Origin of the sequence: Citrobacter sp. R56 (genome assembly GCF_016811995.1) — a bacterium.
Lineage (GTDB): Bacteria > Pseudomonadota > Gammaproteobacteria > Enterobacterales > Enterobacteriaceae > Citrobacter_D > Citrobacter_D enshiensis.
In genome coordinates, this window is sequence record NZ_CP069159.1 from 2,931,794 (window position 1) to 2,989,464 (window position 57,671).

Sequence of the window (57,671 nt, forward strand, 5' to 3'; positions counted from 1 at the left end):
ATTCTGCTGAGCCTTCAGCTGATAGTTGCTGCGCTGACCATCTTGCTCTACCGCACTGAATTGATGAATGGTGCCGTCACGCCCAACATTGATGGTGAACTGCTTCAGGTTACCGTTGCTGGTTTTCGGCGTCAGGACGAAGTCATCACCGTTTTGCTTAATGTTGTATTGCTGCCAGTCGCTGGACTGGTTGCGGGCAATCAGCATAAACGGCGTATTGCCGGTCGCATCCTTCAACCAGGTCGCCGTTGCCTGCTCGACAAAGGGGTTAAAGAACCACAGCGTTTTACCATCAGACACCAGAATGCTCTCGTCAGGCTGCGTCATATGCCAGTTAAACAGATTTGGGCGCTTAACCCATAAATCCCCCTGGCCTTCCTGAACCGCTGCACCGCTACCGTCGGTCACTTTCTGAGTGAAACTGGCGTGGAAGCTGCTGACTTTATCCAGACGACTTTTCAGATCGCTGGCGGCATCGGCCCATACGCTGCTCACGACAAAGCTTGAGAGTAATGCACAGGTGATTGCGATTTTTTTCATTGTTATTCCTCAAAATACGTCACTCCCGATGGGGAGATTCCTCTGCTATCCATTCCAGGCCAAAAATCAGCATGAGGAAAGAAGAAAATACTGAATTCTTATTTATTTACCGATCTTTGCAATCAATCAAAGGGAGGCGGAGCCAACACTTCACGATTGCCGTTATGACCTTGTTCGCTGACAATCCCCTGCGCCTCCATCTGCTCGATGATGCGCGCCGCACGGTTATAGCCAATGCGGAACTGGCGCTGTACGCCGGAGATCGACGCTTTACGTTTTTGGGTCACAAAGTTCACGGCCTGATCGAATAAGGGATCCAACTCTTCGCCACCGTCTAAGCCGCCAGCGCCGCCTTCACTTTCGCTATCGGAGGTAATGCCGTCGACGTACTGCGGACGACCGCGCGCTTTCCAGTCCTGCACGACAGCGTGAACTTCTTCATCGCGAACGAACGCGCCGTGAACACGTACAGGCGTGCTGGAGTTCGGAGCTGAGTAGAGCATATCCCCCATCCCGAGCAGCGATTCCGCGCCGCCCTGGTCGAGAATGGTACGGGAGTCGATCTTGCTCGACACCGTAAACGCGATACGCGTTGGGATGTTCGCTTTAATCAGGCCGGTAATAACATCAACCGACGGACGCTGCGTAGCCAGCACCAGGTGGATACCCGCCGCACGCGCTTTCTGCGCCAGTCGTGCGATCAGCTCTTCCACTTTTTTGCCGACGGTCATCATCAGGTCAGCAAATTCATCCACCAGCACAACGATATACGGCAGTTTTTCCAACACCGGATGCGTGGCATCCATGCTGTCGCCCGGTTTCCAGTACGGGTCCGGAATCGGACGGCCCATGCGTTTCGCTTCGGCAATCTTCTCGTTGTAACCCGCCAGGTTACGCACACCCAACGCAGACATCAGCTTATAGCGGCGTTCCATCTCGTTGACGCTCCAGCGCAGAGCGTTGGCGGCATCTTTCATGTCGGTAACCACTTCCGTTAACAGATGCGGTATACCTTCATAAACCGAGAGCTCCAGCATTTTCGGGTCGATCATGATAAAACGAACGTCTTCAGGCTGTGCTTTGTAGAGCATGCTGAGGATCATGGCGTTCACACCGACCGATTTACCGGAACCGGTAGTACCAGCCACCAGAAGGTGTGGCATTTTCGCCAGGTCAGCCACCACGGGATCACCGGCGATGTCTTTACCCAACACCACAGAGAGTGGCGACGGGTTATCACGGAAGCGCGCGCAGTCGAGCACTTCACGCAGATAAACGGTCTGGCGTTTTTTGTTCGGCAATTCCAGACCTACGTAAGGTTTACCTGGAATCACTTCCACTACGCGCACCGCGACGGTAGACAGCGAGCGGGCCAAATCGCGCGACAGATTGGAAATACGTGCCGCTTTCACGCCCGGAGCCAGGTTCAGTTCGAAGCGGGTGATTACCGGACCCGGTGAGTAGTTCACAACATCCGCTTTAATGCGGAAATCCGCCAGTCGAGCTTCGACCAGGCGTGCCATTTGCTCAAGCGCAAAGGTATCCACTGGCTCAATTTCCGTTGGCGGCGGCGTCAGCAAATCTAACGACGGCAGCGGCGTGGTCGGTTTAAGCGCCGGGCGACCGTCACCGTTACGCATCAGCAGCGGATGAATCAGGCTTTCTTTTGGCTGCGCAACAGGCTGTTGTGGCTGCTGGTACTGCGGCGGCTGCGCAACAGGCTGCTGTGGCTGCTGATACTGCGGCGGTTGAACAACAGGCTGATGTGGCTGTTGATACTGCGGCGGTTGAACAACAGGCTGATGTGGCTGTTGATACTGGGGCGGTTGTGCAACAGGCTGCTGATATTGCGGTTGTTGAACAGACGCAGACTCCGGCATCACACCTGGCGTAAACAACGGCTCATGCGGGCCCTCATCCACCAATGTTTTCATCGGTGAGAACTCAAAATCATCCAGCGAGAATGGATTCGTGCCTGAGGGTTGTTCGCCGGAATAACGTTGTTGCTGTGAAGAGGCAAACTGACGCGCCAGCTCGGCTTCAGCGCGGGCATCTTCGTCTTCCGGTTGAGAACCATCGTGCTGATATTCTTCGCCATAACGATGCTGCTGCGATTGTGCAAACTGGCGAGCCAGTTCATCTTGCTGCATCGCCTCGATTTCATCTTCAGAGTACTGCGTATCAGAATCGAGACGCTCCGCCTCACGCGCTTTCTCTTCCGCCATGCGTTGAGACGGTAATTTGATGCCATACGATGCCAGCTCACGGCGTGTTGGTACACGCACACGATTTGGTCGCGGTAACTGCGGTCCAATACCTTCTTTAACCTGCGGGCGTGGCGCGCCATCCCCCGCAAGACTAAATACTGGTGCTGCCGCAGCGGCTACCGCCCCTGCCGCCAACGTTGCGTCTTTCACGCCTGCCGCTAATGGTGCAGCTGCGACAATTGATTCTACTGGAGGAATAGCCGCCGTCACGGGTGAAGAATACTTCACCGGCTCAGGTTCGTTCACTGGCTCAGGAATTGGCTGATACCACGCCGCAAGTTGCTCACGCTCACGCGCACGCTTTTCTTCCACTTCTTCAAAATAGTAAAGCGGTGGGCGTGCAGGTTTAGATTCTTCAACCTCTGGCTCTGGCTCAACGGCAATGGGTTCCGGTTGATGAACAGGCTCAGAGGAATGCACCGGCTCTTGTGGGTAAACCGGTTCAGGTTGCCAGCTTTGCTCCGCAACGGCTTCTTGTGGCTGCCATGGCGTTTGCGGTTGCGGCGCGACGGGCTGTTCGTAGCCAGGTTCCGCAACTGGTGGCGCATAATAGTGCGGCTCAGGTTCAACTGGCGCAGGTTGCTGCCAGGGTTCATGAGCAGGAACCTGTGGTTGACCATATTGCGACGGTTGCGGATACCCTTCCGGCGCTGGGGCAATAACGGTGTCGGTATATTCCGGCCCTGGTACAGATTGCCATTGCATCTCAGGTGCAGCGGGTACAGGTTCGGCGCCGGGAATCGACGGTGTTTGCAGCGCGGGATCGGCAGGCGCAGCCCAGGCTTGCGTAGCCGCTGTCGCCACGGCGGCGGCAGCTACCGGTTCGGTGACCGAGTGACCATTGAGCAACGGATCATATTCATCATACTCAGGCTGAGTCGCACGATGCCCGGAGAAAAGCACGTCGTTAGGATCGGCAGGTACGCCACGCGCGCTGTATTCAATTTCCTCTTCATCATCCATGCGTTTGCCAGAAAACAGCGCCGCATCGGTATGACGACCGCGTGGGTTGGTAAACTTCTCTGCCAGACGTTTGCGGCGCGCCAATGCGCCCCGGAGAATACGTGCGCGTCGGGACTCTCGTTTTACGCCGTCAGTTTCATCGGCAAACTCGTCATCATCTTCATACTCTTCATCATCGACCCACGTATCATCACGACGGGTACGATTACTGGCGAACGTCAGAAGATTGAGCAGCCAGCCGCCTAATTTTTCGGCAATACTGACCCATGACCACCCCGTAAACAGCGTCAGACCGGCGGCCCAGATGCACAATAACGCGATGGTTCCCCCACTGCTGTGCAGCAAAGGTTGAAGCGTCGTGCTTAGCAGACTGCCAATCACGCCGCCAGAGGCGAAATACCAGATGTCATCAGCATTAATGGCCGCAAGACCGCAGGAGGTCAGAATGAGCGCCAGAACGCCAATCACGCGCAACGACACGGCAAAATAATCGATATATTCGTCGCTGGCCTGATGTCGCCAGGCAAACCAGCATCCCCCCACCATAATGACCGGGATGGTGTAAGCCATTACGCCGAAAATGAAGAACAAGGTGTCAGCCAGCCAGGCTCCCGGCATGCCGCCCAGATTATGGATAGGTTCGTGCCATGCCGTCTGCGACCAACTGGGATCTGAGGGATTAAAACTCAGTAAGGCAGCCATCAACCAGACGGCAAAAAGGGCAATAAGGATCAGCAACGCTTCCAGAAGTCGGCGCCCGCTGCTTAACTTTGTCAATGTGACTTCTTTGTCTTCAGTGTATTCCTGGCTCAAAAAAGGCTCTCCAGGTTTCAGGCTTTTCCTGCCCGATGCTAAAACGGACAACAGCACCGGGTTGCCCCGGCACTGTTGCTGTATGGATTAACAGGAGTGTAATCAAACTGCGTCGATTTTGCACCTGTTCCGTGTTAGCGCGTCTTAATTACCAGACGATTGCTCTGTTTTACTTCTTCCATCACCACATAGGTACGTGTGTCATTCACGCCAGGCAGACGCAGCAGGGTTTCCCCCAGCAGCTTACGATAGGCAGACATATCCGGCACGCGTGTTTTCAACAGGTAGTCGAAGTCACCGGAAACTAAATGACACTCTTGAATTTCTTCAAGTTTTTGTACTGCGGTGTTAAATTGCTCAAACACATCCGGCGCACCACGATTCAGAGTAATCTCAACAAAAACCAGAAGTGATGCATCCAGATAATGCGGGTTTAACAGTGCTGTATAGCCCTGAATAAATCCCTGTCTTTCCAGCCGACGAACACGCTCAAGGCAGGGTGTCGGTGAAAGTCCAACTCGTTTAGAAAGCTCGACGTTCGAAATACGGCCATCCTTTTGCAACTCATTAAGAATGTTGCGATCGATGCGGTCGAGATCTTTGCCAGGGCGCTTCTTGCTATCTACCATTATTATTGTCTCTCTGTATTCCTTCCCTACTCCTGCCTGACTCTTTGCACATCACTGTTTAGAGCCTATGCCCATCACAATAGACCGAAACCCAGAGGGATTAACGGCGCGCAATGCCGGGTCTATAGTGAGAAGACCGTTGCCTGATGGCCGCTATCGATATCACGAATGGCGTCTGTCCACACCATGCGTAGATTTCGCTAGCCGGTAAACATGGTATTTACATGCATGGTTATGCATCACACACATATCACTGTTTTCTTCTTCAATGAATGTTTTCGCAAAACAGCAGGGGATTGTCAAAGCAAAACATCGATTTTTAGTACAACATGCCAATTATTCATTGGGAGCGGTCGTTAATCGTCATTTTATCACCTTATAACAGCCCTATTTTAAGTAGAAATCATTATAGTAGCGCCCACACCATGGCCTCTCATTGGTTCCTGCTATTACACAAATTGTTAACAAAATCGCTATACTCTTTTTTTACGCCACCAAATTCCCTACAATCCTGCCCATTGCCTGCCAACAACTATGGGGATCTCATGGGCACGACCAAACACAGTAAACTGCTTATTCTTGGTTCAGGACCAGCGGGATATACCGCTGCGGTCTACGCTGCGCGTGCAAACCTGCAACCGGTCCTGATCACCGGTATGGAAAAAGGCGGTCAGCTGACCACCACGACCGAAGTGGAAAACTGGCCAGGCGATCCGAACGAGCTGACGGGGCCGCTGTTGATGGAACGCATGCATGAACATGCGACAAAATTTGATACTGAGATAATTTTTGATCATATCAATAAGGTGGACTTGCAGAACCGTCCATTCCGTCTGACTGGCGACAATGGCGAATACACCTGTGATGCGCTGATCATCGCTACCGGAGCTTCCGCTCGCTATCTCGGCTTGCCATCAGAAGAAGCGTTTAAGGGTCGCGGCGTTTCCGCCTGCGCCACCTGTGACGGTTTCTTCTATCGCAATCAAAAAGTCGCGGTCATCGGCGGCGGCAACACGGCCGTTGAAGAAGCGTTGTACCTGGCGAATATCGCCTCTGAAGTCCATCTGATTCACCGTCGCGACAGCTTCCGCGCAGAAAAAATCCTGATCAAACGTCTGATGGATAAAGTCGAAAACGGCAATATCGTGCTGCATACCCACCGTACGCTTGAAGAAGTGACTGGCGATCAGATGGGCGTTACTGGCCTGCGCCTGCGCGATACGCATAACACCGACAACATTGAATCGCTGGACGTTGCGGGCCTGTTCGTTGCCATCGGCCACAGCCCGAATACCGCTATTTTCGACGGTCAGCTTGAGCTGGAAAATGGCTACATCAAAGTTCAGTCAGGCATTCACGGTAATGCCACCCAAACCAGCATTCCGGGTGTCTTTGCGGCTGGCGACGTGATGGATCACATTTACCGCCAGGCGATTACGTCTGCGGGAACAGGTTGCATGGCGGCGCTGGATGCAGAGCGTTATCTCGACGGGTTAGCCGACGCTGGCAAATAAGTTTACAAATCATCAACAAAAGTAAAAAAGGCGACTATAAGTCGCCTTTATTTTTGCCCCGTTGTAACATTGCCCTGCCTAAAATTCTGATAACTCACCTGCTAAGCGTGCAATGAATAAAACCCGTCAAAAAGAGTTAACTCGCTGGTTAAAACAGCAAAGCGTCCTCTCCCAGCGCTGGCTGAACATTTCTCGTCTGTTGGGATTTGTCAGCGGCTTATTGATTGTCGCTCAAGCCTGGATCATGGCGCGTATTCTGCAGCATATGATTATGGAGAACATTCCTCGTGAAGCCCTCCTCCTCCCTTTTATCGTTCTGGCACTGATTTTTATCCTGCGCGCCTGGGTCGTCTGGCTGCGTGAACGGGTCGGTTTTCATGCCGGGCAGCATATCCGCTTCGAAATACGTCGCCAGGTGTTGGACCGTCTGCAACAGGCTGGGCCGGCGTGGATTCAGGGAAAGCCTGCGGGAAGCTGGGCGACGCTGGTGCTTGAACAGATTGACGATATGCACGATTACTATGCGCGCTATCTTCCACAAATGGCGCTTGCCGTCTGCGTGCCATTGCTGATCGTTGCCGCCATTTTTCCAACCAACTGGGCTGCCGCGCTGATCCTGCTCGGAACGGCGCCGCTGATTCCGTTATTCATGGCGATGGTTGGCATGGGGGCTGCAGATGCCAACCGCCGTAATTTCCAGGCGCTCGCACGTCTGAGCGGTCATTTTCTCGATCGCTTGCGCGGTATGGAAACGTTACGCATTTTTGGGCGTGGGGAAGCAGAAACTGAAAGCATTCGCGCCGCGTCGCAGGATTTTCGCCAACGCACCATGGAGGTCCTGCGCCTCGCCTTTTTATCTTCGGGCGTTCTGGAATTCTTTACCTCGCTTTCCATCGCGCTGGTCGCCGTCTACTTCGGTTTTTCTTATCTTGGCGAACTTAACTTCGGGCACTATGGCACCAGCGTCACGCTTGCCGCCGGTTTCCTGGCGCTGATTCTTGCCCCTGAGTTCTTTCAGCCTTTACGCGACCTTGGCACGTTTTATCACGCTAAAGCTCAGGCCGTAGGCGCGGCTGACAGCCTGAAAACGTTTATGGAAACGCCCCTTGCCCACCCGGAACGTGGCGATATTGAGCTCACGACGAAAGACCCTGTCTCGATTGAAGCCCGGGATCTCATTATCACCTCCCCGGAAGGCAAAATACTCGCCGGTCCGTTGAATTTTTCACTGCCAGCAGGCCACCGTGCAGTGCTGGTCGGGCGCAGTGGTTCAGGGAAAAGTTCTCTGCTGAATGCGCTGTCCGGTTTTCTCTCCTACCAGGGGTCATTGCGTGTTAACGACATTGAATTGCGCGATTTGTCTCCCGAATCCTGGCGTAAGCAGCTTTCCTGGGTCGGGCAAAATCCGCAACTCCCTGCGGCAACATTGCGGGAAAATGTGCTATTAGCGCGTCCGAATGCCACTGAGCAAGAGCTCAAAGCCGCGCTCGACAACGCCTGGGTCAGTGAGTTTCTGCCGATGCTGCCACAAGGCCTGGACACACCAACGGGCGATCAGGCCGGTCGACTTTCCGTCGGTCAGGCGCAGCGCGTTGCGGTTGCTCGCGCGTTGTTGAACCCGTGCAAACTGCTGTTGCTTGATGAGCCAGCAGCCAGCCTGGACGCGCACAGCGAACAGCGCGTTATGCAGGCATTGAACGCCGCGTCCCGACGCCAGACCACCTTGATGGTCACCCACCAGCTCGAAGATCTGGCCGACTGGGATACCATTTGGGTGATGCAGGACGGGCACATTGTCGAACACGGTCACTATACCCAACTCAGTACCGCCAACGGGCCGTTTGCCACGTTATTGGCTCACCGTCAGGAGGACATCTGAATGCGCGCCTTGCTCCCCTATTTAGCGCTCTACAAGCGCCATAAATGGATGTTAACGCTCGGGATCGTGCTGGCGATCGTCACGCTGCTGGCCAGCATTGGACTGTTGACGCTCTCCGGCTGGTTCCTGTCCGCTTCCGCCGTCGTGGGTGTTACCGGCATTTACAGTTTTAACTATATGCTGCCCGCCGCAGGCGTACGCGGTGCGGCGATTACCCGTACTGCGGGTCGCTATTTTGAACGGTTAGTGAGCCATGACGCGACGTTTCGCGTCCTGCAGCATCTGCGAATTTATACCTTCAGCAAACTGTTACCGCTCTCTCCGGCGGGACTTGCCCGTTATCGCCAGGGGGAGTTGCTTAACCGCGTGGTTGCCGACGTCGATACGCTCGATCACCTCTATTTGCGCGTCATCTCTCCAATAGTGGGCGCCTTTGTGGTGATTCTGGTCGTCACCCTGGGCCTGAGCTTTCTCGATGTCACCCTCGCGATAACGCTCGGGGGGGTTATGTTGCTGACCTTGTTCATTCTGCCTCCGCTGTTTTACCGCGCGGGGAAGAGTACCGGACAGAGCCTGACCCACCTGCGTGGACAGTATCGCCAGCAGCTCACCGCCTGGCTGCAAGGACAAGCGGAATTGACGATCTTTGGCGCCAGCGATCGCTACCGGGCACAGATGGAAAGTACAGAATTGCAGTGGCATGAAGCCCAACGCCACCAGTCTGAACTGACCGCACTGTCTCAGGCCGTCATGCTGTTGATTGGCGCGATGGCGGTCATGTTAATGCTGTGGATGGCCTCCGGCGGCGTGGGTGGCAACGACAAACCCGGTGCGCTGATTGCCCTCTTCGTCTTTTGCGCGCTGGCGGCATTTGAGGCGCTGGCCCCCGTGACGGGAGCGTTCCAGCATCTTGGTCAGGTTATTGCCTCTGCGCTACGCATTACCGATCTCACCGAACAGAAACCCGAGGTGGAATTTCCGGAGGCGGACTCAGCGGTGCCAGAGCAGGTGACGCTGACGATGCGTGATATTTCGTTCAGCTATCCTGAGCAGGCACAAAAAGCGCTGGAATCCCTCTCGCTGCACGCGAATCCTGGCGAGCATATTGCCATTCTTGGGCGTACAGGCTGCGGCAAATCGACGCTATTGCAGTTACTGACCCGGGCGTGGGACCCGCAGCAGGGCGAGATCCTCATCAACAATCAGCCGATTTCAACGCTTAACGAAGCGACGCTACGCGCCACCATCAGCGTCGTACCGCAGCGCGTACATCTGTTCAGCGCCACGCTGCGTGACAACCTTCTGCTGGCAGCCCCTGACGCCAGTGACGAAGCGCTGTCAGAAATGCTGTGCCGTGTCGGTCTGGAGAAATTACTCGACGATGGCGGGCTTAATAGCTGGTTAGGTGAAGGGGGTCGTCAGTTATCCGGCGGTGAACTTCGCCGTCTGGCTATCGCCCGCGCATTATTGCACGACGCCCCGCTGATGTTGCTGGATGAACCGACCGAGGGGTTAGACGCCACAACCGAAAGCCAAATGCTTGAATTGCTTGCTGATGTTATGCGAAACAAAACGCTGTTAATGGTCACTCACCGCCTGCGCGGGCTGTCGCGTTTTGATCAAATAATAGTGATGGACAACGGGCAAATTATTGAGCAAGGTAATCACGCAGATCTGTTAGCCAGGCAGGGTCGTTATTACCAGTTTAAGCAACGTCTGTAAGCTATTATTGAACGATCCGACTTGCGTACTGGAGTTGTGCTGTCATGCGCCTGGTTCAGCTTTCTCGCCACTCAATAGCCTTCCCTTCCCCGGAAGGCGCTTTGCGCGAGCCCAATGGGTTATTAGCCCTTGGGGGCGATCTTAGCCCCGCCCGCTTATTAATGGCGTACCAGCGGGGCATATTTCCGTGGTTTTCGCCTGGCGATCCGATTCTCTGGTGGTCCCCCGACCCTCGCGCTGTTTTATGGCCGGAACATTTTCATCTCAGCCGCAGCATGAAGCGCTTTCACAAACACTCACCCTATCGGGTGACGCTGAATTATGCGTTTGATCAGGTCATTGAAGGCTGTGCCAACGATCGCGAGGAAGGGACATGGATAACGCGCGATGTGGTGGAGGCTTATCATCGTTTACATGAATTGGGCCATGCGCACTCCATTGAAGTATGGCGCCACAATGAATTAGTGGGCGGAATGTACGGCGTATCGCAAGGCACCCTTTTTTGCGGTGAGTCGATGTTCAGCCGCCAGGAAAATGCCTCCAAAACAGCGCTGCTTGTTTTTTGCACTGAATTTCGCCGTCAGGGGGGAAAACTGATCGACTGCCAGGTGCTAAATAACCACACCGCGTCGCTGGGGGCAGTGGAAATAGCCCGTCGTGAATACCTTGAACACCTCAGTATAATGCGCCCGCAGCGGCTGCCAGCCCTTTTTTGGGTGCCTCGCACGTTATTTTCGCCTCAGGAGTGAATGTTTTCGGCACATTTTTTGTTGCGGTGTTATAATTGTGCCGCAGAGCAGGTTATGCCCATTACCCCGCCGCCGTTAAGGAACAGTTCGCGTCAGGTAACGCCCATCGTTTATCTCATCGCTCCCTTATACGTTGCGCTTTTAGTGCGGCTTTGCCGTGTGTGATCGGAGTAATGCGCCAAACCTGATTTGCTGTGTTTTAAACGCGCAAATCTTTACTTATTAAAAGAACTTCGGCATTATCTTGCCGGTTCAAATTACGGTAGTGATACCCCAGAGGATTAGATGGCCAAAGAAGACAATATTGAAATGCAGGGTACCGTTCTTGAAACGTTACCTAATACCATGTTCCGCGTAGAGTTAGAAAACGGTCACGTGGTTACTGCACACATCTCCGGTAAAATGCGTAAAAACTATATCCGCATCCTGACGGGCGACAAAGTGACTGTTGAGCTGACCCCGTACGACCTGAGCAAAGGCCGCATTGTCTTCCGTAGTCGCTGATTGTTTTCACGCCCGAATGGCGTAAAGATAATAAAAGGTCGGTTTATCCGGCCTTTTTTGTGGGCGTAATGTCAGGCGTTAATCTTCTACCATCCGCGCATATTCTTCCGTTAAGAAATCGACTACTGCGCGTACGGAAGGCAGCAATCCACGTCGCGTTGGAAATACCGCGTGGATAACTTCCCTTTTCGGCTCCCAACCCTCCAGTAAAGCCACCAGTTCACCGGCGGCCAACTGCTCTTTGACCATCAATACCGGTAACTGTACAACGCCAACGCCCGCGACAGCCGCCTCACGCAACGCCAGCATATCGGTGGTAATCAAACGCGGCGTAAAATGCACTTCGGCCCTCGCCCCTTCTGGCCCAAACAATTCCCATCGGTGTATATGTTTCCCGGCGGCAAGACTCAGGCCCGGCCAGTTTTTGAGTTCTACCGGAGAAGAAAGACTGCCCATCCGGGCGATCAATGCCGGGCTGGCAAACAGGCGATGTCCGCGATCGGATAATACACGCATCACCAGATCGCTATCCTCAAAAGGACGCGGCCTGACGCGAATTGCAATATCAATCCCCTCACCCACCACATCAACACGGCGGTTAGTCGCTTCCAGTTGCAGTGAAACATCGGGATAGCGCGCCAAAAATTTAGCCAGCATCGGACCGATATGCGCGTGCAGCAATGTTACAGGACAGGTCAGCTTCACCACGCCGCGCGGCTCAACCTGTAGCGCAGCGATAGCGTCCTGCGCCGCCTGTGCCTCAACCAGCATCGCTTTGCAATGCTCATAAAACGTCTGCCCGACTTCAGTCACATTGAACTGCCGTGTCGTACGCTGAATCAGCCTGACCCCCAGACGCTCCTCAAGTTGTGCAATACGCCGACTGAGTTTTGACTTAGGTTCATCGAGCGCGCGACCTGCCGCAGCAAATCCACCCTCCTCGACGACATGAACAAACCACGCAAAATCATTGAGATCCGGTTTCATTTTTATTATCCCATTTTTAGAACAGTTAATGCCATTTTAGCTACTACACACCTTATTGTCATGAATATAAGCTTATTGACAACACCACTACGCCATTGAGGAGATAAAGATGAAACAGGTAACAGGCGTCTACACCGCACCTCGCCCGCACTGGGTTGGCGATGGATTTCCGGTTCGTTCGCTGTTCTCTTACCAGTCCCATGCGCAATCGTTGAGTCCGTTCCTGCTTCTGGATTACGCAGGCCCTCACACCTTCGCGCCAGGCACTGAAAAACGCGGAGTTGGTGAACATCCTCACCGGGGGTTCGAAACGGTCACGATCGTTTACAGCGGTGAAGTTGAGCACCGCGATTCAACTGGTCGCGGCGGCATCATCGGCCCAGGTGACGTGCAGTGGATGACGGCGGGCGCGGGCATTCTGCACGAAGAATTTCACTCTCCTGCATTTACTGAACGCGGGGGAGAGCTGGAGATGGTGCAGTTGTGGGTGAACCTGCCCGCCAAAGACAAAATGGCCGCTGCGGGCTACCAGAGTATCAGCAATGAGTTAATTCCCACCGTTGCCTTACCTGGCGAGGCTGGCACGGCGCGGATCATCGCTGGCGACTTCCTGGGAACAAAAGGCCCGGCACACACCTTCTCGCCGCTGAATGTCTGGGATATGCGTTTACAGCAAGGCTGCGACATCACGCTTTCCCAGCCTGCGGGCTGGAGCACCGCGCTGATTGTCCTGAAAGGCAGCATTACGGTAAACGGCACCACACCGGTCAATGAAGCGCAAATGGCGGTACTCAGCCAACAGGAAGAAGCCTTCCATCTCGATGCCAGCAGCGACGCCACCGTCCTGTTGCTGGCGGGGGAACCGTTAAATGAACCGATTGTCGGTTATGGCCCCTTTGTGATGAACACAAAGCAAGAGATCGCTGAGGCTGTTCGCGATTTTAACGCTGGTCGTTTTGGCCAAATCTGAAAACATTGAGGAGAACACCATGTCCAGTCCTGCTAATTTTAATGGTTTGCGTCCGGTTATTGATGTGAATGATTCCGTGATGCTGTTGATCGATCACCAGAGCGGTTTGTTCCAGACCGTGGGCGATATGCCGATGCCGGAGTTGCGCGCACGCGCTACCGCGCTGGCTAAAATGGCAACCCTGTCGAAGATGCCGGTTATTACCACTGCATCCGTACCGCAGGGTCCTAATGGCCCTCTGATCCCGGAGATCCACGCCAATGCACCGCATGCGCAGTACGTTGCACGTAAAGGCGAAATTAACGCCTGGGATAACGACGAGTTTGTTAAGGCGGTAAAAGCAACAGGCCGTAAAACGCTGATTATCGCAGGCACGATTACCAGCGTGTGCATGGCGTTCCCGGCCATCAGCGCAGTGGCTGAAGGTTACAAGGTATTTGCCGTGATCGATGCTTCGGGCACGTACAGCAAAATGGCGCAAGAGATCACCCTCGCCCGCGTGGTGCAGGCCGGTGTCGTACCGATGGATACGGCGGCAGTCGCTGCTGAACTCCAGGGGACCTGGAATCGTGAAGACGCAGCCGAATGGGCTGAAGTGTACACCCACATATTCCCGGCCTATCAATTGCTGATTGAAAGCTATAGCAGGACGCAGGAAGTGGTGAAAAACAACGAAAAGCTAGATTCACAGCGCTGATACATCTCCCCTGCGCCACATCGAGCAGGAAGATGTACACTGCGTAACCAAACGAGAGTGAAAGCGTAAATACTGCTTGACCGTTTTAGCGCAACTCCCTATAGTAGCGCCCCGTTGCCCCCCAAGCGGTCAGGCAGCAATACAATATGGTGAGGTGTCCGAGTGGCTGAAGGAGCACGCCTGGAAAGTGTGTATACGGCAACGTATCGGGGGTTCGAATCCCCCCCTCACCGCCATATTTAAGAAAGAGCTCGTACGAAAGTACGGGCTTTTTTTTCGCATGTTGCACACGCCGGGGGGATGAGAATCCCCGACCGGGGTTCGACAACTGGCGCAGCCAGTTGGACAGACCGCGAACACAGTGAGTGGGCTGCCCGTCAGGGCGAGCGAAGCGAGTCAATCCCCCCCTCACCGCCATATTTAAGAAAGAGCTCGTACGAAAGTACGGGCTTTTTTTTCGCATGTCGCACACGCCGGGGGGATGAGAATCCCCGACCGGGGTTCGACAACTGGCGCAGCCAGTTGGACAGACCACGAACACAGTGAGTGGCTGCCCGTGAGGGCGAGCAAAGCGAGTCAATCCCCCCCTCACCGCCATATTTGAGAAAGAGCTCGTACGAAAGTACGGGCTTTTTTTTCGCATGTTGCACCGTCACGCGAATATTGCCGGATGGCGGTGCAGACACCTTATCCGGCCTACGAATGAGCATGTACCGTAGTTCGGATAAGGCGTATGCCGCCATCCGACATACAAAAGGCATAAAAAAACCGGGCTCAGAGGCCCGGTTCATCAGACGATAAGAGATTAATGCGCGGCTTCTGGTTTGTGCTTTTGCGCACTCTGGAAACCATACGTCAGCTCATTCTTCTCTTTATCCAGGGCGACAGTCACCTGACCACCATCCACCAGCGAGCCAAACAACAACTCGTTAGCCAGTGGTTTTTTCAGGTTGTCCTGCACCACGCGAGTCATTGGACGCGCGCCCATTGCCCGGTCGTAGCCTTTCTCAGCCAGCCAGTCACGCGCTTCCTGGCTAACTTCCAGGGAGACGCCTTTCTGATCCAGTTGAACCTGCAACTCGACAATAAATTTATCAACAACCTGATGAATCACCTCGGTAGACAAGTGATCGAACCAGATAATATTGTCGAGACGGTTACGGAATTCCGGCGTAAAGACTTTCTTAATCTCACCCATCGCATCCGTACTGTTGTCCTGATGAATGAGGCCAATGGATTTACGTTCAGTTTCACGCACGCCAGCGTTAGTAGTCATCACCAGCACCACGTTGCGGAAATCCGCTTTGCGGCCGTTATTATCGGTCAGCGTACCGTTATCCATCACCTGCAACAGCAGGTTAAAGACATCCGGATGCGCTTTCTCGATTTCATCCAGCAGCAATACGGCGTGCGGATGTTTAATGACCGCATCCGTCAGCAAACCGCCCTGATCGAAACCGACATATCCCGGAGGTGCACCGATCAAACGGCTGACGGTGTGACGCTCCATATACTCGGACATATCAAAGCGCAGCAGTTCAATCCCCAGCGCTTTGGAGAGCTGCACCGTGACCTCGGTTTTCCCCACGCCAGTAGGCCCGGCGAACAGGAATGAACCGACAGGTTTATGCTCGTGCCCCAGTCCTGCGCGGCTCATCTTGATGGCTTCGGTCAGCGCCTCAATGGCTTTATCCTGGCCAAAGACCAACATTTTCAGACGGTCGCCGAGACTTCTCAACGTGTCGCGATCGCTCTGCGAGACGCTCTTCTCTGGGATACGCGCAATACGCGCTACCACGGATTCAATATCCGCCACGTTGACGGTTTTTTTGCGCTTGCTGACCGGCATCAGACGCGCACGCGCCCCTGCTTCGTCGATCACGTCAATCGCTTTATCCGGCAGATGACGGTCATTGATATATTTCACCGCCAGTTCTACTGCCGCCCGCACCGCTTTCGCGGTATAGCGAACATCATGGTGCGCTTCGTACTTCGGTTTCAGACCGTTAATAATCTGTACGGTCTCTTCCACCGACGGCTCAGTAATATCGATTTTCTGGAAGCGACGCGCCAGAGCACGGTCTTTCTCGAAAATGTTGCTGAATTCCTGATAGGTCGTAGAACCGATCACGCGGATCTTGCCGCTGGAGAGCAACGGTTTGATCAGGTTTGCCGCATCCACCTGGCCGCCCGATGCCGCCCCCGCACCAATGATGGTGTGGATCTCATCGATGAACAGGATGCTGTTGGTGTCCTGTTCCAGCTGTTTCAGCAGCGCTTTAAAGCGTTTTTCAAAGTCACCGCGATATTTGGTCCCTGCCAGCAGCGAGCCAATATCCAGTGAGTAGAGGGTGCAATCCGCCATCACTTCCGGCACATCGCCCTGGACAATACGCCAGGCCAGTCCTTCCGCAATCGCCGTTTTACCGACACCGGATTCACCCACCAGCAGCGGGTTATTCTTACGGCGGCGGCACAGAACCTGAATGGCACGCTCCAGCTCTTTCTCACGGCCAATCAGCGGATCGATCCCCCCCACGCGCGCAAGCTGGTTAAGGTTAGTCGTAAAATTCTCCATACGTTCCTCCCCGCCAGCTTGCTCTTCGTTATTCGGTTGGTTGCCTGAATCAGAAGACTGACTCGGCTCATCTTTACGCGTCCCGTGAGAAATAAAGTTCACCACATCAAGACGGCTGACTTCGTGCTTACGCAGCAGATAGGCCGCTTGTGATTCCTGTTCGCTGAAAATAGCGACCAGTACGTTAGCGCCGGTAACTTCACTACGACCGGAGGACTGAACGTGGAAGACGGCGCGTTGCAGCACACGCTGAAAACTCAACGTCGGCTGCGTGTCGCGTTCTTCTTCGCTGGCAGGCAGAACGGGTGTGGTTTGTTCAATGAAGGCTTCGAGTTCCTGACGGAGCGCAACCAGATCCACGGAACACGCTTCCAGCGCTTCGCGGGCTGATGGGTTACTGAGCAACGCCAGTAACAAGTGCTCGACGGTCATAAACTCATGACGGTGCTCGCGCGCTCTGGCGAAAGCCATGTTTAAACTGAGTTCCAGTTCTTGATTGAGCATAGGCACCTCCCCCAATTTTTATGCCTGCATTCAGGCTTTTTCCAGCGTACACAGCAATGGATGCTCGTTCTCCCTGGCATACCTGTTCACCATCGCCACTTTGGTTTCTGCAACCTCGGCGGTAAAGACTCCGCAAATGGCCTTACCCTGGTAGTGAACGGCGAGCATCAATTGAGTTGCACGTTCTACATCATAAGAAAAGAATTTTTGTAACACGTCAATAACAAACTCCATCGGAGTGTAATCATCATTGACTAATATCACTTTATACATAGATGGCGGTTTTAGCGCGTCGCGCACTTGATCTTCCGCAAGCTGGTCAAAGTCCAGCCAGTCTTTCGTCTTACCCATTGTCAGTCGTCATCTTCGGTTACGGTTACCGGCAGTTACTCTGCCGCTGACAAGAGCTTATGCGCACAAGTAATTTACCTCAATTAATAGATAACTATCATCTATCACTGTCATCCGCGACATCTGTCACATTACCCGGCAATAGCGTTAACTGCTTCAAAATTTTGATTCATTTTTACCCTACCCCCCCCGCCAAATGCTTGACGGCTCGCCTGATTTCTCTAAATTGTACTCTCGAGAGTTGGCGAGGTTTTGAACAGCCTCCGCTCTACCACCGGTTCATTCCATCTTACTTATATAAGATTTACGAAGGATGTCGAAGCATGGAAACGGGTACTGTTAAGTGGTTCAACAATGCCAAAGGGTTTGGTTTCATTTGCCCTGAAGGCGGCGGCGAAGATATTTTCGCCCATTACTCTACCATCCAGATGGATGGCTACAGAACGCTAAAAGCCGGACAATCTGTCCAGTTTGATGTTCACCAGGGGCCAAAAGGCAATCACGCCAGTGTCATCGTGCCTATCATTGAAGCAGAAGCTGTCGCATAGCTCTTCTGTCTCATTGTGTACATCCTGCAGTCAAAATGCCAGCCCCCAGGGCTGGCATTTTTATTTTTGAAGGAATACAACACATTATTCCCTGGCCAGCGCATCGACAGGATCCAGTCGGGCGGCGTTTCGCGCCGGTAACCAACCGAATAAAATCCCGGTAAATGTTGAACACAAAAAAGCGGTAATCAGGGCTATCGGCGAGAAACCGATTTCCCAGCCGGGTAAAAACAGTTGCAGCGTAAAGGCGATCAACATCGACAGGCCAATACCTAAGGCTCCGCCCACCAGACACACCAACACCGCTTCAATTAAGAACTGCTGTAGCACGTCGCTGGCGCGCGCCCCCACCGCCATCCGGATACCGATCTCCCGCGTACGTTCTGTCACCGAAACCAGCATAATGTTCATAACGCCTATCCCGCCGACGACCAGCGAGATCACCGCCACCAGGGTCAGAAACAGTTGCAGGGTACGGGTGGTCTTTTCAGCCGTTTTCAGGACGCCGTCCATGTTCCAGGCGAAGAAATCCTTTTTACCGTGGCGTAACGTCAACAAACGGGTGAGCTGTTGTTCCGCCTGCGCACTGTCAAAACCTTCTTTCACGCGAACCGTAATCGAATTCAGCCACGATTGCCCCATCACCCGCCCTGACATTGTGCTGTACGGCAACCAGACTCGGAGGATTTTACTGCTGCCAAACATCGACTGTTTCTCTTCCGCCACGCCAATCACCGTGGCAGGCATATTGCCGACCAGGATAACTTCGCCCACCACGGTAGTTTTGTTCGGAAATAGCTGGCGCCGGGTGTTTTTGTCCAGCACCACCACCTGCGCCCGCCCGTTTAACTGTTCACGATTAAAGGTGTTTCCTTCGCTGAAACTCATCCCGTAAACGTTAAAATAATCTCCGCTGACGCCATTGGCGCTGGCCGCCACATCGATATTTGCGTAACGTAAGCGCAGATTCTGCGAAACCGCGGGCGTCGCGGAACTGACCCAGGGTTGTTTTTGAATCGCCGTCAAATCGTCGTATTTCAACGCCTGCTGATACTGCGGGTCGTCATCGCCAAAATCTTTGCCGGGATAGATATCGATAGTGTTGGTTCCGATGGAACGGATATCCGCCAGCACCAGTTGCTTTGCCGCATCGCCCACCACCACAATCGACACCACCGATGCGATACCGATGATGATCCCCAGCATCGTGAGCAACGTGCGCATTTTATTGGCCGCCATTGCCAGCCACGCCATGGTCAGCGCCTCGCGAAAACCGCTGACAAACTGGTTCCAGCCGGAGGCGGTCTTAACGGCAGATCCGACCATATTCTCTCCGCTGGCCGTTTTTTTCGGCGGCGGGTTACGCACGATCTCGCCATCGCGGATTTCAATCACCCGTTCAGCCTGTGCCGCGACCTGCGGATCGTGGGTGACGATAATGACCGTATGGCCGCGATCTCGCAGTTGATGCAAAATGGCCATCACCTCTTCGCCAGAACGGCTGTCCAGCGCCCCCGTAGGCTCATCTGCAAGGATAACCTGTCCGCCGTTCATCAGCGCGCGGGCGATACTCACACGCTGCTGTTGACCACCAGAAAGCTGCGATGGCTGGTAATCGATGCGATCGCCCAGCCCCAGCCGTTGCAGGAGATCCTGAGCACGCGCCAGTCGCTGTTTACGTTCGGTTCCGGCATAAACCGCAGGCACCTCGACGTTTTGCGTCGCCGTCAGATGTGAGAGCAGATGATAACGCTGGAAAATAAAGCCAAAGTGTTCACGCCGCAACTGCGCCAGCGCGTCTCTGTCGAGGGTAGAAACATCCCGCCCCGCCACCCGATAGGTGCCGCTGGTGGGTTTATCCAGGCACCCCAGAATATTCATCAGCGTGGATTTACCCGAGCCTGAAGCACCGACAATCGCCACCATTTCACCCGCCTGAATATGCAGCGAGATGCCTTTAAGCACCTCCACCGGCTCCTCTCCCGACGGATAGCTACGGCGAATATCGTTCAGTTCAAGCAATGCCGTCATTGCGCGGCTCCCGGTTTGCCCTCACCGGTAACGACCTCATCCCCCTCTTCCAGGCCTTTGACGATCTCCACATCGGTATCATTACGCGAGCCAATCGACACTTCCCGTTCACGGGTTTCGCCGTTGCGCAGCAGGGTGACTTTGTAGCGATTATTTCCAATCGGGTCGCCCAGCGCTGAGAGTGGAATAGTCAGCACATTTTTAATGTCGGTGAGCTGAATATGAACCTGAGCCGTCATGTCGAGACGCAAAACGCCATTCGGATTGGGCACTTCAAAACGGGCGTAGTAAAAAATGGCATCGTTGACTTTTTCAGGCGTCGGCAGAACGTCTTTCAGCGCCCCTTCGTAACGCGTCTGAGGGTCGCCAAGCACGGTAAACCAGGCCTTTTGCCCCGGTTTCAAATGAATGACATCCGCTTCCGACACCTGCGCTTTCACCAGCATGGTGCTCATGTCCGCCAGCGTCAGAATGTTCGGCGCCTGTTGGGCGGCGATAACCGTTTGCCCTTGCAGAGTGGTGATTTGCGTTACTTCCCCCGCCATCGGCGCCACAATACGGGTGTAGTCCAGGTTGGTTTTCGCAGTATCAAGAGAGGCCTGATTGCGCTTAATTTGCGCGTCAATGGTGCCGATTTGCGCCTGCTTAACGGCCATCTCCGTGGCGGCAGTGTCCAGATCCTGCTGCGAGACGGCCTGTGTTTTTGCCAGTTGCTGTTGGCGAGAGTACGTCACGCGCGCCAGTTTCCATTCGGCTTGCGCCTGAAGTCGCTGAGCGTGCAGTTCCATCAGCGTGGCTTCGACTTCTTTAATCTGGTTTTGCGCCTGTTCCGGATCGATAACGCCGAGTAACTGGTCTTTTTTGACTTTATCGCCAATGGCCACCGACAGCGTCTTCAGCTGCCCGCTGACCTGTGCCCCGACATCCACTTTACGTAACGCATCCAGTTTCCCGGTGGCGAGTACGCTTTGCTGAAGGTCACCGGGGCGAACAATCAGCGTCTGATAATTAGGCAGCGGCGCATTCAGTGTTCTCCAGGCAGCAATCAGCCCCACGATAATGACCCCTATCGCCAGCAGATACCGCTTTTTAAGTTTTCCCTTGATGTTCATACAAATCCTGAATTCCCCGTCTATTGCGCCAGAGTGATTGAGCCAACATCAACCAATAATAAACAAGTATTGAAAGGCAATGAGAGTAACAGAGTTATTGATATTTGGTTAAGTATGCTGATGGTGAAATCCATGCGACACCTTTTTATTGGATGGTTGAATATGTCGCAGCTCACCGAAAATGCTTTCTCTCCTTCTCGCCCCATAACGAGTCTGGGGTTATTTTTCAGTCTGACCCGCGGCCTGTGGCGCCCGGGCAAATTCTGGCATCAACGCAGTTTCCGGCGGAAATTTATGTTGCGCTCCCTGCTGATGCCCCGCTTGAGTCGTGAATGGATGGCCGAGCTTTCACAGTGGCCGGATCTTAACGTCTTACTGACGCGACAACCGCGACTCCCGGTTCGCCTTCATCGCCCCTACCTTGCGGCAAATCTTGGCCGCAAACAATTACTGGAAGCATTGCGTTATCATTACGCCCTGCTGCATAGGTTTATGACGCCCGAAGAATTAAGAACATATATGAATACATCCGGGCTACGGCTGGCGCAACTGGAAGGTAAAAATGGGGAAATCTTCACCCTTGAGTTGACCATGATGATCTCTCTCGATAAAGAGGGTGACAGCACCCTACTGGTGCGTAACGGTGACGGGGATACGCTGGCGGAAATCACTTTCACGCTGTGTGAATATCAGGGGAAACGAACCCTGTTTATTGGCGGGCTACAGGGCGGCAAGCGCGAGCTCCCCCATGAAGCCATTCAAAGCGCGACCAAATCCTGTCATGGATTATTTCCCAAACGCCTGGTCATGGAGGCCGTATGCCAATTCGCAGAACGTTTACAGGTCCAACAAATTCTGGCTGTCAGCAACGAAACGCACATTTACCGTAGCCTGCGCTATCGCGATAAAGAGGACAATATTCACGCCGACTACAATGCCTTTTGGGCTTCCTGCGGAGGAGAGTGCGATGAGAAAGGGTATTACCACCTTCCCTGCACGCTTACGCGCAAGGACATGTCGGAAATTGCCAGCAAGAAGCGCGCTGAATACCGTCGTCGCTATCAGATGCTGGACGCTATTCAGGCGCAAATGTCAGATTTGTTCCGCCGTTAATCGGCCCGACCACGCGCCAGCCAGAGCACGCGTGAAAACATCTTTCTGAACAGGGTCGGTACTGCATCAACGCCGCGCCGCCCTGCTTCCATGGTGACTTCAATGGCGAGATCCGGTTTCGATGAGCGATGGATCGCTTTCGAAATAATCTTGCGCATGTTCATCGGAATATTTTCCGGGATCTGCGCCACCCGGTGAAAGACATCTGAAAATCCCTGCCGGTACATAAAATGTTCCATATCCAGCGCAGGTAATATGGTGAGATGCTCACGCTCCGCTTCCCGGTCATTCTCAAGCAAACTGCGCACCGTAGCGGCATATTTTTTCCCTGCTTCATCGCCGTCGACCAGCACATGCCACTCAATCCCCATACGTCGGGCGAATTTCACCAGTGGCTTTAAACCAGACTGGGCAAACTCAATCACTTTGATCCCTTCAGCGTCAAAGTGATGCCCGCATTGACGCGCCAGTTCGTTGATAACCCAGGTTTCAGTTTCACCCTCGACCAGCAACCAACAGCGCGCAAATAAAGAAGAGGCGCGGTTGAAACGAATATGAAACGCAATGCGTCGTCCATCTTCCGCACTCAACCCGCCGGGTCCCAACCGCCACGCCGCCACGCGCGAGGATTCACGCACCAGGCGAACAACATGCTCCACCGGCGTGAGCGACAGCAGTTCACCGGAATTGGTGGTGGCCACACGTTGCAACGGCAGCAGATTCAACAGTTGCCAGGCGACCGACAACATAATGGGATGCAACCGCGTTTCCGGGTCTTCCACCAGCAATAGCGGCCGCGCATCTTTATCCAGCCGCAGGGTGCCTTTTGCCTGTAATAACGTTGAAAACAGTCCCAGCAGAATCACCCGATGGGTACGCCCGCCGGGTTTGTCGATCATCCGGTTGATGATGTCCAGATACCGCCAGCTTCGTTGTTCGTTGTTCGAACGCCGACGCATCAGGCGATAGCGTGATTGCCCGGCGCCTTGTTCAGAGAAGTAATGTTCCAGCAATTGCACCATCGCCGACAGCCCCTGGCGTATCTGACCATCGGTCAGATTCTGGGGACGCATCGCCAGTTCCCGGGCCAGAAAATCCAGTTGTCTGGCGGTCACTTCCACATCGGGCATATCGGGCACCGTACCGTTACGGATCCGGCGCATAAAACGCGCATCGCGCAGGCGCAGTACCGGCATCAGGCGAATAAGATGCCGAGCCTGGTCGTTAATATCGTCAACGGGTAATGGATGTCCGTCGCCATCAAGGAAACTGCGCAACGTCATGACGCTGTCGTCTTCACCGCATTCGCCTTCCAGACGATAAAAAATGCGGTGATAGTCGTCTCGACACGGTGTCCAGCAGTCAGCTAGCGGGCGGTAACGACGCACCCGGTGGCGACCAGGTTGCGATTCGCGAAACGTAAGAATGATATGCAGATGGTGTTCCCGCTCCTGAATATCGCCGGGAGGAAACCAGAAATCTTCGCGGACGAAATGATAAAGATCGGATTCCGGCGACAGCAACAGGGTCAGCGCATCCAGCAAACTGGATTTACCCCAGGCGTTCTCCCCAATCAGTACGTTGTTTTGCTCCAGCATCAACGACAGTCGATTGATCCCGCGAAAACCCACAATCTCAACACGTTCGAGAATCATGTTTCCTCCAGAAAAGAGTCACTAATCCATTAAGCTATCCGCAGTATAACGGTAAAATCTCACGACTGATGTGATGTCCGCACGTTCACAACAGGCAACTGATTGAATTATGTACGAGTCACACAAAATACTTCGCTCTGTCACATTTCAACAATATCAAAACAATATAATAGTTAAGTCAGTGAATTATATTAAATTTAACGAAACTACCTTCGGGTGAAAATGCACTACACTGTGTCTATGGAAAATTGGCACAAGGAATAGCTGCACATTGCCCTAAATCAAATTTCGTAGATTTATTTAACTGGTGATTGGGTGGCGTTAGTTTTTAAAATACCGGTTCATGCATTCTATCGTCACCCTTTTATGGCGATAAATACGGTTGGCATGAGAAATCATGACCAATTTTTTAAATTGAGGTGGATATGTTCAGAAAATTAGCGGCCGAATGTTTTGGTACATTCTGGCTTGTTTTTGGTGGTTGCGGGAGTGCCGTTCTGGCAGCAGCATTTCCTGAATTAGGTATTGGATTTGCTGGTGTTGCGCTGGCGTTTGGTCTGACCGTTTTAACCATGGCATTTGCTGTCGGTCATATTTCGGGTGGTCATTTTAACCCGGCAGTCACGTTAGGTTTATGGGCTGGCGGTCGTTTCCCGACAAAAGACGTTATTGGTTATATCATCGCACAGGTCGTCGGCGGCATTATTGCAGCGGCAGTACTTTATCTTATTGCCAGCGGTAAAGCAGGCTTTGATGCAACCGCCAGTGGTTTTGCATCAAACGGTTACGGTGAACATTCACCGGGCGGCTATTCAATGCTTTCCGCGATTGTCATTGAAATTGTCCTGACCGCTGGTTTCTTATTAGTGATTCACGGCGCAACCGATAAAAACGCACCGGCAGGCTTTGCGCCTATTGCGATTGGTCTTGCGCTGACCCTGATTCACTTAATCAGTATTCCAGTGACCAATACGTCCGTTAACCCGGCACGTAGTACCGCTGTTGCCCTCTTCCAGGGCGGTTGGGCGCTGGAACAGCTGTGGTTGTTCTGGGTGATGCCAATCATCGGCGGCATCCTCGGTGGTCTTATCTACCGCACGCTGCTGGAAAAACGCGACACGGATACTGATAATGCACGCGCTGCAGTGTCAGATAGCAATTAGCGTATCTGACCTACAGGTCCGTAAATTGCAATAAGAATGTAAGCCGGGTAAGGCGTAAGCTACCCGGCTTTTATTTTGCTCTTTGACTGCACAGCCGGAATTGGGTAGTGTCACTGGCGCTAAACAGATTCTCATTAAAGGACCCGGCTGTTCATGTTTTCAGGACTCTTAATCATTCTGCTCCCGCTGATGGTGGGCTACCTCGTTCCCCTTCGACAGAAAGCCGCATTAATCCTGATTAATCGGATGCTGAGCTGGATGGTTTATCTCATCCTTTTCTTTATGGGTATTAGTCTGGCGTTTCTGGATAACCTCGCCAGTAATCTGTTCTCTATTTTTTATTACTCTGCCGTCAGTATTACCGTTATTTTGCTGTGTAATATTGCTGCCTTACTGTGGCTGGAACGCTCAATACCCTGGCGGCACAACCACCAGCAGGAAAAACTGCCGTCACGTATTGCCATGGCGCTGGAGTCACTTAAATTATGCGGCGTCGTGGTGCTGGGTTTTGCGCTTGGTCTCAGCGGGCTGGCCTTTTTACAACACGCGACCGAAGCCAGCGAATATACGCTGATCTTTTTATTGTTCCTGGTAGGGATTCAATTACGCAACAGCGGCATGACCCTGAAACAAATTGTGCTGAATCGCCGGGGAATGATTGTCGCCGTCGTGGTGGTTGCCAGTTCCCTGGTGGGTGGCCTGATCAATGCGTTTATTCTCGACCTGCCTCTCAACACCGCGCTGGCAATGGCGTCCGGTTTCGGCTGGTATTCCCTTTCGGGCATCCTGCTCACCGAATCTTTCGGCCCGGTCATTGGCAGTTCCGCCTTCTTTAACGATCTGGCGCGAGAGCTGATCGCCATCATGTTGATCCCCGGTTTAGTCCGCCGTAGCCGGTCTACCGCCTTAGGGTTGTGCGGCGCCACGTCGATGGATTTTACCCTGCCCGTGTTGCAGCGCACAGGCGGTCTGGAGATGGTTCCTGCCGCGATTGTTCACGGTTTTATACTGAGTCTGCTGGTGCCCATCCTGATGGCGTTTTTCTCCGCCTGATACCTCCCTGGCGGTAGAGCGCTACCGCCAAAATTGCGCTAAATCAATCTCCCTGCAAGTTGTATCAGAAATCCCTTTTATCCCTTCGCGCACAGGCATAATCTTAAAGATGTATATTAAATATAACTTTAAAAGGTGTGACCATGTTTTGTGTGCAATGTGAACAAACCATCCGTACTCCGGCAGGAAACGGCTGCTCTTACGCGCAGGGTATGTGCGGTAAAACGGCTGAAACCTCCGATCTGCAGGATCTGCTGATTGCCTCCCTACAAGGTCTGTCTGCATGGGCTGCTAAAGCCCGTGAATACGGCATCATTGACCACGAGATTGATAACTTTGCGCCGCGTGCGTTTTTCTCCACGCTGACCAACGTTAACTTCGATTCACCCCGCATTGTCGGCTACGCCCGCGAAGCCATCGCGATGCGTGAAGCGCTGAAAGCACAGTGTCTGAACATCGATGCCAACGCCACCGTCACCAACCCGATGGCTGACCTGCAACTGGCGAGCGACGATCTGGGCGCGCTGCAACGTCAGGCCGCTGAATTTACCCCGAATAAAGACAAAGCCACCATTGGCGAAAACATTCTCGGCCTGCGTCTGCTTTGCCTGTACGGCCTGAAAGGCGCTGCGGCTTACATGGAGCACGCGCACGTACTCGGTCAGTACGACAACGATATCTACGCGCAGTACCACAAAATCATGGCGTGGCTGGGCACCTGGCCTTCCGATATGAACGCTCTGCTGGAGTGCTCAATGGAAATCGGTCAGATGAACTTCAAAGTGATGAGCATTCTGGATACCGGTGAAACCACCAAATACGGTCATCCAACACCGACTCAGGTCAACGTTAAAGCCACCGAAGGCAAATGTATTCTGATCTCCGGTCACGACCTGAAAGATCTCTACAACCTGCTGGAGCAAACCGAAGGCACCGGCGTTAACGTCTATACCCACGGCGAAATGCTGCCTGCGCACGGTTACCCGGAACTGCGCAAATTCAAACACCTGATCGGTAACTACGGCAGCGGCTGGCAGAACCAGCAGGTTGAATTCGCCCGCTTCCCAGGCCCTATCGTGATGACCTCTAACTGCATCATCGACCCGACCGTTGGCGCGTATGACGACCGTATCTGGACCCGCAGCATCGTCGGTTGGCCGGGCGTTAGCCATCTCGAAGGTGACAACTTCGGTCCGGTTATCGCTCAGGCGCAGCAGATGGCAGGCTTCCCGTACAGTGAGATCCCGCACCTGATCACCGTCGGTTTCGGTCGTCAGACGCTGCTGGGCGCTGCGGATACGCTGATCGATCTGGTGAGCCGTGAAAAACTGCGTCACATCTTCCTGGTCGGCGGCTGCGACGGCGCGCGCGGTGAACGTAACTACTTCACCGATTTCGCCACCAGCGTACCGGACGACTGTCTGATCCTGACCCTGGCCTGTGGCAAATACCGCTTCAACAAACTGGACTTCGGCGATATCGAAGGTCTGCCGCGTCTGGTTGATGCAGGTCAGTGTAATGACGCTTACTCAGCCATTATTCTGGCAGTCACGCTGGCGGAAAAACTGGGCTGTGGCGTGAACGATCTGCCGCTGTCTCTGGTGCTTTCCTGGTTCGAACAGAAAGCAATTGTGATCCTGCTGACCCTGCTGTCACTGGGTGTGAAAAACATCGTCACCGGCCCTACTGCGCCAGGTTTCTTCACCCCGGATCTGCTGGCCGTACTCAACGAGAAATTTGGTCTGCGTTCCGTGACCACCGTTGAAGAAGATATGAAGCAACTGCTGAGCGCGTAAGGAGTTACATCATGACAATGCCAACCCATCAGTGCCCATGGCGGATGCAGGTTCATCACATTCATCAGGAAACCCCGGATGTCTGGACGATTTCGTTGCTGTGCCACGACTATTATCCGTACCGCGCCGGGCAGTATGCGCTGGTCAGCGTACGCAACTCAGCAGAGACACTGCGTGCTTACACCCTCTCTTCCACGCCGGGCGTCAGTGAGTACATTACGCTGACCGTTCGCCGTATTGATGACGGTGCGGGCTCACAGTGGTTAACCCGTGATGTCAAACGCGGCGACTACCTCTGGCTCTCCGATGCGATGGGCGACTTTACCTGCGAAGATAAAGCCGAAGAGAAATTCCTGATGCTGGCGGCAGGCTGCGGCGTGACGCCGATCATGTCGATGCGCCGTTGGTTGGCAAAATATCGCCCGCAGGCCGATGTGCAGATTATCTATAACGTGCGCTCGCCGCAGGATGTCATTTTCGCGCAGGAGTGGCGTCAGTATCCGGTGACGCTGGTCGCTGAAAACGATGCCATCGACGGTTTTGTGCCAGGCCGCCTGACCACTGAACTGCTGCAACGTGTTCCTGACCTGACGTCTCGTACCGTTATGACCTGTGGTCCGGCGCCATATATGGATCTGGTCGAGCAGGAAGTGAAAGCGCTCGGCGTAACGCGCTTCTTTAAAGAGAAGTTCTTCACGCCCGTCGCTGAAGCCGCAACCGACGGTCTGAAGTTCACCAAGCTACAGCCCGCGAAAGCGTTTTATGCGCCAGTCGGCACCACGCTGCTGGAAGCGATGGAAAGCAATAACATACCGCTCACCGTCGCCTGCCGTGCCGGTGTATGCGGTTGCTGCAAAACCAAAGTGGTGGATGGTAACTACACGGTCACCAGCACCATGACGCTGACCGATGCAGAGATCGCCGAAGGCTATGTACTGGCCTGTTCCTGCCATCCACAGGGTGATTTAGTGCTCGCGTAAACCGCCTTATTCGGCCCACAACGGAAACGGTCATCGGAAACGGTGGCCGTTTTTTTATGCTTCGCGCAGCACGGCACAACGCGTTAAACCCATACAAAACAAAGGGAAAATAAAAAGCACAACCGCCATCTTCGACTAAACTTGTAACCGGTATCACATTTAAGGAGATGGAAAACCATGAAACAAACCGTTGCTACTTTTATTGCCAAAACCCTTGAACAGGCTGGTGTGAAACGTATCTGGGGTGTGACGGGCGACTCACTGAACGGTCTGAGTGACAGCCTTAATCGCATGGGAACGATTGAATGGATGTCGACCCGCCATGAGGAGGTAGCGGCTTTTGCCGCTGGCGCGGAAGCGCAGCTTACTGGCGAACTGGCGGTGTGTGCGGGTTCCTGTGGACCGGGCAACCTGCACCTGATTAACGGTCTTTTCGATTGTCATCGCAATCACGTTCCCGTGCTGGCCATTGCCGCCCATATCCCCTCCAGCGAAATAGGGAGCGGCTATTTCCAGGAGACCCACCCGCAAGAGTTGTTCCGTGAATGTAGCCACTATTGCGAGCTGGTTTCCAGCCCAGAACAGATCCCACAGGTTCTGGCGATTGCAATGCGTAAGGCGGTGCTGAATCGCGGTGTTTCGGTTGTCGTGCTGCCGGGCGACGTCGCGCTGAAACCTGCGCCAGAGGGCGCCAGTACGCACTGGTACCACGCGCCGCACCCCATTGTCACACCTGCTGCCGAAGAGCTCAAAAAACTGGCGCAGCTGTTACGCTATTCCAGCAATATTGCGCTGATGTGCGGCAGCGGTTGCGCGGGTGCGCATAAAGAGCTGGTCGAGTTTGCCGCCAAAATCAAAGCCCCTATTGTTCACGCCCTGCGCGGGAAAGAGCATGTCGAATACGACAACCCCTACGATGTAGGCATGACGGGACTTATCGGCTTTTCTTCCGGGTTTCATACCATGATGAATGCCGACACGTTGATCCTGCTCGGCACCCAGTTCCCCTATCGCGCCTTCTATCCCGCTGACGCCAAAATTATTCAGGTAGATATCAACCCCGCCAGCATCGGCGCCCACAGCAAGGTCGATATGGCGCTGGTTGGCGATATCAAATCAACGCTCAGCGCGCTGCTGCCGCTGGTGGAAGAAAAAACCGACCGCAGATTCCTCGATAAGGCGCTGGAGCACTATCGCAATGCGCGTAAAGGACTGGACGACCTGGCAAAACCGAGCGACAAAGCTATTCACCCGCAGTATCTGGCGCAGCAAATCAGCCATTTCGCCGCCGATGACGCCATCTTCACTTGCGATGTCGGCACGCCAACCGTCTGGGCGGCGCGCTACCTGAAAATGAACGGTAAACGCCGCCTGCTCGGATCGTTTAACCACGGTTCAATGGCCAATGCGATGCCGCAGGCGCTGGGCGCACAGGCGACCGCGCCGGGGCGTCAGGTGGTGGCGATGTGCGGCGACGGCGGATTCAGTATGCTGATGGGCGATTTTCTCTCTGTCGTGCAGATGAAACTGCCGGTGAAAATTGTCGTCTTCAATAACAGCGTGCTGGGATTTGTGGCGATGGAAATGAAAGCAGGCGGCTATCTCACTGACGGCACCGAACTGCACGACACTAACTTTGCCCGCATCGCCGAAGCCTGCGGCATTCCCGGCATTCGCGTGGAAAAAGCCGCTGACGTCGATGAAGCCCTGCAAAAGGCGATGTCCATCGACGGTCCGGTGCTGGTTGACGTGGTTGTCGCGAAAGAAGAGCTGGCTATTCCACCGCAAATCAAACTGGAGCAGGCCAAAGGTTTTAGTCTGTACATGCTGCGCGCAATCATCAGCGGACGCGGCGACGAAGTGATCGAACTGGCAAAAACCAACTGGCTCAGGTAAAACAATGCACATCGCCTTTTAAACACCAGGAATGTGCAATGATCGATTTACGCAGTGATACCGTTACCCGTCCGAGTCGCGCCATGCTTGAAGAAATGATGGCCGCCCCGGTCGGGGACGACGTGTATGGAGATGACCCCACCGTTAACGCGTTGCAACAGTACGCCGCCGAGCTTTCCGGCAAAGAAGCTGCGCTATTTTTACCCACCGGCACCCAGGCTAATCTGGTGGCGCTGCTGAGCCACTGTGAGCGCGGCGAAGAGTATATCGCCGGTCAGGGAGCGCACAATTATCTGTATGAAGCCGGTGGCGCCGCAGTGCTGGGCAGCATTCAGCCTCAGCCTATCGATGCCGCCTCCGACGGTACGCTACCGCTGGATAAAGTGGCGGCAAAGATCAAAGCGGACGATATCCATTTTGCCCGTACCCGTCTGCTCAGCCTTGAAAACACCCACAACGGGAAAGTGCTGCCGCGCGAGTATCTGAAAGAGGCGTGGACGTTCACCCGTGAGCGCGGTCTGGCGCTGCACGTTGACGGTGCGCGTATTTTCAACGCGGTGGTCGCTTATGGCTGCGAGCTCAAAGAGATCACGCAGTATTGCGATTCATTCACCATCTGTCTGTCGAAAGGTCTGGGGACGCCGGTAGGCTCTTTATTGGTCGGCAGCCATGACTATATTAAACGCGCAACCCGCTGGCGTAAGATGACCGGCGGCGGCATGCGCCAGGCTGGAATTCTGGCAGCCGCTGGGCTGTATGCTCTGAAAAATAACGTCGCACGTTTACAGGACGATCACGACAATGCCGCCTGGATGGCAGAGCAGTTGCGTGAAGCCGGGGCTGACGTGATGCGCCACGACACTAACATGCTGTTTGTCCGCGTTGGCGAAGAGAATGCAGCCGCATTAGGCGAGCATATGCGCGCGCACGACGTGCTGATCAACGCCTCGCCGATTGTGCGTCTGGTCACGCATCTGGACGTATCGCGCGAGCAGCTTGCCGACGTTGTCGCCCACTGGCGCGCTTTTTTACATCGCTAAGGAGACAGACGTGCCGCAACGAATTTTGGTGCTTGGCGCCAGTGGTTATATTGGTCAACATCTGGTGCAGGTACTCAGCCAACAGGGGCATCAGGTGCTGGCGGCGGCACGTCGTATAGAACGACTGGAAAAACAGCAACTGGCGAATGTCAGTTGCCATAAAGTTGATCTGAACTGGCCGGATAATCTCGCGCCCCTGCTGGCTGAGGTCGATACGGTTTACTATCTGGTTCACGGCATGGGCGAAAAAGGCGACTTTATCGCCCATGAACGTCAGGTGGCGCTGAACGTCCGCGATGCGCTGCGAAACACCCCGGTCAAACAGCTGATTTTTCTCAGTTCGTTGCAGGCTCCCGTGCATGAGCAGTCTGAACATTTGCGCGCGCGGCAGCTTACGGCGGAAACCCTGCGTGATTCCGGCGTACCGGTCACCGAGTTGCGCGCCGGTATCATTGTCGGGGCCGGTTCCGCCGCCTTCGAGGTGATGCGCGACATGGTCTATAACCTGCCGGTGCTAACGCCGCCGCGCTGGGTACGCTCACGCACCACGCCCATTGCGCTGGAAAACTTACTCCACTATCTGGTGGCACTGCTGGACCATCCTGCCAGCGAACATCGCATTCTCGAAGCTGCCGGACCGCAGGTGCTGAGCTATCAGGAACAGTTTGAGCACTTTATGGCCGTCAGCGGCAAACACCGACTGCTGATTCCCATCCCTTTCCCGACCCGCTGGATTTCAGTCTGGTTCTTAAACGTCATTACTTCGGTGCCGCCCACCACAGCAAAAGCCTTGATACAGGGGCTGAAACACGATCTGCTGGCCGACGACACCGCTCTGCGCGCGCTGATACCGCAAACGCTCATCACCTTTGATGATGCCGTTCGCAGCACGCTGAAAGAAGAGGAAAAGCTGGTGAACTCCAGCGACTGGGGATACGACGCCCTGGCGTTTGCCCGCTGGCGTCCGGAATACGGTTATTTTGCCAAACAGGCTGGCTTTACCGTCAAGACCCCCGCCAGTCTGAAAGCGTTATGGCAGGTGGTGAACCGTCTCGGCGGGAAAGAACGTTATTTCTTCGGCAATATTTTGTGGCAGACCCGGGCGCTGATGGACAGGTTGATCGGCCATAAACTGGCAAAAGGTCGACCCGCGCGCGAGCTTTTGCAGGTGGGCGATACGGTAGACAGCTGGAAGGTGATCATCGTTGAGCCAGAAAAACAACTCACATTGCTGTTTGGTATGAAAGCCCCGGGGTTGGGTCGTCTGAGTTTTACGCTCGAAGACAAAGGCGACCACCGACAGATAGATGTGCGTGCCTGGTGGCATCCGCACGGAATGCCCGGACTCTTCTACTGGTTGCTGATGATCCCCGCGCATCTGTTTATTTTTCGCGGTATGGCGAAACGAATTGCCAGACTTGCAGAACAAATCACAGATTAGTAATAAAAACATACTGTATTGTTTCATGTTTCCCATTGCATACAGACGTAATTCACGGAAGAATGCGCACGACGTTTTATTAAACACAGTGGATTGATATGAAGGTACTGGTTACCGGCGCCACCAGCGGCTTAGGTCGAAACGCGGTTGAGTTTTTGCGCAATAAAGGCATCAGCGTCAGAGCCACCGGTCGCAATGAAGCGATGGGGAAGCTGCTGGAGAAGATGGGAGCGGAATTCGTGCATGCGGATTTGACCGAACTGGTCTCCTCGCAAGCCAAGGTGATGCTCGCAGGTATTGACACACTGTGGCATTGCTCCAGTTTTACCTCACCGTGGGGAACGCAGGAAGCCTTCGATCTGGCCAATGTTCGCGCTACCCGTCGCCTGGGTGAATGGGCCGTTGCCTGGGGCGTACGCAACTTTATTCATATCTCTTCCCCCTCACTGTATTTCGATTACCACCACCATCGCGACATCAAAGAGGACTTCCGCCCTCACCGATTCGCGAATGAGTTCGCACGCAGTAAAGCCGCTGGCGAAGAGGTGATCAGCCTGTTAGCGCAAGCCAACCCGCAAACGCGGTTTACCGTGTTCCGCCCGCAAAGTCTGTTCGGTCCCCACGATAAGGTGTTTATCCCGCGTCTGGCGCACATGATGTACCATTACGGCAGCATCCTGTTGCCGCACGGGGGCAGCGCGCTGGTGGACATGACCTATTACGAAAATGCCATCCATGCCATGTGGCTGGCCAGTCAGGACGCCTGTGATTCATTGCCGTCGGGTCGCGTCTATAACATCACCAACGGTGAACACCGCACATTGCGCAGCATCGTGCAGAAACTCATTGCTGAGTTAAATATTGATTGCCGCATTCGCTCCGTGCCCTACCCGATGCTGGATATGATCGCCCGCAGTATGGAACGCTTTGGCAATAAATCAGCGAAAGAGCCCAAATTAACGCACTACGGTGTGTCTAAGCTGAACTTCGACTTTACGCTGGATACCTCTCGTGCGCAGGAAGAGCTGGGTTACCAGCCCGTCATTACCCTGGACGAAGGGATTGAACGCACCGCTGCCTGGCTTCGCGACCACGGTAAGCTGCCGCGTTAATCTTGCCCGTACTTTTCCAGTAGCGCTTCAACAATCGCCTGCGTTTCAGCATCCGCCACGCCGTTCCATAACGCCGGGCGGAAGTGCATCTGGAATGCCATAATCACCCGTTGCTGTTCGCGCGTCGTCATCGTTGGTTTCACCTCATAGCCGTAGCGCGCCAGGAGATCCAGCAGTACGGCGGGATCTACGGGGGCGTGCGGCGCTCGCCCGGCCAGATAAAACGTCACCCGTGCGACGTCTGGCCACGCGCCAATGCCCTGTGCCGCCAGCTCACGCCATGGAAAAAGCGGTCCCGGATCGTCTTTGCGCTGTGGGGCGATATCCGCATGCGCCACCACATTCTGCGGTTTGATGTCATAGCGGGTGACGATCTCTTTCGCGAGCGGGATCAACGCCTGGATCTGCGCGGGCTCAAAGGGGGCGAAATACTTTGTTCCCGCTGACGTTTGCCACCCGCGATTCTCAAGTTCAATACCGATCGAGGTGTCGTTGATACGCGTGGCGCCTCGCCAGTAACTGATCCCCGCATGCCAGGCCAGATCGTGCTCAGGCACAAGCTGCCAGATCCGCGGCTTGCCGCCATAAAGCGGAGGGACGGCAGGGATCAGGTAGTGCGAGCTGACGTTTTTGTCCGTAAGCGTCGCGAGGGAAGAATCAAAATCATCCGCGGTGTAGTGGATGACCAGCACTTTGATACGCGGATACGCCGCCTGCGCCTGGCGACGGGTATCCAGTTGATACCCGGCTTTATCGACGATGCCTTTCTCACCCGCACATCCCGCTAATAGCAGCGTGAGCGCGATGAGCCACAACCCACGTCTCATCGGCGCGTTTTCACTGCCGTACCGCTGACGCTCACCATCAGCATACTGCTGTCTTTGCCGACGGTTTCGTAATCGATATCGATGCCAACCACGGCGTCTGCGCCCAGCGCTTTCGCCTGTTCGCCCAGTTCCTGGAAGGCGATTTCACGCGCTTTCCGCAACTCTTTCTCATAGGCACCGGAACGGCCACCGACGATATCGCGAATGCCAGCAAAGAAATCGCGGAAAATGTTAGCGCCGAGAATCGCCTCTCCGGTCACCACACCGCAATATTCCACGATGTTCTGTCCTTCCAGCGTTGGGGTAGTCGAAAACTGCATGTTGGTCTCCTTATTTGCCTAAGCACTCGATCTCAAAAGCATTATCGAACCGATACGCTATCATTGAAAAGATATTATTCATTATCGTAGACAGCTTTTATGCAGAAAGCTTAATAAGGAAATCACTATGCGCAACCGCAAACTCTCCCTGCTTGTTCCCTGCGCGCTGCTTCTCAGCGCCTGTACAACGACCGTAACCCCCGCATACAAGGACAATGGTTCGCGTAGCGGCTCCTGCGTAGAAGGCGGCCCGGACAGCGTGGCTCAACAGTTCTATGATTACCGCATCCAGCACCGTAACAATGACATTACCGCTCTTCGCCCTTACCTGAGCGATAATCTGGCGAAATTACTGACCGATGCCAGTCGCGATCAGAATCACAGTCAGTTGATGGGCAGCGATCCGTTCTCAAGCCGCTCTGCGCTGCCGGATAGCGCCAGCGTTGCCAGCGCATCGACCATTCCGAATAGTGATGCACGCAATATTCCACTGCGTGTAGAGCAAAAACAGGGGACGCAAAGCTGGCGTGATGAAGTGTTGATGATTCATGAAGGTCAGTGCTGGGTGATTGACGATGTACGCTATGTGGGCGGCAGCGTTGATGCGCCAGCCGGTACGTTACGCCAGTCGATCGAGAACCGCTAACCCCCCTGCTTGCCGGATAAGGCGTTGTAAACTGTAGCGCCGTCCGGCAGCAAAGCAGCATGATGGCCAGAGGGCCTTCTGCTTATCCCCTCAGATGCCTGAATCATAACCCCCATAAATTGTCTGGCATTCTGCATAGAATGCCGACAATTATTCTTGACGGCCACCAGCTCCGCTATTTTGTGCTATGTTTAGTTAAGAATGCGGTTTGCATTTAACTTTTAACGCATAAATATTGCATAACTATTCTGTCAAAGGTAGTATCTGCGGCTTCAATAGCTATCAGACTGCCAGTATACGAGTGTCAATGAGTATTCAATTAAACGGCATTAACTGCTTCTACGGCGCGCATCAGGCGCTGTTCGATATCACGCTGGATTGCCCTCAGGGCGAAACACTGGTGTTACTTGGCCCAAGCGGGGCGGGTAAAAGCTCGCTACTGCGCGTACTCAATCTGCTTGAGATGCCGCGTTCCGGCACACTCACTATCGCAGGTAACCATTTCGACTTCATGAAATCGCCTTCCGATAAGGCGATTCGCGAGCTGCGTCAGAACGTGGGCATGGTCTTTCAGCAATACAATCTGTGGCCCCATCTCACGGTACAACAAAATCTGATTGAAGCGCCCTGCCGCGTACTGGGTCTGAGCAAAGACCAGGCGCTGGCGCGCGCGGAAAAACTGCTGGAACGTCTGCGTCTGAAGCCGTACAGCGATCGTTACCCGTTGCACCTTTCCGGTGGTCAACAACAGCGTGTGGCCATTGCGCGCGCGCTGATGATGGAACCCCAGATCCTGTTGTTTGATGAACCGACAGCCGCGCTGGACCCGGAAATCACTGCCCAAATCGTCAGTATCATTCGTGAACTGGCTGAAACCAACATTACTCAGGTGATCGTCACTCACGAAGTGGAAGTAGCGCGTAAAACCGCCAGCCGCGTGGTGTATATGGAAAACGGTCATATCGTCGAGCAAGGGGATGCGAGCTGCTTTGCGGATCCGCAGACCGATGCATTTAAAAACTATCTCTCTCACTAAGTTTCGGGACAATGACAATGAAAAAAGTTCTGATTGCCGCGCTAATTGCCAGTTTTAGCCTTTCTGCTACAGCAGCCCAGACCATTCGTTTCGCTACTGAAGCGTCGTATCCTCCGTTTGAATCCATGGACGCTAACAACAAGATCGTCGGTTTTGACGTTGATCTGGCGAATGCGCTGTGTAAAGAGATTGATGCGACCTGTACGTTCACTAACCAGGCGTTTGACAGCCTGATCCCAAGTCTTAAATTCCGTCGTTTCGATGCGGTCATGGCGGGGATGGATATCACGCCGGAGCGTGAAAAACAGGTGCTGTTCACCACCCCGTACTACGACAACTCCGCGCTGTTCATTGGTCAGCAAGGCAAATTTACCGGCGTTGATCAGCTGAAAGGCAAAAAGGTCGGTGTACAAAACGGTACCACGCACCAGAAATTCATCATGGATAAGCATCCGGAAATTACTACCGTTCCGTACGACAGCTACCAGAATGCCAAACTGGATCTGCAAAACGGCCGTATTGATGGCGTCTTTGGCGACACCGCCGTGGTGACCGAATGGCTGAAGGACAATCCGAAGCTGGCACCAGTGGGCGATAAAGTCACCGATAAAGATTACTTCGGCACAGGTCTGGGCATTGCGGTCCGTCAGGGCAACAGCGAACTGCAGCAGAAATTCAACACTGCGCTGGAAAAAGTGAAGAAAGATGGGACGTACGAAACCATCTATAACAAATGGTTCCAGAAGTAATCCTTGATGAATGAATTTTTTCCTTTAGCAAGCGCCGCCGGGATGACCGTCGGCCTTGCCGTTTGCGCACTGATCATTGGCCTGGCGCTCGCCATGTTCTTTGCAGTCTGGGAGTCAGCAAAATGGCGTCCGGTTGCATGGGCAGGTTCGGCGCTGGTCACGATTCTGCGCGGACTGCCAGAAATTCTGGTCGTGCTGTTTATCTATTTCGGCTCCTCTCAGCTTCTGTTAATGCTGTCAGACGGATTCACCATTAACCTCGGCGTTGTGCAGATTCCGCTGCAAATGCAGATCGAAAACTTCGACGTTAGTCCGTTTCTCTGCGGTGTGATTGCCTTGTCGCTGCTCTATGCGGCCTATGCCTCGCAAACTCTGCGTGGGGCGTTGAAAGCCGTTCCGCTCGGGCAATGGGAGTCAGGTCAGGCGTTGGGTCTGTCAAAAGCGGCGATTTTCTTTCGCCTGGTGATGCCGCAAATGTGGCGCCATGCTCTACCGGGACTGGGTAACCAATGGCTGGTCTTGCTGAAAGATACCGCTTTAGTCAGTCTTATCAGCGTCAACGACCTGATGCTGCAAACGAAAAGTATCGCCACCCGAACCCAGGAACCTTTCACATGGTACATCGTGGCGGCGGCTATCTATCTGGTCATCACCCTGGTTAGTCAGTACATTCTCAAACGCATTGACCTGCGCGCGACACGTTTTGAACGGAGACCGGGCTGATGCTTGAGTATTTACCTGAATTAATGAAAGGGCTGCATACCAGCCTGACGCTGACCGTGGCGTCGATTGTGGTTGCCCTGATCCTGGCGCTGGTTTTCACCATCATCCTGACGCTGAAAACGCCCGTGCTGGTCTGGGTGGTTCGCGCCTATATCACGCTGTTTACCGGAACACCGCTGCTGGTGCAGATCTTCCTGATCTACTACGGACCAGGACAGTTCCCGTCGCTACAGGAGTATCCGGTTCTGTGGCATCTGCTCTCGGAGCCGTGGCTGTGCGCATTAATTGCGTTATCTCTGAACAGCGCAGCGTATACCACGCAGCTGTTCTATGGCGCTATCCGCGCCATTCCAGAGGGCCAATGGCAGTCCTGCGGCGCGCTGGGGATGAGCAAAAAAGACACGCTGGCGATTCTGTTGCCGTACGCCTTTAAACGCGCCCTCTCCTCTTACTCTAACGAAGTGGTACTGGTTTTCAAAAGTACCTCGCTGGCGTACACCATTACGCTGATGGAAGTGATGGGACATGGTCAGCTGCTGTACGGTCGCACCTATGATGTGATGGTCTTCGGCGCGGCAGGCGTCATTTACCTGATCGTTAACGGCCTGCTGACGCTGCTGATGCGTTTGGTCGAGCGTAAAGCCCTGGCGTTTGAGCGCAGAAATTAAGCCTTAAACTGCATAACTGCGAATCAACAAGACGGACAAGTCTCACAACTGTCCGTCTTTTTTTATTTCTCAAAAAATAATTAATCGTTTTTATTGCATATAAATTCATTAAATGGCATTGTGAATTCGTACCGCAGACACGGTAAAAATCATAAGATTGACAGACGGGAGTTTCACAATGAAAAAGTTAGTTCTGGCTGCATTACTCGCAACGTTTGCAACTGGCGCCGCAGCGGCTGAAAAGATCAATTTTGGCGTTTCCGCCACTTACCCCCCTTTTGAATCGATGGATGCGAACAACAAAATTGTCGGTTTTGATATCGATCTGGCGACAGCATTATGCAAACAAATGCAGGCTGAATGTACTTTTACCAATCATGCTTTTGACAGCCTGATCCCCGCCTTAAAATTCAAAAAATATGACGCGGTGATTTCGGGTATGGACATTACGCCGGAACGCAGCAAGCAGGTTTCATTTACCACGCCTTACTACGCCAACTCTGCACTGGTGATTGCGAAAAAAGAGACCTACAAAACCTTCGCGGATCTGAAGGGCAAGCGTATCGGTATGGAAAACGGCACCACCCACCAGAAGTACCTGCAGGACAAACATCCTGAGGTAAAAACCGTGGCCTATGACAGCTATCAAAATGCGATTATCGACCTGAAGAATGGCCGTATTGATGGCGTATTTGGCGATACCGCAGTGGTGAATGAGTGGCTGAAAACCAACCCACAGCTGGGCACTGCCACGGAAAAAGTGACCGATCCGCAATACTTCGGCACCGGTCTTGGCATCGCCGTCCGCCCGGATAATAAAGCCCTGCTGGAAAAACTGAACGGTGCGCTGGCCGCCATTAAAGCCGACGGCACGTATAAGAAAATCAGCGATCAATGGTTCCCGCAGTAAGACCGGAAATGAATAAAGCTGCTTATCGCGTAACACCGTTCACTTAAGCCAATGAATGAGGGGAAACACCGGGATTTGGTTCCCGGAGGGACGCCAAACCCGGTGGTCGCCCCGGATATCTCGGTCTTAAACTAACGGTGTAGTGATAAGCGGCTTTATGATTGCCTGACCAGCAGCGTCAGCACTTCATAATGGGCAGTATGCGGGAACATATCGAAAAGCTGGACGCGTTCAATGCGATAACCCGGTAATTCACCGATATCTTTCGCCATTGTCTGTGCATTACAGCTGGAATAGATAATATATTCCGGCGCCATCTGGCTTAAATAGTCACACAGCGCCTTCCCAATACCGCGACGCGGTGGATTGACCAGCACCAGTTCAGGTACGCCCCCCTGAGCGGTGGCAAATTGGGTTGAGTCCAGCGCCTGAAAATGCAGATTCTGTAACCCTAATTCACGGGCGGATTGCTTTGCGCAGGCTATCGCCTCCGGGGCGATTTCAATTCCGGTCAACGTCATCTCCGGCGTCGCGCAGTGCAGGCCAAACCCGCCAACGCCACAGAACAGATCCCACATATGGTTGACCGGAAGTTGCCGCACCCAGTCACGCGCCGTTGCATATAATTGGCTTGCCACCACGGGGTTAGTCTGGAAAAAGCTCTGTGGGCGGATCCACAGCGGTACGCCGTTAAAACGTTCCGCCAGCGCCTGCTGCTCGGTCAGGAAGATTTCCGTCTCCCCTTCCATGATCGCCATATGCACAGGCTGAATATTCGCGGTAATGACCTTCAGTTGGGGTAATTGCGCCAGTAACCACGGCAACGCCGCACGTAATTGCCCGAGTTTAGCCTCTGAACGCAACACAAAACGCAACATCATGCCGCCGTTCTGCTGGCTTTGTGTCAACAGGATGTATTTCAGTTCACCACGCTTGCGCGCCACATTGTAGGGCGTCAGTCCAGCCCGCGCGATAAACGGTTTCAGCGTCGCAAAAATGGGGGCAAAAGAGTCAGGATACAGCGGGCAATCGCAGAGATCTTCCGGCGTGCCATCACGATGAAGCATTCCCAGCAACGGTTTCTCTACGCTGCCGCTGACCACCATTTTCGCCTTATTGCGAAATCCCTGTTCAGGGCCGCAGACAGGCGCACACCACTCGGTGACCGGGCGTTCGGCCAACAAGTTTTGCAGTTCGACTGTTTTTGCGGCGAGTTGCTCGCTTATCGGCGCTGTGATCCACTGACAAGAGCGGCAGCGACCTGCGTCATAGAGTGCGCAGTGCATAAGAAAACCTTCAAATTACCAGGGCGGTGATTATACACATTATTGCAGGCGGAAAAACCGGCGGCTGGCGGGGGGAATAAACAGCAGCAGCAAAACCAGCATATCGGGCAGTTTTTGCATCACCAGGGTACGCAGGATCTCGCGTTTTGACTCGCCTGCAATGCTGAACAGTTCAGGATAGCCGTACCCCAACGAGGCCGCCCACAGATAACCGGTCGCAATGACCTGAGTCAGCAGATAGACCCAGCGGGCCCAGTTGCGCCCTTTGACTAAAGAAAACGCGCAGAAAATTTCGACAAATACCAGTACCAGACTCCCCAAAAAGACCAGGGTCAGGTTCCATGTCTGCACGCTGCGATGAATAAATTCAGCGATTCCCGGCACGCCAAGCGTGTTAAAAATCATCAGCAAGTCAAGGCCGCGGATCATAATAATGGCGAGCGCCGCCACCTGCACCAAAGCAGGGACATTCAAACGAGCATGTGATGAGGCTGATTTTTTAAAAAATCCCAACGTGTTCTCTTCCGTGAAAGCAATGCCGCGACAAGCGCGGCAGAGTGTAGCCAGGTGGGCAGATTTTAGTTTCTTCAGCCGCGTCTTGCACGCTGGATATCGCGGATCCGTTGTTTTTCCATACGTGCCATCAGATACCAGGCGATAAATCCGACAATTCCGACCACCCCAAGGATCAGGGTCGCTAAGGCGTTTATTTCCGGATTAACCCCCATTCGCACGCTGGAGAAAACCAGCATCGGTAAGGTCGTCGCACCAGGACCAGAGACAAAGCTGGCGATAACCAGATCGTCAAGCGAGAGCGTGAAGGCCAACAGCCAACCGGAGATCACCGCCGGCATAATCATCGGCAAGGTGATAACGAAGAACACCTTCAACGGTGTGGCGCCAAGATCCATCGCCGCCTCTTCAATCGATTGATCCAGTTCGCGCAACCTTGATGAAATCACCACCGCCACATACGCGGTACAGAAGGTGACGTGCGCCAGCCAGATGGTCAACATGCCACGATCCGCCGGCCAGCCGATAGCGTGTCCCAACGCCACAAACAGCAACAACAACGACAGCCCGGTAATGACGTCTGGCATCACCAGCGGCGCGGTTATCATAAACGCAAACCCGGTGGAGCCGCGAAAACGCCCAAAGCGAACCATCACCACGGCGGCAATGGTGCCGAGAATCACCGCCATGGTGGCCGCACAGGCGGCAATAGTCAGGCTCAGGGCGACCGCGCTCATCATCGCTTCATCGTGAAAAAGCTCGCCGTACCAGCGCGTGGACCAGCCCGCCCAGACCGTCACCAGTTTGGAGCTGTTAAAAGAGTAAATCACCAGCATCAGCATCGGCGCATAGAGGAAGGTAAAGCCGAGCACCAGAATGAAGATTCGCCAGGGCGAACGGACTACCGGTAAGTTGTTCATCCGTGTTCCCCCACGCTTTTTTGCTGATGTTTATGGAACCACATGATCGGGACGATCAGCAGCAACAGCATGATGATGGCCACCGCAGAAGCGACCGGCCAGTCACGGTTGTTGAAGAATTCCTGCCATAGCACACGGCCAATCATGATACTGTCCGGACCGCCGAGCAATTCCGGGATCACGAACTCCCCGACCGCCGGGATAAAGACCAGCATCGACCCGGCAATAATGCCGCCCTTCGTCAGCGGTACGATGACGCTGAAGAAGGTTTTCAACGGTTTTGCCCCTAAGTCCAGCGAGGCCTCCACCAGCGAATAATCGATACGCGTTAACGCGGTATAAATCGGCAGCACCATAAACGGCAGATAGGCATACACAATCCCAATGTACACCGCCAGATTGGTGTGCAGAATCGTCAACGGCTGATCAATGACCCCCAGCCACATCAGGAAGTTATTCAGCACCCCGTTATTTTTTAGAATCCCCATCCAGGCATAAACGCGGATCAAAAACGAGGTCCATGACGGTAAAATCACCAGCAATAACAGTATGTTGCGCGTCGAGGATTTGCTGTGCGCCACCGCCCACGCCAATGGATACCCCAGCAGCAAACAGCAGAGTGTCGAAATCCCCGCCACCTGCAGTGATTGCAGATACGCGTCAAAATAGAGCGGATCGTCCGTCAGTTGCAGGAAATTCCCCAGATTGAGCGTGACAGACAACTGCCCGTCAGCCCACTCCATCAGATTGGTATACGGCGGAATCGCCCGCGCCATCTCCGACAGACTGATTTTAAAGACAATCAGAAAAGGCAGCAGAAAGAGCAGGATCAGCCAGATATAGGGCAGCGCAATGACCATCTTGCGCCCGTGCTTCATTTGCATACGCGACATAAACAGCGTGAAGTTGCTGTGTTTGTTCACGCGTGCCGCAGGTTCAAGTGTACTCATCTTCGCTCCTTAAACCGTCAACACCACGCAGCTGTCCGCATCCCAACACAGACGCACTTCATCGCCCCAGGTGGGTAAACCTTTGCGATAGCGGTGTTCATTCTGTAACTGGGCGCTGATCATCTGACCGCTTTTCACACGCACATGATAAATGGAGAGATCGCCGAGATAGGCGATATGCACCACTTCACCCACGGCAAAATTGTAGCCATCGGCCGGTGGCGCCTCACAGAGCATGATCTTCTCAGGACGAAGCGCGACATACACCGGCACGTTATCGACAATCGACGCATCGGCATCCACCTTTAAGGGATGCACCAACCCTGGAGAGTCGATCACCAGGCCATCTTCCTGACGGTCTTTCAACAAGCCCTCAAAGACATTCACAGAACCGATAAACTCCGCGCTATACCGGGTGGTCGGATGTTCATAGATCTCTTCCGGCTCGCCAATTTGTACAAACTTGCCGCGATTCATGATCGCAATACGCCCGGCCATGGTCATCGCTTCTTCCTGGTCATGCGTCACCATGACGCAGGTCGCGCCCACGCGTTCGAGGATATCGACCACTTCCAGTTGCATCCGGTCACGCAGTTTTTTATCCAGTGCGCCCATAGGTTCGTCAAGCAGCAGTAACTTCGGACGCTTAGCCAGACTGCGCGCCAGTGCCACGCGCTGACGTTGCCCACCCGAAAGCTGGTGCGGCTTACGTTTGGCAAACTCCTGCATGTGCACCAGCCCCAGCATTTCAGTCACTCGCGCGTCGATTTCGCCCTTTGGCAACTTGTCCTGTTTGAGGCCAAACGCAATGTTCTGCTCCACCGTCATGTGTGGAAACAGCGCATAAGACTGAAACATCATATTGATCGGGCGCAGATAAGGCGGTACATGCGCCAAATCAACGCCGTCCAGAATGATTTGTCCGGTGGTCGGTTGTTCAAAACCCGCCAGCATCCGCAGCAGCGTGGATTTCCCGCAGCCCGATGCGCCAAGTAATGCAAATATTTCGCCTTTATAAATAGTGAGATTGACGTCATCCACGGCACTCTGACCGTCATATGACTTAGTCAGATTGCGGATTTCAAGAAGCGGCGTTAGCGCTTTACGGATTTTCGCCTGCGGGCGGGGGATTGGCTCATTCACGGGGTGCTCTCCGGCATAAAACAAAAAAACAGGGCAAATTACGCACCATCACGGTGCGCATTGCCGGGTAGCGTGTTAGTTACCCGCCCCACAAAACGTAATGTCCTGCAGGACGGGTAAGCGTGTGCGTTACCGGGCAATAACCTCAAACGCTTATTTACCGCTCTTCACCTTGGTCCAGGCACGTGTACGAACACGGTCGATCTTCGGATCCTGAACTTTCAGTGTGAACATTTTGGCGCGTACATCCGCTGGCGGATAAATACCCGGGTTGTCACGGACTTCCGGGCTGACCAACGTTGTCGCTTCTTTGTTAGCGTTAGCGTAGAACACATGATCGGAAATGTGAGCAATCACATCCGGACGCAACAGATAGTTGAGGAACTGATAAGCCTCCTCTTTATTCTTCGCGTCAGCAGGCATCGCAAAGACGTCAAAGAACGCCATCGCCCCCTCTTTCGGGATCGAATAGGAAATATTTACGCCATTTTTAGCTTCTTTTGCACGGTTAGCGGCCTGCCAGACATCCCCTGCCCAGCCAATCGCCACACAAATGTCGCCATTGGCTAGATCGTTGATGTATTGCGAGGAATGGAAGTAGCGAATATTGGGACGCAGCTTCAGCAACAGCTCGGTTGCCGGGCCGGTATAATCATCTGCCTTAGTACTGTTCGGATCTTTGCCCAGATAGTTCAGCACCGTAGAAAACACCTCTTCAGGTGCATCCAGGAAAGAGACACCACAGCTTTTCAGCTTCTCGAGATTTTCAGGTTTAAAGATCAGATCCCAGCTGTTCACCGGGGCATCTTCCCCCAGCACCGCTTTCACTTTATCGACGTTGTAGCCAATACCGGTCGTCGCCCACATATACGGCATCGCAAATTTATTGCCCGGATCGTGCTTGGCAACCAGCTTCAATAATTCAGGATCGAGGTTTTTCCAGTCAGGAAGTTTGCTTTTATCCAGAGGTTGAAACACACCCGCCGTTAACTGACGTTCCATAAAGCTCGCGGATGGCACCACCAGATCAAAACCGGTACTCCCGGCCATCAATTTACCTTCAAGGACTTCATTGGAGTCAAACACGTCATAGATAACTTTAATGCCTGTCTCTTTTTCAAAATTAGCCACCGTATCCGGGGCGATATAATCAGACCAGTTATAGATATGAAGGGTTTTTTGTTCAGCAGCGAGCGTGCCGGCAGAGACGGCCATCAAAGCGCCCGCAACCAGACCCGATAGCCATTTTTTATTTAAGGCGGTCATAATCTCTTTCCTTATGAAAATCCGTTAACAAACGAATCAATATTGTCACATTCTAAGATATGCAAAAAATATGCATATTTTTTCATCCGACACAGGTAAAGAAGAGTCGACTCTCCCCCTGCCGTCATTGCTCGCGATATAAAAGCCTCGCAAGAATAACTTTAGCCAGGGTTTGAGACTATAGCTCAGATTAAAAAACGCCTTTTATCAATTTTTTATGCAGGATTTGTCTATGACGTAAAGCGAAACTGTCAGAAAGGAAGTGAATAATTCTTTAAGAAAAGGTTAAATGCAGCATAACGCAATGAAAACAGTAGCCGCTTTGGCAGCGGCTGCTTTTTTTTGAAAGGGATCAGTGAAGAAAATGGTTTTCAGCGCCGTCTTTTTGCGCGTCTTCGTCAGCGCTGAACAAAAGTTGGTGCGCCCCGGCTTCCAGGATAACCATTGAGATCTGCTCTTCGCTCTGACGAACAAACCACTCAAACTGTTCGTACGTCACCCCAGGCATCACGGATAACGACTGGCAAACCACCAGCTTCGGCAGATTGTCATCCTGCATGTCGAGAAACGCTTTCACGGTTAACGAACTGGCGTTAATCGCGGATAAATCGGCCGCCAGCGGCAACAGCGCGGAAGGTCTGACTTCCGCCATGGCAGAAAACAGCAGCGTGTTATCCACCAAATCAATTTTTGCGTCGTAGATGCCATCGAAGTTCTGCATATGCGGTAAATGCAGCGCCTGGCAAGTATCACATTCAAAAAAACTCATGCCCAGGTCGTCGAGCCATTGACGCAACGTATCCAGAGTGGGAACGACCAGTGATGTCATAATAATGTGCTACCTCTTACGATGAAAAAATACCGGGCACAGCTTACGCAAAAAGACCGCGTCATACCACGATTAGGGACAATATTGAGATTAGCCACCCGTTTTAAGGCAAAATTCGGCTGTCGCGTGACGTTCAATCCACTGGATCATTCGCCCGGCAATATCAACCCCTGTGGTTTTCTCGACACCTTCCAGGCCTGGCGATGCGTTCACTTCCATCACTAACGGCCCCCGCTCGGCGCGCAAAATATCGACTCCCGCGACATCCAGCCCCAGCGTTTGCGCAGCCTTGATGGCAATCTCTCGTTCACGAGCCGTAATTTGGGCAATGCTGGCAACACCGCCGCGATGCAGGTTAGAGCGAAAATCGCCCTCTTTTGCCCGCCGTTCGATAGCCGCCACAACCTCATCGCCCACCACCAGACAGCGAATATCGCGACCTTTGGCTTCCGCAATATACTCCTGCACCAGAATATGCGCGTTAAGCCCGCGAAAGGCGTCAACCACGCTCTCCGCCGCCTGGCGCGTTTCGGCCAGCACGACGCCAATCCCCTGCGTTCCCTCGACCAGTTTAACCACCAGCGGCGCGCCACCAACCATCTCGATCAGATCACTCGTGTCATCTGGCGAATGGGCGATCCCGGTAATGGGCAAATCAATCCCTTGCCGGGCGAGTAACTGTAACGAACGCAGCTTGTCGCGCGCGCGGGTGATCGCAACGGATTCATTAAGCGGGTAGCTGCCGAGCAGCTCAAACTGACGCAGGGACGCCGTGCCGTAAAACGTTATCGCGGAGCCAATACGCGGGATGACCGCATCATACTGAGGAAGCTGGCGGCCTTTGTAATGAATGGACGACCCTGCCGGACTGACGTTCATATAGCAGGAAAGGGGATCGAGAATATCAACCAGATGGCCGCGTTTCATCGCCGCTTCTCGCAGGCGTTTACAAGAATAGAGCGTTCCGTCCCGGGACAAAATGGCAATTTTCACCCTGCACCTCTCTGAAAGACCTGGTAAAAGCCTGCGTATCATACACTGGGTTATTGCCTTTAGCGCGTCGCCCAGCCTTGTTTATGTAAATATTCCAGAATGAAAGGTCGGTTTTCTTTAATGATGGTACGCCGAATATGATCGCTCCAGGTATCGCGGCGCGCGTTGCTGTCTCGCGTCTGGTAATAGTGTGCGATCTGCTCGTCATAGTGTGCTAACAAAGAAGCATCCATCGGCTGATACTGGTTCTCGTGAACAATCAATCCGGCTGGCAAACGCGGTTTAACCCCAGGATTATCGGCGGGCCAACCGAGACACAAGCCAAACAGCGGCAGCACGTGTTTTGGCAATTTCAGCATTTCCGTTACCGCCTCGATATTATTACGCAGCCCCCCAATGAACACCCCGCCCAGCCCCAGGGATTCCGCGGCGGTCAGCGCATTTTGCGCCATCATCGCAGTGTCGACCACCCCCAGCAATAACTGCTCCGCAAGGCCTAACTGGGCATCGGGGCAAATCTGTAAATGGCGATTAAAATCCGCGCAAAAAACCCAAAACTCGGCGGCCTGAGCCACGTGTTTTTGCCCACCAGTTAAGCTTACCAGCGCTTCACGCCGTGTTTTATCGGTAATACGGATGATAGAACTGCACTGCAGAAAGCTGGAGCTCGACGTCCCCTGCGCGGCGGCGATAATCGCCTCGCGCTGCGCATCGGAAAGCGCTTCATCAGTAAAATGGCGAATAGAACGGTGGCCACGCAGTAAATCAATGGTTGGAGTCATGAGGTTTATCTCTGTCAGAACGGGATGAGGTGTCGGGGGTACGCATCATCAGTTGTGGAGCGAGTCGTTGCGCGATTCGCCACATCAGCACGACTGCGGCAGGCAGCATCAGCAGGACGCCAATAAAGATCATCACGATCTCCGCCAGCGAAGTGTTAAAAGGTGCAGGCAGTGTGAGAGTGTGATTGAGCGATAACAGGGCCAGCGCCAATATCACCATACCGAAAAACTCCAGTATCAACACACTTTTGGGTAGCGCGCCAATCGTCCGCATATGATGTCTCCCGATGAACGGATGCTCATTGTAAAACGTTCGGATGTGCCTTGCTTAACAGATATAGCCTAAAGATATCAAAGCAACAGGTGCAACCTGCTTTTCATCCACGCCATTTAGCGGCATCATTACGGGATTCGCCGTCAGGCTCAGTAAGTTCGAGGAGAGAAACAATGTTTACCGTGATTTTCGGTCGTCCAGGATGCCCCTATTGCGTACGCGCCAAAGAGCTGGCAGAGAAATTAAGCAATGAGCACGACGATTTCAACTATCGCTATATCGATATTCACGCTGAAGGGATTTCGAAAGCAGATCTGGAAAAGACTGTTGGCAAACCGGTTGAGACCGTACCGCAGATTTTTGTCGATCAAAAACACATCGGCGGCTGCACCGATTTTGAAGCATGGGCAAAAGAGAACGTCAATCTGTTTGCCTGATGCGACGTAACGCCCTCGTCATGAGGGCGTTATTCGCTTTTCTTGCGCCGTGGGTCAAACAAATTGCTGATAAATAAAAAGCAGAGTGCCCCAAGCGCACACCAGAACACCGCGCTAAACAACCACGCAAGCTCCTGCCACAAAGAGCGGGTTGGTGTGAAAAAAAACCGCATTAGCAACAGACAACAGGGCGCCGCCAGCATCGCGCCAAACAGGGGTTTAATCACTTCCCTGCGATGGGACCAGAAACTGGCCACGGCACCGGGTAGCGTAAAAAACAGTAACCCAATCTCAGGATGACCTGCAGCCCGAAACGCCCCTTTCACGTTCATCACTAATGAAAGACACACCACAATAAAGAGTACAAAGCAGCAGACAGCGCCTGCCCAACCTTGTTTATGTTTCAATCGTTCCTCCTGACACTATCTCTATCGAACACTCTTTTCGCCCGAAGGCGTCCAGTCAGATAAAGTCATCCGGCATTCCATGCCAAAACACGCCCACACGATTCTTATAGCCGTTGATACGTAATGAGATTAAACTAACCGCATAAATTGCTTTGTTGCTTTTATTTTGGAGGCTGTGCACGATGCCGTCGCCCCTTAATTCATGGCAAAAACATTAGCGTAAATTGTCATTTCTTTCAACAGCTTACTAGTAAACAAGAAGTTAGTCTCCGTGAATATAAACGTCGCAGATTTGTTAAATGGGAATTACATCCTGTTATTATTTGTGGTCCTTGCGCTTGGCCTGTGTCTGGGCAAATTGCGCCTGGGATCGGTCCAACTCGGTAATTCCATTGGCGTTTTAGTCGTCTCATTATTATTAGGGCAGCAGCACTTCAGTATTAACACTGACGCCCTGAATCTCGGCTTTATGCTGTTTATTTTCTGCGTCGGCGTGGAAGCTGGGCCTAACTTTTTTTCCATTTTTTTTCGCGATGGGAAAAATTATCTGATGTTAGCCCTGGTGATGGTGGGTAGTGCCATGCTGATCGCCCTGGGGTTAGGTAAGCTGTTTGGCTGGGACATCGGCCTGACGGCCGGTATGCTCGCCGGTTCGATGACCTCCACGCCGGTGCTTGTCGGTGCGGGCGACACGCTGCGCCATTCCGGAATGGAAAGCTCCCAGCTTTCCGCCGCGCTGGATAACCTGAGCCTGGGCTACGCGCTAACCTATCTGATCGGTCTGGTCAGTTTAATTGTCGGCGCCCGTTACCTGCCTAAACTCCAGCACCAGGATCTGCAAACCAGCGCCCAGCAGATCGCGCGTGAACGCGGTCTGGACACTGACGCTAACCGTAAAGTCTATCTGCCGGTTATCCGCGCCTACCGTGTGGGGCCGGAACTCGTTGCATGGGCCGACGGTAAAAATCTGCGCGAGCTGGGTATTTATCGTCAGACCGGCTGCTACATCGAGCGGATCCGCCGTAACGGTATTCTGGCGAATCCCGATGGCGATGCGGTGTTGCAAATGGGCGATGAAATCGCGTTAGTGGGCTACCCTGATGCCCATGCCCGCCTCGATCACAGCTTCCGTAATGGGAAAGAGGTCTTCGATCGCGATTTGCTCGACATGCGCATCGTTACCGAAGAGATCGTGGTGAAAAACCACAATGCCGTGGGACGCCGTCTTGCGCAGTTGAAACTCACTGACCACGGTTGTTTTCTTAACCGCGTGATCCGCAGCCAGATTGAAATGCCCATCGACGACAACGTGGTGCTGAACAAAGGTGATGTCCTGCAGGTGAGCGGCGATGCCCGTCGTGTCAAAACCATTGCGGATCGCATTGGTTTTATCTCCATCCACAGCCAGGTCACTGACCTGCTGGCCTTCTGCGCTTTCTTTATCATTGGCCTGATGATCGGGATGATCACCTTCCAGTTCAGCAACTTCAGTTTCGGAATCGGTAATGCTGCCGGGCTGCTGTTTGCCGGAATCATGCTGGGCTTTCTGCGCGCCAACCACCCCACCTTTGGCTACATCCCTCAGGGGGCGCTGAACATGGTGAAAGAGTTTGGCCTGATGGTATTCATGGCAGGCGTCGGTTTGAGTGCAGGTAGTGGTATCGGCAACGGACTTGGCGCTGTCGGCGGGCAAATGCTGATTGCGGGTCTGGTGGTCAGCCTGGTGCCCGTCGTCATCTGCTTCCTGTTTGGCGCCTATGTATTACGCATGAACCGCGCCTTATTGTTTGGCGCGATGATGGGGGCTCGAACCTGCGCCCCGGCGATGGAAATCATCAGCGATACCGCACGCAGCAACATCCCTGCGTTAGGTTACGCAGGCACCTATGCGATTGCCAACGTCTTGCTGACGCTGGCGGGGACACTGATCGTCATCATCTGGCCCGGCTTAGGATAAAACTGACATTTGCCTTTAAGTGAAAAATTTTTGCAGGTTAGTAGAACTTTTCTTAAAGGTGTCAGTCATAACTAGTGCCACTGCTTTTCTTTGATGTCCCCAATTTGTGGAGCCCATCAACCCCGCCGTTTTGGTTCAAGGTTGATGGGTTTTTTGTTGCCTTAAATTTATAGTCTTTATAATCAATCACTTATGCCACACCTTTAAGCCTAATGGCGACAAAATGGCGGCGAAGTTTACTTCCCCCACCTTTCTTACTATTCTTACTTGTTCATTTTCTGCCAAAATAAACTTGGTACCCTACGATATGGAACTTCGTTATGAGCAATCAATCCTTACCAACTCTTGATGCAGCTAAATTGTTCGACAACGCAGTAATCTCTATACAATTAGGCATAGAGGATTTCTCGCTAGCAACTTCTCCTTCCGATGCAGGAGGGAATCCACATAGAGCACTTTCATCAGTAAGAAATCTCTTTGCTGGAATGCTGCTTTTGTTCAAATACAAAATTGCTGCGTCCGTAAATAATCCAGTCGATGCCTACACAATAATTTTTAACCCCCCATCCATCGTACCGGAATCGGATGACAATGGTGGCGTTAGGTGGGTTCCGGATGGAAAATTTAAGAAAACAACTATCGATGTCCAAGGTATTGAGCAGCGTTTCAAAGGATTCGGCATAAACGTTGATTGGGATGCAATCAAACAACTACAAGATTGTAGGAATCATCTTGAACACTTACATCCTAAGCATACATATGGCGAAGTTGGCGGATTTGTTGCCGACCTTTTTCCCGTCCTAAGTGATTTCATTACTAATGAGTTACAACAAGTTCCAATGGATGTCTTAGGTGGGGCTTGGGAAAAGATGCTTGCTCACAAGGATTTCTACAACGAAAAACTTGCTGAATGTGAAGACAGTTGGCAATCCGCAGATATCCCTGATGGGATGCAAACCTATTTAGATGATTGCAATTGCCAGATGTGCGGATCGCAACTCATTAAGGCGGCGGATGAAGACTTAGCGTTAGAACTCACTGTTAAACAGCATAAAGATAAATTTAAATATCGTTGTGTTAGCTGCGGTTACGCAGACCTGATTGCACCGGAACTCTATCACGCTTTTCATGTTGCCAATGATTATGACCCTCGCGATGGTAGTGAGCCAATTTATGAAACCTGTTACGAATGCAATCATGATACCTTTTTGATTTTCGAACAAGAATGTGCTTGGTGTGGTGCTACCCTTGAACACAATACGTGTAGCATTTGTGGACAGCCTCTAACACAAGATGAGCAAGATAACGGGGGCTTATGTAGTGCCGATCAATATACTCGCGAAAAATTTATGCGCGAAGACTGAGAAAATTTTTCAGATTTTGATAAATTAAAAAATGTTCCAAAACCCCCGATGTTCCTCGTTTCGTGGGTTTTTTGTTTTCTTCATCATAGCACAGCCCGAACCTTTCCCTACTCGCTGTAAAGTACTTATTTCCTTATTTATCTGAGTGTTGCAAATTCACTTAGATCCTCAAACAATCCTTGAAAATGAAAAACACTGAAATTCTTTTCAATCTTTTCAGTTTATGTTTTCCGCAAAGCCGCCAATGCTGGCGCAGCCTGGCGGTCTGGTTTGTAGAAAAATAAAACTGAAAAATTTTATCGATCCAGAAACCGCAGGCGGGTGCGGTGTAGTGCCGTTTTTGTCTGCGAAAGATTTATTTTGTCTGCGTGTGGCTACGTCAGCGCAACGTGACAGCACAGATCCTTTTCAGGTGTTACGCGGTGTCAGCGTGTGGCTTTTGGCGCTCAGATTGCGCCGCAGGACGTCAGGCGAGGGGTACAAAAAAGCCCGCTTAGATGCGGGCTGATGGGATGGTCAGGCGATTATGCTCTGGTACTTACTGCGGGTTTGTCCGGCCTTCGTCGCCGTCTGGGTAAACGCTCCGGCATTGGTCGGCGTACCGACACTGGGGTGTGAATGGCTCGCGCATTGCCGCGCCAGTTCTGCCAGCAAATCAATGGTGTCCAGCATCATGGTCAGGGCGTTGGTACTCTCACTGCCAATATGCACCGTTGCCCCCATAACCTGCTGACCGCCAGCGGCCACGGATTTGCGCAGCGCGGCAATCTTTTCTGTCAGGCTTTCCCCCACGTCAACGGCCACGGCACCGGCCACTTTCGTGGACTGTTTCCCGGTTATATCGGTTTCGTCATTCCCTTCAATGCTGACCAGCCTGTTGCCTTTCACTGCCTGGCTAAAATCCCCGGCACTGACCTGCTGAATGGCTCCGGCCAGCAGGGAGGCGGTACCCACCACAGTGGTTTTATCCGTGGCTTTAACCGTGGTTTCGCGGCTGATCAGATCGCGCTGTTCTGTATCTGCTTTCACCATCCGCGCCATTGATGTTTCACTGATGGACTGATCGGTCTGCCGCACCCAGTCGCCAGCCTGGGTAACACGCTGCGACACTTCAGCCCGCTGCTGTTGCAACTGCTCACCGGGTTTAACATCCGGCAGACTGGTACCATCCGGCAACGTCTGCCTGATAAACGGCTTATCCGGTCGACCTGCGGTAAACGCGACTTCAACCAGCGTTCCTTCCGGTGGGAACTGGAACATGCCGGAGTCATGACCGGCCATAGGTACCGGCAGCGGTACTGCGGTATAAACCGGCGTCTGATTGTCCGGGTTCCCGTCCGCATCAAGCAGCTGCACGTCAACGGCATACCGTGGCCGGAACGGATCGGCAAAATTACCGCTGGTGACCGCCTCGCTGTGTGATACCACTCTGGCCATTTTCGGCAAATGAAGCCCGGAGGCCAGTTCCGGGTAATGACTTTCAATCTGGCGTTGTGCCGGTGTTTTCTGCAATGGCTTACCCGTGGCGTGGTTCCTGGGTGTCCATGTGATAGCCATCGTGTCATTGGTCAGATGGACTTTGGTCACACGCTCCCCGTTCAGCTCCGCACCCGGTCGCAAACTCTGGATAACCGGCAGTGTCATGGAATTACCGCCAGCAGCACCCTGGCTGAACTCTGCCGGAATATCGACCGGACGACCGGCAAACAGCGCCTTTTCTGCGCCGCCAGCGTACAGCGAACCATCCGGCATCTGATAGCCCAGGCGTTCATAAAGTTCACGCCAGCAAAATTTGCTTAAGTGGGCTTTAAAGACACCGGGACTGGAGTTAACCGCAGCAGCATGAAGAACCACGCCGCGCCATTCAGGTGTTAAGTTGTCCCACCATGCAGCTGCTTCACTGCTTTCGCTGAAATACTTGCGGCGTATCTGTTTTAGATGCTCCAGCCCTCGTTTTTGCTGTTCCTGACTAATGGCCATAACGCCCTCTCATCATTCCAACCAAACGGCCGGCCTTAGTTGATAAGAAACGTAAAACCGAACCAGTTTTCGTGCGGATTGGTTCGTTTGCATTGAATTTATAAGTGTGGCCGGGATTCCAGCGCTGACCGTTTGGGAGCTCTATCCACCCTGTTGAACCGCTTGCCCGTTGCATGGACGGTGATTCATTTTTCAGATAAGAGACAAACGCTTTCATTGTTTCCCCCTCAACGTAACAGTATGATTGCCGGGATATTTAGCCATGCCCGGCGCATGGGCATGCGATCGATTACCGGAGGATCTGGCAAGACAACCCGGTTCAATTTTCAACCGCACATAGGAGCTACAAATATGGCCGACGATGACGACAACAAATTTCATCGACTTCATAAACCCGCACCTGCGCCAATGAAAGATCAGAGCGATAAAGGTGAGAAAAAACAGGAATAAACGACTATGAGTAACCAGCCAGCCTCTGACCTGATATTTCAGGCCACCTACTGCTACTACCTTGAAGTGATGACCGAAACATTCAACCGGCGCACTGACAACCTCATGAATTTTTTGCTCATTCTCACTGGAGGACTTACTAGCGTCGGCGTTCAGTTCGGCTGGCTGTGCGGTATTCTCGCTGTCATTTTTTCTGCCTACCGGGTGGCATATAAACCCGCCGATAAAGCAGCCGGAGCTGAAGCCCAAAAAAAGCGCTACTCCCGATTGCTTAGTGATATCCATGCTGCGAGTGACGCAGAAATTTCCAGGCGTCTGGATGAACTCGAAGAATTCGACAGTAACGCCCTGACTTCTCTCTACAATCCCGCAAGAAACAGAGCATCTATCGAGCTTCGCCGCGACATTGAACCACTGACGAAGTTTGAAAAACTCTTGGCTTTGCTGGCTGGCGGTATTCCTAAGTAATTGCATAACCATCTCTTCTTTGGTCACGGCGCTGCCATTACGCCCTGTTCACATCAGGCTGGTAGCGTTAGTTGTCACCAGATCCACCGCTGCGGCCAGAACGGGCGCAGACTGAATACGGCTTTCAACGGTGTAAGCCAGCACGGAAAGGCTACGGATTGCATCGCGAGCGCGATCCAGAATTTGTGTACGGCGGGCGGCGGTCATGTGACCAGTTGATACGGCTTCCCCAGCAATTGCGCCCACACTGGCTGTGGCACTCAAGGCGCACAGTTGCATATTGCCTTCAGTGGCATTGTTCACCGGCACAGATGGAAGGCAGTTAATCTGCCCCAGCATCCCATCCAGTAAACGCGCATCTTCGGTGTAATCCGTAATGGCTAAAAGCTCGTCACAGGTTAAACGGTGCGGCTGCGCAGGGTTCAATTTGTTGCGCAGGATCTGCGGCCTCATACCAACGGCTGCGGCCACATCTTCCAGATTGTGTTCAATTGCAAATGCTCGGCAAGCCGCATCAAAGTGCGCATGTTTAGAGGTCTGGTAATCAAACATAGTCATTGCCCTCAGTCGGTCTCAAAATCGAACTAATTGATGGAGACGTTGCAATCTGAGAGTGCATCAACAGTCATGGCTGCAATGTTGATCATAACTTTTTCACGTTTTTTGTCTTTCCTAAGCCTGTGCCGTAAAAGACGCCCATCGGCCAGCATGTCATTAATCGTGTCTACGGATAACCCCGTCAGTTCGCTATACCGCTCAATAGTTACATGTGGAGTTGCAATTGAGATTGAAATATGACGATTCATGTAGCAAGATTCCAAGTTAGCTTGCTTGTGGAGAGCAAGGATTAAAAGTGGCAAAGAATGAGGATTGCAAAAGCAAACTTCGAAATGAAGATTAAGATCGCTTTTGGAATCTGTCAAATGATTTAAGACTCCAAAGGAGATTTAATGGATTTCAATAGCGGCGGAAGAGAAGCTATCGAGCGTTTAGTCGAGGCATATGGGTTTTCGACACGGCAAGCCCTAGCAGATCACTTAAAAGTCTCTAAAAGCACCTTAGCAACTAGGTATATGAGAGATATTTTTCCTTCAGACTGGGTGATCACTTGCGCTTTAGAAACCGGGGTTTCTTTAGGTTGGTTGTCTACTGGTTCTGGATCTAAG

General features: G+C 53.1%; 53 protein-coding genes, 1 tRNA gene and 2 pseudogenes (2 of these 56 running past the window's edge). 30 read left to right on the forward strand and 26 right to left on the reverse strand.

All coding sequences use genetic code 11. From position 1 onward, the window contains the following. The 3 genes from lolA to lrp form a co-directional block, all read right to left on the reverse strand. On the reverse strand, positions 1 to 540 hold the 5' portion of the coding sequence (gene lolA, locus JM656_RS13915; protein ID WP_203358301.1) for an outer membrane lipoprotein chaperone LolA. It extends 72 nt beyond the left edge of the window; 540 of the gene's 612 nt are visible here — the first part of the coding sequence; the start codon lies at positions 538 to 540; its stop codon lies beyond the left edge, outside the window. Between the two features lie 122 nt (positions 541 to 662). Beyond that, positions 663 to 4,583: a DNA translocase FtsK gene (gene ftsK, locus JM656_RS13920; protein WP_203358302.1), complete on the reverse strand. Its 3,921-nt coding sequence runs from the start codon at positions 4,581 to 4,583 to the stop codon at positions 663 to 665. Between the two features lie 134 nt (positions 4,584 to 4,717). Beyond that, positions 4,718 to 5,212, reverse strand: a complete 495-nt coding sequence (lrp, locus tag JM656_RS13925) for a leucine-responsive transcriptional regulator Lrp (protein WP_000228473.1) — start codon at positions 5,210 to 5,212, stop codon at positions 4,718 to 4,720. Positions 5,213 to 5,757: 545 nt separating this feature from the next. Between lrp and trxB the strand changes: the two genes are divergently transcribed. The 6 genes and pseudogenes from trxB (at position 5,758) to infA (ending at position 11,580) form a co-directional block, all read left to right on the forward strand. Continuing rightward, positions 5,758 to 6,726: a thioredoxin-disulfide reductase gene (gene trxB / locus JM656_RS13930; RefSeq protein WP_203358303.1), complete on the forward strand. Its 969-nt coding sequence runs from the start codon at positions 5,758 to 5,760 to the stop codon at positions 6,724 to 6,726. Between the two features lie 112 nt (positions 6,727 to 6,838). Continuing rightward, positions 6,839 to 8,605 (forward strand): cysteine/glutathione ABC transporter permease/ATP-binding protein CydD, encoded by a 1,767-nt coding sequence (cydD, locus tag JM656_RS13935; protein ID WP_203358304.1) that lies wholly within the window; start codon positions 6,839 to 6,841, stop codon positions 8,603 to 8,605. After that, positions 8,606 to 10,327 carry a cysteine/glutathione ABC transporter ATP-binding protein/permease CydC gene (gene cydC / locus JM656_RS13940; RefSeq protein ID WP_203358305.1) on the forward strand — a complete coding sequence of 574 codons (1,722 nt, stop codon included), beginning with the start codon at positions 8,606 to 8,608 and terminating at the stop codon, positions 10,325 to 10,327. It abuts the gene before it with no gap. Positions 10,328 to 10,371: 44 nt separating this feature from the next. Continuing rightward, positions 10,372 to 11,076 carry a leucyl/phenylalanyl-tRNA--protein transferase gene (gene aat / locus JM656_RS13945; protein ID WP_203358306.1) on the forward strand — a complete coding sequence of 235 codons (705 nt, stop codon included), beginning with the start codon at positions 10,372 to 10,374 and terminating at the stop codon, positions 11,074 to 11,076. Next, positions 11,077 to 11,434, forward strand: a pseudogene (locus JM656_RS13950) (hypothetical protein). It begins immediately after the preceding gene. Next, complete coding sequence (infA, locus tag JM656_RS13955; protein ID WP_001040187.1) at positions 11,362 to 11,580, forward strand: translation initiation factor IF-1; 219 nt, start codon at positions 11,362 to 11,364, stop codon at positions 11,578 to 11,580. Before JM656_RS13950 ends, infA begins: the two are co-directional and overlap by 73 nt. A 78-nt stretch (positions 11,581 to 11,658) precedes the next feature. Here infA and JM656_RS13960 read toward each other — a convergent pair whose 3' ends face one another. Continuing rightward, on the reverse strand, positions 11,659 to 12,567 hold the full coding sequence (locus JM656_RS13960) for a LysR family transcriptional regulator (protein ID WP_203358307.1): 909 nt from the start codon (positions 12,565 to 12,567) through the stop codon (positions 11,659 to 11,661). A gap of 109 nt (positions 12,568 to 12,676) precedes the next feature. On the opposite strand from JM656_RS13960, the gene JM656_RS13965 reads away from it, so the two are divergent. From JM656_RS13965 to JM656_RS13975, 3 genes are all read left to right on the forward strand, one after another. Then, a complete protein-coding gene (locus tag JM656_RS13965; protein WP_203358308.1) occupies positions 12,677 to 13,537 on the forward strand; it encodes a pirin family protein in 861 nt (286 codons plus the stop codon). Between the two features lie 19 nt (positions 13,538 to 13,556). Beyond that, on the forward strand, positions 13,557 to 14,234 hold the full coding sequence (locus JM656_RS13970) for a hydrolase (protein ID WP_203358309.1): 678 nt from the start codon (positions 13,557 to 13,559) through the stop codon (positions 14,232 to 14,234). A 148-nt stretch (positions 14,235 to 14,382) separates the two neighbouring features. Further along, positions 14,383 to 14,470: transfer RNA gene (locus JM656_RS13975), tRNA-Ser, on the forward strand. A gap of 569 nt (positions 14,471 to 15,039) precedes the next feature. On the opposite strand, the gene clpA is transcribed toward JM656_RS13975, so the two are convergent. Next, positions 15,040 to 17,316: an ATP-dependent Clp protease ATP-binding subunit ClpA gene (gene clpA, locus JM656_RS13980; RefSeq protein WP_203358310.1), complete on the reverse strand. Its 2,277-nt coding sequence runs from the start codon at positions 17,314 to 17,316 to the stop codon at positions 15,040 to 15,042. A gap of 30 nt (positions 17,317 to 17,346) precedes the next feature. Next, positions 17,347 to 17,667: an ATP-dependent Clp protease adapter ClpS gene (clpS, locus tag JM656_RS13985; protein WP_192611741.1), complete on the reverse strand. Its 321-nt coding sequence runs from the start codon at positions 17,665 to 17,667 to the stop codon at positions 17,347 to 17,349. Positions 17,668 to 17,990: 323 nt separating this feature from the next. On the opposite strand from clpS, the gene cspD reads away from it, so the two are divergent. Continuing rightward, on the forward strand, positions 17,991 to 18,215 hold the full coding sequence (gene cspD / locus JM656_RS13990) for a cold shock-like protein CspD (protein WP_162379603.1): 225 nt from the start codon (positions 17,991 to 17,993) through the stop codon (positions 18,213 to 18,215). Positions 18,216 to 18,299: 84 nt separating this feature from the next. On the opposite strand, the gene macB is transcribed toward cspD, so the two are convergent. Together macB and macA are read right to left on the reverse strand one after the other, a co-directional pair. After that, the gene (gene macB, locus JM656_RS13995) at positions 18,300 to 20,246 is read right to left on the reverse strand and encodes a macrolide ABC transporter ATP-binding protein/permease MacB (protein WP_203358311.1); all 1,947 of its coding nucleotides are present in this window, start codon (positions 20,244 to 20,246) and stop codon (positions 18,300 to 18,302) included. Next, entirely contained in the window at positions 20,243 to 21,358 is a 1,116-nt protein-coding gene (macA, locus tag JM656_RS14000) for a macrolide transporter subunit MacA (protein WP_203358312.1), read from the reverse strand. Before macA ends, macB begins: the two co-directional genes overlap by 4 nt. Before the next feature lie 162 nt (positions 21,359 to 21,520). Between macA and JM656_RS14005 the strand changes: the two genes are divergently transcribed. Continuing rightward, complete coding sequence (locus tag JM656_RS14005; RefSeq protein ID WP_203361291.1) at positions 21,521 to 22,471, forward strand: VirK/YbjX family protein; 951 nt, start codon at positions 21,521 to 21,523, stop codon at positions 22,469 to 22,471. Here JM656_RS14005 and JM656_RS14010 read toward each other — a convergent pair. Beyond that, positions 22,468 to 24,126, reverse strand: a complete 1,659-nt coding sequence (locus JM656_RS14010) for an ATP-dependent endonuclease (RefSeq protein ID WP_203358313.1) — start codon at positions 24,124 to 24,126, stop codon at positions 22,468 to 22,470. The two genes, JM656_RS14005 and JM656_RS14010, sit on opposite strands and share 4 nt — an antisense overlap. 425 nt (positions 24,127 to 24,551) lie before the next feature. Here JM656_RS14010 and aqpZ point away from each other — a divergent pair, with 425 nt between their 5' ends. The 8 genes from aqpZ to JM656_RS14050 all read left to right on the forward strand — a co-directional run bounded on the left by aqpZ (position 24,552) and on the right by JM656_RS14050 (position 34,607). Next, positions 24,552 to 25,289 carry an aquaporin Z gene (aqpZ, locus tag JM656_RS14015; protein ID WP_203358314.1) on the forward strand — a complete coding sequence of 246 codons (738 nt, stop codon included), beginning with the start codon at positions 24,552 to 24,554 and terminating at the stop codon, positions 25,287 to 25,289. Positions 25,290 to 25,442: 153 nt separating this feature from the next. After that, entirely contained in the window at positions 25,443 to 26,342 is a 900-nt protein-coding gene (locus JM656_RS14020; protein WP_203358315.1) for a lysine exporter LysO family protein, read from the forward strand. 143 nt (positions 26,343 to 26,485) lie between these two features. Beyond that, positions 26,486 to 28,138 carry a hydroxylamine reductase gene (gene hcp / locus JM656_RS14025; protein ID WP_203358316.1) on the forward strand — a complete coding sequence of 551 codons (1,653 nt, stop codon included), beginning with the start codon at positions 26,486 to 26,488 and terminating at the stop codon, positions 28,136 to 28,138. 11 nt (positions 28,139 to 28,149) lie between these two features. After that, positions 28,150 to 29,118, forward strand: coding sequence for an NADH oxidoreductase (hcr, locus tag JM656_RS14030; protein WP_203358317.1), 969 nt, complete (start codon positions 28,150 to 28,152; stop codon positions 29,116 to 29,118). Between the two features lie 177 nt (positions 29,119 to 29,295). Beyond that, positions 29,296 to 31,014: a ubiquinone-dependent pyruvate dehydrogenase gene (poxB, locus tag JM656_RS14035; protein WP_203358318.1), complete on the forward strand. Its 1,719-nt coding sequence runs from the start codon at positions 29,296 to 29,298 to the stop codon at positions 31,012 to 31,014. A gap of 38 nt (positions 31,015 to 31,052) precedes the next feature. Continuing rightward, positions 31,053 to 32,054, forward strand: a complete 1,002-nt coding sequence (ltaE, locus tag JM656_RS14040; RefSeq protein WP_203358319.1) for a low-specificity L-threonine aldolase — start codon at positions 31,053 to 31,055, stop codon at positions 32,052 to 32,054. A 10-nt stretch (positions 32,055 to 32,064) separates the two neighbouring features. After that, the gene (locus tag JM656_RS14045; RefSeq protein WP_203358320.1) at positions 32,065 to 33,495 is read left to right on the forward strand and encodes an SDR family oxidoreductase; all 1,431 of its coding nucleotides are present in this window, start codon (positions 32,065 to 32,067) and stop codon (positions 33,493 to 33,495) included. A gap of 98 nt (positions 33,496 to 33,593) precedes the next feature. Continuing rightward, positions 33,594 to 34,607 (forward strand): NAD(P)-dependent oxidoreductase, encoded by a 1,014-nt coding sequence (locus tag JM656_RS14050; RefSeq protein WP_203358321.1) that lies wholly within the window; start codon positions 33,594 to 33,596, stop codon positions 34,605 to 34,607. Here JM656_RS14050 and JM656_RS14055 read toward each other — a convergent pair. Further along, positions 34,604 to 35,434 carry an N-acetylmuramoyl-L-alanine amidase gene (locus JM656_RS14055; RefSeq protein WP_203358322.1) on the reverse strand — a complete coding sequence of 277 codons (831 nt, stop codon included), beginning with the start codon at positions 35,432 to 35,434 and terminating at the stop codon, positions 34,604 to 34,606. The genes JM656_RS14050 and JM656_RS14055 overlap by 4 nt on opposite strands. Beyond that, positions 35,431 to 35,754 carry a heavy metal-binding domain-containing protein gene (locus JM656_RS14060; RefSeq protein WP_135321344.1) on the reverse strand — a complete coding sequence of 108 codons (324 nt, stop codon included), beginning with the start codon at positions 35,752 to 35,754 and terminating at the stop codon, positions 35,431 to 35,433. The genes JM656_RS14055 and JM656_RS14060 overlap by 4 nt, the downstream gene beginning before the upstream one ends. A 127-nt stretch (positions 35,755 to 35,881) precedes the next feature. Between JM656_RS14060 and JM656_RS14065 the strand changes: the two genes are divergently transcribed. From JM656_RS14065 to artJ, 6 genes are all read left to right on the forward strand, one after another. Continuing rightward, complete coding sequence (locus tag JM656_RS14065) at positions 35,882 to 36,400, forward strand: lipoprotein (protein ID WP_203358323.1); 519 nt, start codon at positions 35,882 to 35,884, stop codon at positions 36,398 to 36,400. Between the two features lie 307 nt (positions 36,401 to 36,707). After that, positions 36,708 to 37,436, forward strand: a complete 729-nt coding sequence (gene artP / locus JM656_RS14070; RefSeq protein ID WP_203358324.1) for an arginine ABC transporter ATP-binding protein ArtP — start codon at positions 36,708 to 36,710, stop codon at positions 37,434 to 37,436. 17 nt (positions 37,437 to 37,453) lie between these two features. Continuing rightward, entirely contained in the window at positions 37,454 to 38,185 is a 732-nt protein-coding gene (gene artI / locus JM656_RS14075) for an arginine ABC transporter substrate-binding protein ArtI (RefSeq protein ID WP_192611726.1), read from the forward strand. Positions 38,186 to 38,191: 6 nt separating this feature from the next. After that, the gene (gene artQ / locus JM656_RS14080) at positions 38,192 to 38,908 is read left to right on the forward strand and encodes an arginine ABC transporter permease ArtQ (RefSeq protein WP_203358325.1); all 717 of its coding nucleotides are present in this window, start codon (positions 38,192 to 38,194) and stop codon (positions 38,906 to 38,908) included. After that, a complete protein-coding gene (artM, locus tag JM656_RS14085) occupies positions 38,908 to 39,576 on the forward strand; it encodes an arginine ABC transporter permease ArtM (protein WP_192611724.1) in 669 nt (222 codons plus the stop codon). Before artQ ends, artM begins: the two co-directional genes overlap by 1 nt. Before the next feature lie 178 nt (positions 39,577 to 39,754). Continuing rightward, positions 39,755 to 40,486: an arginine ABC transporter substrate-binding protein ArtJ gene (gene artJ / locus JM656_RS14090; RefSeq protein WP_203358326.1), complete on the forward strand. Its 732-nt coding sequence runs from the start codon at positions 39,755 to 39,757 to the stop codon at positions 40,484 to 40,486. Between the two features lie 155 nt (positions 40,487 to 40,641). Here artJ and rlmC read toward each other — a convergent pair whose 3' ends face one another. From rlmC to JM656_RS14140, 10 genes are all read right to left on the reverse strand, one after another. Continuing rightward, positions 40,642 to 41,772, reverse strand: coding sequence for a 23S rRNA (uracil(747)-C(5))-methyltransferase RlmC (gene rlmC / locus JM656_RS14095; RefSeq protein WP_203358327.1), 1,131 nt, complete (start codon positions 41,770 to 41,772; stop codon positions 40,642 to 40,644). A 39-nt stretch (positions 41,773 to 41,811) separates the two neighbouring features. Beyond that, positions 41,812 to 42,309: a YbjO family protein gene (locus tag JM656_RS14100; protein ID WP_203361292.1), complete on the reverse strand. Its 498-nt coding sequence runs from the start codon at positions 42,307 to 42,309 to the stop codon at positions 41,812 to 41,814. 50 nt (positions 42,310 to 42,359) lie between these two features. Then, positions 42,360 to 43,205: a putrescine ABC transporter permease PotI gene (potI, locus tag JM656_RS14105; protein WP_203358328.1), complete on the reverse strand. Its 846-nt coding sequence runs from the start codon at positions 43,203 to 43,205 to the stop codon at positions 42,360 to 42,362. Next, positions 43,202 to 44,155, reverse strand: a complete 954-nt coding sequence (gene potH, locus JM656_RS14110) for a putrescine ABC transporter permease PotH (RefSeq protein WP_203358329.1) — start codon at positions 44,153 to 44,155, stop codon at positions 43,202 to 43,204. Before potH ends, potI begins: the two co-directional genes overlap by 4 nt. Before the next feature lie 9 nt (positions 44,156 to 44,164). Continuing rightward, complete coding sequence (gene potG / locus JM656_RS14115) at positions 44,165 to 45,298, reverse strand: putrescine ABC transporter ATP-binding subunit PotG (RefSeq protein WP_203358330.1); 1,134 nt, start codon at positions 45,296 to 45,298, stop codon at positions 44,165 to 44,167. A gap of 153 nt (positions 45,299 to 45,451) precedes the next feature. Next, the gene (gene potF / locus JM656_RS14120) at positions 45,452 to 46,564 is read right to left on the reverse strand and encodes a spermidine/putrescine ABC transporter substrate-binding protein PotF (RefSeq protein WP_203358331.1); all 1,113 of its coding nucleotides are present in this window, start codon (positions 46,562 to 46,564) and stop codon (positions 45,452 to 45,454) included. A 352-nt stretch (positions 46,565 to 46,916) separates the two neighbouring features. Beyond that, positions 46,917 to 47,393: a YbjN domain-containing protein gene (locus JM656_RS14125; RefSeq protein ID WP_203358332.1), complete on the reverse strand. Its 477-nt coding sequence runs from the start codon at positions 47,391 to 47,393 to the stop codon at positions 46,917 to 46,919. A 90-nt stretch (positions 47,394 to 47,483) separates the two neighbouring features. Next, positions 47,484 to 48,386 (reverse strand): 30S ribosomal protein S6--L-glutamate ligase, encoded by a 903-nt coding sequence (gene rimK, locus JM656_RS14130; RefSeq protein WP_203358333.1) that lies wholly within the window; start codon positions 48,384 to 48,386, stop codon positions 47,484 to 47,486. A gap of 59 nt (positions 48,387 to 48,445) precedes the next feature. Next, a complete protein-coding gene (gene nfsA / locus JM656_RS14135; protein WP_203358334.1) occupies positions 48,446 to 49,168 on the reverse strand; it encodes an oxygen-insensitive NADPH nitroreductase in 723 nt (240 codons plus the stop codon). Further along, positions 49,152 to 49,442 (reverse strand): YbjC family protein, encoded by a 291-nt coding sequence (locus JM656_RS14140; RefSeq protein WP_203358335.1) that lies wholly within the window; start codon positions 49,440 to 49,442, stop codon positions 49,152 to 49,154. The genes nfsA and JM656_RS14140 overlap by 17 nt, the downstream gene beginning before the upstream one ends. Positions 49,443 to 49,615: 173 nt before the next feature. On the opposite strand from JM656_RS14140, the gene JM656_RS14145 reads away from it, so the two are divergent. After that, positions 49,616 to 49,879: a GrxA family glutaredoxin gene (locus JM656_RS14145; RefSeq protein ID WP_203358336.1), complete on the forward strand. Its 264-nt coding sequence runs from the start codon at positions 49,616 to 49,618 to the stop codon at positions 49,877 to 49,879. Positions 49,880 to 49,908: 29 nt separating this feature from the next. On the opposite strand, the gene JM656_RS14150 is transcribed toward JM656_RS14145, so the two are convergent. Continuing rightward, positions 49,909 to 50,286 (reverse strand): inner membrane protein YbjM, encoded by a 378-nt coding sequence (locus JM656_RS14150; protein WP_203358337.1) that lies wholly within the window; start codon positions 50,284 to 50,286, stop codon positions 49,909 to 49,911. Between the two features lie 271 nt (positions 50,287 to 50,557). Between JM656_RS14150 and JM656_RS14155 the strand changes: the two genes are divergently transcribed. Then, entirely contained in the window at positions 50,558 to 52,243 is a 1,686-nt protein-coding gene (locus JM656_RS14155) for an aspartate:alanine antiporter (RefSeq protein ID WP_203358338.1), read from the forward strand. 320 nt (positions 52,244 to 52,563) lie between these two features. Then, positions 52,564 to 53,607: an acetone carboxylase subunit gamma gene (locus JM656_RS14160; protein WP_203358339.1), complete on the forward strand. Its 1,044-nt coding sequence runs from the start codon at positions 52,564 to 52,566 to the stop codon at positions 53,605 to 53,607. Between the two features lie 516 nt (positions 53,608 to 54,123). On the opposite strand, the pseudogene JM656_RS14165 reads toward JM656_RS14160, so the two are convergent. After that, a pseudogene (locus tag JM656_RS14165) lies at positions 54,124 to 55,365 on the reverse strand (hypothetical protein); the annotation flags it as partial. A 211-nt stretch (positions 55,366 to 55,576) separates the two neighbouring features. Further along, the gene (locus JM656_RS14175; protein WP_203358340.1) at positions 55,577 to 55,804 is read right to left on the reverse strand and encodes a phage filamentation protein Fil family protein; all 228 of its coding nucleotides are present in this window, start codon (positions 55,802 to 55,804) and stop codon (positions 55,577 to 55,579) included. A 239-nt stretch (positions 55,805 to 56,043) separates the two neighbouring features. Here JM656_RS14175 and JM656_RS14180 point away from each other — a divergent pair, with 239 nt between their 5' ends. After that, positions 56,044 to 56,505, forward strand: a complete 462-nt coding sequence (locus tag JM656_RS14180) for a hypothetical protein (RefSeq protein ID WP_203358341.1) — start codon at positions 56,044 to 56,046, stop codon at positions 56,503 to 56,505. A gap of 48 nt (positions 56,506 to 56,553) precedes the next feature. Here the strand turns inward: JM656_RS14180 and JM656_RS14185 are convergent, their stop codons facing one another. Together JM656_RS14185 and JM656_RS14190 are read right to left on the reverse strand one after the other, a co-directional pair. Continuing rightward, entirely contained in the window at positions 56,554 to 57,057 is a 504-nt protein-coding gene (locus JM656_RS14185) for a phage regulatory CII family protein (RefSeq protein WP_203358342.1), read from the reverse strand. A gap of 32 nt (positions 57,058 to 57,089) precedes the next feature. Continuing rightward, positions 57,090 to 57,311 carry a regulator gene (locus tag JM656_RS14190; RefSeq protein WP_203358343.1) on the reverse strand — a complete coding sequence of 74 codons (222 nt, stop codon included), beginning with the start codon at positions 57,309 to 57,311 and terminating at the stop codon, positions 57,090 to 57,092. Between the two features lie 144 nt (positions 57,312 to 57,455). Here JM656_RS14190 and JM656_RS14195 point away from each other — a divergent pair, with 144 nt between their 5' ends. Next, positions 57,456 to 57,671: the start of a phage repressor protein CI gene (locus JM656_RS14195; RefSeq protein WP_203358344.1), read on the forward strand. Its footprint extends 342 nt past the window's final position; the window shows 216 of its 558 coding nt (coding positions 1-216); it begins with the start codon at positions 57,456 to 57,458; its stop codon lies beyond the right edge, outside the window.

Coding starts and splice junctions, on each gene's coding strand:
- aqpZ (WP_203358314.1), top strand. CDS start 24,552: ATGTTCAGAAAATTAGCGGCCGAATGTTTTGGTACATTCTGGCTTGTT.
- macA (WP_203358312.1), bottom strand. CDS start 21,358: ATGAACATCAAGGGAAAACTTAAAAAGCGGTATCTGCTGGCGATAGGG.
- cspD (WP_162379603.1), top strand. CDS start 17,991: ATGGAAACGGGTACTGTTAAGTGGTTCAACAATGCCAAAGGGTTTGGT.
- JM656_RS14055 (WP_203358322.1), bottom strand. CDS start 35,434: ATGAGACGTGGGTTGTGGCTCATCGCGCTCACGCTGCTATTAGCGGGA.
- JM656_RS14050 (WP_203358321.1), top strand. CDS start 33,594: ATGAAGGTACTGGTTACCGGCGCCACCAGCGGCTTAGGTCGAAACGCG.
- JM656_RS14020 (WP_203358315.1), top strand. CDS start 25,443: ATGTTTTCAGGACTCTTAATCATTCTGCTCCCGCTGATGGTGGGCTAC.
- lrp (WP_000228473.1), bottom strand. CDS start 5,212: ATGGTAGATAGCAAGAAGCGCCCTGGCAAAGATCTCGACCGCATCGAT.
- aat (WP_203358306.1), top strand. CDS start 10,372: ATGCGCCTGGTTCAGCTTTCTCGCCACTCAATAGCCTTCCCTTCCCCG.
- potF (WP_203358331.1), bottom strand. CDS start 46,564: ATGACCGCCTTAAATAAAAAATGGCTATCGGGTCTGGTTGCGGGCGCT.
- artQ (WP_203358325.1), top strand. CDS start 38,192: ATGAATGAATTTTTTCCTTTAGCAAGCGCCGCCGGGATGACCGTCGGC.
- artM (WP_192611724.1), top strand. CDS start 38,908: ATGCTTGAGTATTTACCTGAATTAATGAAAGGGCTGCATACCAGCCTG.
- JM656_RS14140 (WP_203358335.1), bottom strand. CDS start 49,442: ATGCGGACGATTGGCGCGCTACCCAAAAGTGTGTTGATACTGGAGTTT.
- cydD (WP_203358304.1), top strand. CDS start 6,839: ATGAATAAAACCCGTCAAAAAGAGTTAACTCGCTGGTTAAAACAGCAA.
- JM656_RS14010 (WP_203358313.1), bottom strand. CDS start 24,126: ATGATTCTCGAACGTGTTGAGATTGTGGGTTTTCGCGGGATCAATCGA.
- JM656_RS13960 (WP_203358307.1), bottom strand. CDS start 12,567: ATGAAACCGGATCTCAATGATTTTGCGTGGTTTGTTCATGTCGTCGAG.
- hcp (WP_203358316.1), top strand. CDS start 26,486: ATGTTTTGTGTGCAATGTGAACAAACCATCCGTACTCCGGCAGGAAAC.
- JM656_RS14060 (WP_135321344.1), bottom strand. CDS start 35,754: ATGCAGTTTTCGACTACCCCAACGCTGGAAGGACAGAACATCGTGGAA.
- hcr (WP_203358317.1), top strand. CDS start 28,150: ATGACAATGCCAACCCATCAGTGCCCATGGCGGATGCAGGTTCATCAC.
- JM656_RS14185 (WP_203358342.1), bottom strand. CDS start 57,057: ATGTTTGATTACCAGACCTCTAAACATGCGCACTTTGATGCGGCTTGC.
- JM656_RS14160 (WP_203358339.1), top strand. CDS start 52,564: ATGAGCAATCAATCCTTACCAACTCTTGATGCAGCTAAATTGTTCGAC.
- artI (WP_192611726.1), top strand. CDS start 37,454: ATGAAAAAAGTTCTGATTGCCGCGCTAATTGCCAGTTTTAGCCTTTCT.
- clpA (WP_203358310.1), bottom strand. CDS start 17,316: ATGCTCAATCAAGAACTGGAACTCAGTTTAAACATGGCTTTCGCCAGA.
- macB (WP_203358311.1), bottom strand. CDS start 20,246: ATGACGGCATTGCTTGAACTGAACGATATTCGCCGTAGCTATCCGTCG.
- potI (WP_203358328.1), bottom strand. CDS start 43,205: ATGAACAACTTACCGGTAGTCCGTTCGCCCTGGCGAATCTTCATTCTG.
- nfsA (WP_203358334.1), bottom strand. CDS start 49,168: ATGACTCCAACCATTGATTTACTGCGTGGCCACCGTTCTATTCGCCAT.
- infA (WP_001040187.1), top strand. CDS start 11,362: ATGGCCAAAGAAGACAATATTGAAATGCAGGGTACCGTTCTTGAAACG.
- JM656_RS14145 (WP_203358336.1), top strand. CDS start 49,616: ATGTTTACCGTGATTTTCGGTCGTCCAGGATGCCCCTATTGCGTACGC.
- clpS (WP_192611741.1), bottom strand. CDS start 17,667: ATGGGTAAGACGAAAGACTGGCTGGACTTTGACCAGCTTGCGGAAGAT.
- JM656_RS13970 (WP_203358309.1), top strand. CDS start 13,557: ATGTCCAGTCCTGCTAATTTTAATGGTTTGCGTCCGGTTATTGATGTG.
- JM656_RS14065 (WP_203358323.1), top strand. CDS start 35,882: ATGCGCAACCGCAAACTCTCCCTGCTTGTTCCCTGCGCGCTGCTTCTC.
- poxB (WP_203358318.1), top strand. CDS start 29,296: ATGAAACAAACCGTTGCTACTTTTATTGCCAAAACCCTTGAACAGGCT.
- JM656_RS14125 (WP_203358332.1), bottom strand. CDS start 47,393: ATGACATCACTGGTCGTTCCCACTCTGGATACGTTGCGTCAATGGCTC.
- JM656_RS14175 (WP_203358340.1), bottom strand. CDS start 55,804: ATGAAAGCGTTTGTCTCTTATCTGAAAAATGAATCACCGTCCATGCAA.
- artJ (WP_203358326.1), top strand. CDS start 39,755: ATGAAAAAGTTAGTTCTGGCTGCATTACTCGCAACGTTTGCAACTGGC.
- JM656_RS14005 (WP_203361291.1), top strand. CDS start 21,521: ATGTCGCAGCTCACCGAAAATGCTTTCTCTCCTTCTCGCCCCATAACG.
- JM656_RS14180 (WP_203358341.1), top strand. CDS start 56,044: ATGAGTAACCAGCCAGCCTCTGACCTGATATTTCAGGCCACCTACTGC.
- rlmC (WP_203358327.1), bottom strand. CDS start 41,772: ATGCACTGCGCACTCTATGACGCAGGTCGCTGCCGCTCTTGTCAGTGG.
- JM656_RS14190 (WP_203358343.1), bottom strand. CDS start 57,311: ATGAATCGTCATATTTCAATCTCAATTGCAACTCCACATGTAACTATT.
- ltaE (WP_203358319.1), top strand. CDS start 31,053: ATGATCGATTTACGCAGTGATACCGTTACCCGTCCGAGTCGCGCCATG.
- cydC (WP_203358305.1), top strand. CDS start 8,606: ATGCGCGCCTTGCTCCCCTATTTAGCGCTCTACAAGCGCCATAAATGG.
- potH (WP_203358329.1), bottom strand. CDS start 44,155: ATGAGTACACTTGAACCTGCGGCACGCGTGAACAAACACAGCAACTTC.
- JM656_RS13965 (WP_203358308.1), top strand. CDS start 12,677: ATGAAACAGGTAACAGGCGTCTACACCGCACCTCGCCCGCACTGGGTT.
- trxB (WP_203358303.1), top strand. CDS start 5,758: ATGGGCACGACCAAACACAGTAAACTGCTTATTCTTGGTTCAGGACCA.
- artP (WP_203358324.1), top strand. CDS start 36,708: ATGAGTATTCAATTAAACGGCATTAACTGCTTCTACGGCGCGCATCAG.